This window comes from Photorhabdus caribbeanensis (assembly GCF_018448885.1).
GTDB lineage: Bacteria > Pseudomonadota > Gammaproteobacteria > Enterobacterales > Enterobacteriaceae > Photorhabdus > Photorhabdus caribbeanensis.
This window is the reverse complement of sequence record NZ_RCWB01000002.1, coordinates 230,686-288,356: the sequence shown is the minus strand read 5'-3', so window position 1 is coordinate 288,356 and position 57,671 is coordinate 230,686. Positions and strand designations below refer to the sequence as shown.

Annotated in this window: 47 protein-coding genes, 1 tRNA gene and 1 pseudogene (1 of these 49 running past the window's edge); 20 read left to right on the top strand and 29 right to left on the bottom strand. The window is 40.1% G+C overall.

Annotated features, from left to right (window positions below; all coding sequences use genetic code 11):
- Positions 1-33: 33 nt before the first annotated feature.
- Positions 34-144: a hypothetical protein gene (locus EAE90_RS24615; RefSeq protein ID WP_422615974.1), complete on the bottom strand. Its 111-nt coding sequence runs from the start codon at positions 142-144 to the stop codon at positions 34-36.
- A gap of 499 nt (positions 145-643) precedes the next feature.
- Here EAE90_RS24615 and EAE90_RS03205 point away from each other — a divergent pair, with 499 nt between their 5' ends.
- The 5 genes from EAE90_RS03205 (at position 644) to EAE90_RS24210 (ending at position 3,509) form a co-directional block, all read left to right on the top strand.
- Positions 644-832 (top strand): hypothetical protein, encoded by a 189-nt coding sequence (locus EAE90_RS03205; protein WP_214052238.1) that lies wholly within the window; start codon positions 644-646, stop codon positions 830-832.
- Between the two features lie 498 nt (positions 833-1,330).
- Positions 1,331-1,582, top strand: a complete 252-nt coding sequence (locus EAE90_RS23620) for a hypothetical protein (RefSeq protein WP_246550282.1) — start codon at positions 1,331-1,333, stop codon at positions 1,580-1,582.
- Between the two features lie 300 nt (positions 1,583-1,882).
- Positions 1,883-2,137: a hypothetical protein gene (locus EAE90_RS03195; protein WP_246550280.1), complete on the top strand. Its 255-nt coding sequence runs from the start codon at positions 1,883-1,885 to the stop codon at positions 2,135-2,137.
- An 813-nt stretch (positions 2,138-2,950) separates the two neighbouring features.
- A complete protein-coding gene (locus EAE90_RS03190) occupies positions 2,951-3,319 on the top strand; it encodes a hypothetical protein (protein WP_214052237.1) in 369 nt (122 codons plus the stop codon).
- A gap of 58 nt (positions 3,320-3,377) precedes the next feature.
- The gene (locus EAE90_RS24210) at positions 3,378-3,509 is read left to right on the top strand and encodes a hypothetical protein (protein WP_281422299.1); all 132 of its coding nucleotides are present in this window, start codon (positions 3,378-3,380) and stop codon (positions 3,507-3,509) included.
- Positions 3,510-3,730: 221 nt separating this feature from the next.
- On the opposite strand, the gene EAE90_RS03185 is transcribed toward EAE90_RS24210, so the two are convergent.
- The 4 genes from EAE90_RS03185 to EAE90_RS03170 form a co-directional block, all read right to left on the bottom strand.
- Complete coding sequence (locus tag EAE90_RS03185; protein ID WP_214052236.1) at positions 3,731-3,919, bottom strand: DUF7706 family protein; 189 nt, start codon at positions 3,917-3,919, stop codon at positions 3,731-3,733.
- 117 nt (positions 3,920-4,036) lie between these two features.
- On the bottom strand, positions 4,037-5,209 hold the full coding sequence (locus EAE90_RS03180; protein ID WP_214052235.1) for a MalY/PatB family protein: 1,173 nt from the start codon (positions 5,207-5,209) through the stop codon (positions 4,037-4,039).
- A gap of 11 nt (positions 5,210-5,220) precedes the next feature.
- On the bottom strand, positions 5,221-6,795 hold the full coding sequence (gene malX / locus EAE90_RS03175; protein ID WP_214052234.1) for a maltose/glucose-specific PTS transporter subunit IIBC: 1,575 nt from the start codon (positions 6,793-6,795) through the stop codon (positions 5,221-5,223).
- A gap of 364 nt (positions 6,796-7,159) precedes the next feature.
- Complete coding sequence (locus tag EAE90_RS03170; protein WP_214052233.1) at positions 7,160-7,888, bottom strand: LuxR family transcriptional regulator; 729 nt, start codon at positions 7,886-7,888, stop codon at positions 7,160-7,162.
- Between the two features lie 493 nt (positions 7,889-8,381).
- Between EAE90_RS03170 and EAE90_RS03165 the strand changes: the two genes are divergently transcribed.
- From EAE90_RS03165 to EAE90_RS03150, 4 genes are all read left to right on the top strand, one after another.
- Entirely contained in the window at positions 8,382-8,951 is a 570-nt protein-coding gene (locus tag EAE90_RS03165; RefSeq protein ID WP_214052232.1) for an AidA/PixA family protein, read from the top strand.
- 817 nt (positions 8,952-9,768) lie between these two features.
- The gene (locus EAE90_RS03160; RefSeq protein ID WP_214052231.1) at positions 9,769-10,359 is read left to right on the top strand and encodes an inclusion body family protein; all 591 of its coding nucleotides are present in this window, start codon (positions 9,769-9,771) and stop codon (positions 10,357-10,359) included.
- A gap of 669 nt (positions 10,360-11,028) precedes the next feature.
- Positions 11,029-12,696 (top strand): ShlB/FhaC/HecB family hemolysin secretion/activation protein, encoded by a 1,668-nt coding sequence (locus tag EAE90_RS03155; protein ID WP_214052230.1) that lies wholly within the window; start codon positions 11,029-11,031, stop codon positions 12,694-12,696.
- Positions 12,697-12,761: 65 nt separating this feature from the next.
- The gene (locus EAE90_RS03150; RefSeq protein WP_214052229.1) at positions 12,762-17,204 is read left to right on the top strand and encodes a hemagglutinin repeat-containing protein; all 4,443 of its coding nucleotides are present in this window, start codon (positions 12,762-12,764) and stop codon (positions 17,202-17,204) included.
- A gap of 809 nt (positions 17,205-18,013) precedes the next feature.
- On the opposite strand, the gene EAE90_RS03145 is transcribed toward EAE90_RS03150, so the two are convergent.
- Positions 18,014-18,487 (bottom strand): hypothetical protein, encoded by a 474-nt coding sequence (locus EAE90_RS03145; protein ID WP_214052228.1) that lies wholly within the window; start codon positions 18,485-18,487, stop codon positions 18,014-18,016.
- Positions 18,488-18,706: 219 nt separating this feature from the next.
- Here EAE90_RS03145 and EAE90_RS03140 point away from each other — a divergent pair, with 219 nt between their 5' ends.
- The 5 genes from EAE90_RS03140 (at position 18,707) to EAE90_RS03120 (ending at position 21,093) form a co-directional block, all read left to right on the top strand.
- Complete coding sequence (locus EAE90_RS03140) at positions 18,707-18,997, top strand: hypothetical protein (RefSeq protein WP_214052227.1); 291 nt, start codon at positions 18,707-18,709, stop codon at positions 18,995-18,997.
- Positions 18,997-19,386, top strand: a complete 390-nt coding sequence (locus EAE90_RS03135; protein ID WP_146110714.1) for a cupin domain-containing protein — start codon at positions 18,997-18,999, stop codon at positions 19,384-19,386. The genes EAE90_RS03140 and EAE90_RS03135 overlap by 1 nt, the downstream gene beginning before the upstream one ends.
- A 12-nt stretch (positions 19,387-19,398) precedes the next feature.
- Entirely contained in the window at positions 19,399-19,599 is a 201-nt protein-coding gene (locus tag EAE90_RS03130) for a hypothetical protein (RefSeq protein ID WP_214052226.1), read from the top strand.
- A gap of 240 nt (positions 19,600-19,839) precedes the next feature.
- Complete coding sequence (yhjD, locus tag EAE90_RS03125; protein WP_214052225.1) at positions 19,840-20,832, top strand: inner membrane protein YhjD; 993 nt, start codon at positions 19,840-19,842, stop codon at positions 20,830-20,832.
- A gap of 54 nt (positions 20,833-20,886) precedes the next feature.
- A complete protein-coding gene (locus tag EAE90_RS03120; protein ID WP_011144704.1) occupies positions 20,887-21,093 on the top strand; it encodes a 2-hydroxymuconate tautomerase family protein in 207 nt (68 codons plus the stop codon).
- A 43-nt stretch (positions 21,094-21,136) separates the two neighbouring features.
- On the opposite strand, the gene EAE90_RS03115 is transcribed toward EAE90_RS03120, so the two are convergent.
- Entirely contained in the window at positions 21,137-22,627 is a 1,491-nt protein-coding gene (locus EAE90_RS03115; protein WP_214052224.1) for an insulinase family protein, read from the bottom strand.
- Positions 22,628-22,806: 179 nt separating this feature from the next.
- Entirely contained in the window at positions 22,807-23,514 is a 708-nt protein-coding gene (locus tag EAE90_RS03110; RefSeq protein WP_214052254.1) for a HAMP domain-containing protein, read from the bottom strand.
- Positions 23,515-24,058: 544 nt separating this feature from the next.
- On the opposite strand from EAE90_RS03110, the gene EAE90_RS03105 reads away from it, so the two are divergent.
- Entirely contained in the window at positions 24,059-25,084 is a 1,026-nt protein-coding gene (locus EAE90_RS03105) for an AraC family transcriptional regulator (RefSeq protein ID WP_214052223.1), read from the top strand.
- Here the strand turns inward: EAE90_RS03105 and EAE90_RS03100 are convergent, their stop codons facing one another.
- From EAE90_RS03100 to EAE90_RS03025, 16 genes and pseudogenes are all read right to left on the bottom strand, one after another.
- Positions 25,085-26,728: an OPT/YSL family transporter gene (locus tag EAE90_RS03100; protein ID WP_339920658.1), complete on the bottom strand. Its 1,644-nt coding sequence runs from the start codon at positions 26,726-26,728 to the stop codon at positions 25,085-25,087.
- 134 nt (positions 26,729-26,862) lie between these two features.
- On the bottom strand, positions 26,863-28,383 hold the full coding sequence (locus tag EAE90_RS03095) for an MFS transporter (RefSeq protein ID WP_214052222.1): 1,521 nt from the start codon (positions 28,381-28,383) through the stop codon (positions 26,863-26,865).
- A 176-nt stretch (positions 28,384-28,559) separates the two neighbouring features.
- Complete coding sequence (locus tag EAE90_RS03090) at positions 28,560-29,300, bottom strand: hypothetical protein (RefSeq protein ID WP_214052221.1); 741 nt, start codon at positions 29,298-29,300, stop codon at positions 28,560-28,562.
- Positions 29,301-29,333: 33 nt separating this feature from the next.
- A complete protein-coding gene (locus tag EAE90_RS03085) occupies positions 29,334-30,305 on the bottom strand; it encodes an isopenicillin N synthase family dioxygenase (protein WP_214052220.1) in 972 nt (323 codons plus the stop codon).
- Between the two features lie 329 nt (positions 30,306-30,634).
- Positions 30,635-31,654 carry a dipeptide ABC transporter ATP-binding subunit DppF gene (gene dppF / locus EAE90_RS03080; RefSeq protein WP_214052219.1) on the bottom strand — a complete coding sequence of 340 codons (1,020 nt, stop codon included), beginning with the start codon at positions 31,652-31,654 and terminating at the stop codon, positions 30,635-30,637.
- The gene (gene dppD / locus EAE90_RS03075; RefSeq protein ID WP_036779825.1) at positions 31,651-32,631 is read right to left on the bottom strand and encodes a dipeptide ABC transporter ATP-binding protein; all 981 of its coding nucleotides are present in this window, start codon (positions 32,629-32,631) and stop codon (positions 31,651-31,653) included. Before dppD ends, dppF begins: the two co-directional genes overlap by 4 nt.
- 12 nt (positions 32,632-32,643) lie before the next feature.
- Positions 32,644-33,543 (bottom strand): dipeptide ABC transporter permease DppC, encoded by a 900-nt coding sequence (dppC, locus tag EAE90_RS03070; RefSeq protein WP_214052218.1) that lies wholly within the window; start codon positions 33,541-33,543, stop codon positions 32,644-32,646.
- A 10-nt stretch (positions 33,544-33,553) separates the two neighbouring features.
- The gene (gene dppB / locus EAE90_RS03065; protein ID WP_036779829.1) at positions 33,554-34,573 is read right to left on the bottom strand and encodes a dipeptide ABC transporter permease DppB; all 1,020 of its coding nucleotides are present in this window, start codon (positions 34,571-34,573) and stop codon (positions 33,554-33,556) included.
- A 229-nt stretch (positions 34,574-34,802) separates the two neighbouring features.
- Entirely contained in the window at positions 34,803-36,413 is a 1,611-nt protein-coding gene (gene dppA / locus EAE90_RS03060; RefSeq protein WP_214052217.1) for a dipeptide ABC transporter periplasmic-binding protein DppA, read from the bottom strand.
- A 737-nt stretch (positions 36,414-37,150) separates the two neighbouring features.
- Positions 37,151-38,398 (bottom strand): ATP-grasp domain-containing protein, encoded by a 1,248-nt coding sequence (locus tag EAE90_RS03055; RefSeq protein ID WP_214052216.1) that lies wholly within the window; start codon positions 38,396-38,398, stop codon positions 37,151-37,153.
- An 11-nt stretch (positions 38,399-38,409) separates the two neighbouring features.
- Positions 38,410-39,330, bottom strand: coding sequence for a DMT family transporter (locus EAE90_RS03050; RefSeq protein WP_214052215.1), 921 nt, complete (start codon positions 39,328-39,330; stop codon positions 38,410-38,412).
- A gap of 102 nt (positions 39,331-39,432) precedes the next feature.
- Positions 39,433-39,996, bottom strand: coding sequence for an adenine phosphoribosyltransferase (locus EAE90_RS03045; protein WP_214052214.1), 564 nt, complete (start codon positions 39,994-39,996; stop codon positions 39,433-39,435).
- Between the two features lie 2 nt (positions 39,997-39,998).
- A complete protein-coding gene (locus EAE90_RS03040; protein WP_214052252.1) occupies positions 39,999-40,940 on the bottom strand; it encodes a cysteine synthase family protein in 942 nt (313 codons plus the stop codon).
- Between the two features lie 544 nt (positions 40,941-41,484).
- A complete protein-coding gene (locus tag EAE90_RS03035) occupies positions 41,485-42,408 on the bottom strand; it encodes a DMT family transporter (RefSeq protein ID WP_214052213.1) in 924 nt (307 codons plus the stop codon).
- 1,917 nt (positions 42,409-44,325) lie between these two features.
- On the bottom strand, positions 44,326-45,048 hold the full coding sequence (locus tag EAE90_RS03030; protein ID WP_214052212.1) for a helix-turn-helix transcriptional regulator: 723 nt from the start codon (positions 45,046-45,048) through the stop codon (positions 44,326-44,328).
- A gap of 355 nt (positions 45,049-45,403) precedes the next feature.
- Positions 45,404-46,060, bottom strand: a pseudogene (locus EAE90_RS03025) (IS1595 family transposase).
- 92 nt (positions 46,061-46,152) lie between these two features.
- On the opposite strand from EAE90_RS03025, the gene EAE90_RS03020 reads away from it, so the two are divergent.
- Positions 46,153-47,004 (top strand): cytochrome P450, encoded by an 852-nt coding sequence (locus EAE90_RS03020; RefSeq protein WP_339920654.1) that lies wholly within the window; start codon positions 46,153-46,155, stop codon positions 47,002-47,004.
- 375 nt (positions 47,005-47,379) lie between these two features.
- On the opposite strand, the gene EAE90_RS03015 is transcribed toward EAE90_RS03020, so the two are convergent.
- From EAE90_RS03015 to glyQ, 3 genes are all read right to left on the bottom strand, one after another.
- A tRNA-Pro gene (locus EAE90_RS03015) sits at positions 47,380-47,456 on the bottom strand.
- Positions 47,457-47,660: 204 nt separating this feature from the next.
- Positions 47,661-49,730: a glycine--tRNA ligase subunit beta gene (glyS, locus tag EAE90_RS03010; protein WP_214052211.1), complete on the bottom strand. Its 2,070-nt coding sequence runs from the start codon at positions 49,728-49,730 to the stop codon at positions 47,661-47,663.
- A 9-nt stretch (positions 49,731-49,739) separates the two neighbouring features.
- On the bottom strand, positions 49,740-50,654 hold the full coding sequence (glyQ, locus tag EAE90_RS03005; RefSeq protein WP_036779844.1) for a glycine--tRNA ligase subunit alpha: 915 nt from the start codon (positions 50,652-50,654) through the stop codon (positions 49,740-49,742).
- A gap of 196 nt (positions 50,655-50,850) precedes the next feature.
- On the opposite strand from glyQ, the gene EAE90_RS03000 reads away from it, so the two are divergent.
- The 3 genes from EAE90_RS03000 to EAE90_RS02990 all read left to right on the top strand — a co-directional run bounded on the left by EAE90_RS03000 (position 50,851) and on the right by EAE90_RS02990 (position 53,964).
- Positions 50,851-51,408: a DNA-3-methyladenine glycosylase I gene (locus EAE90_RS03000; RefSeq protein ID WP_214052210.1), complete on the top strand. Its 558-nt coding sequence runs from the start codon at positions 50,851-50,853 to the stop codon at positions 51,406-51,408.
- A gap of 213 nt (positions 51,409-51,621) precedes the next feature.
- A complete protein-coding gene (locus EAE90_RS02995; RefSeq protein ID WP_214052251.1) occupies positions 51,622-52,875 on the top strand; it encodes a valine--pyruvate transaminase in 1,254 nt (417 codons plus the stop codon).
- Positions 52,876-53,643: 768 nt separating this feature from the next.
- A complete protein-coding gene (locus EAE90_RS02990) occupies positions 53,644-53,964 on the top strand; it encodes a YceK/YidQ family lipoprotein (RefSeq protein WP_214052209.1) in 321 nt (106 codons plus the stop codon).
- 68 nt (positions 53,965-54,032) lie between these two features.
- Here the strand turns inward: EAE90_RS02990 and EAE90_RS02985 are convergent, their stop codons facing one another.
- Entirely contained in the window at positions 54,033-55,322 is a 1,290-nt protein-coding gene (locus EAE90_RS02985; protein WP_214052208.1) for a YidR family protein, read from the bottom strand.
- A 134-nt stretch (positions 55,323-55,456) separates the two neighbouring features.
- Between EAE90_RS02985 and EAE90_RS02980 the strand changes: the two genes are divergently transcribed.
- The gene (locus EAE90_RS02980) at positions 55,457-56,074 is read left to right on the top strand and encodes a trimeric intracellular cation channel family protein (RefSeq protein ID WP_214052207.1); all 618 of its coding nucleotides are present in this window, start codon (positions 55,457-55,459) and stop codon (positions 56,072-56,074) included.
- Here the strand turns inward: EAE90_RS02980 and ligB are convergent.
- A protein-coding gene (gene ligB, locus EAE90_RS02975; protein WP_246550275.1) for an NAD-dependent DNA ligase LigB crosses the window boundary here: on the bottom strand, positions 56,068-57,671 show its 3' portion. The gene runs 277 nt beyond the window's last position; only the last 1,604 of its 1,881 coding nucleotides appear in the window; its start codon lies off the right edge, out of view; the stop codon is at positions 56,068-56,070. The genes EAE90_RS02980 and ligB overlap by 7 nt on opposite strands.

Genomic DNA, 57,671 nt, shown 5'->3' with positions numbered 1-57,671 from the left:
GGCAGTTCACAATCACCAGATCTTCCGATGTTCTTATTGATCTACCGTGGCGCATACCCACAATAATCCAGGGCCGACTGGAGCCTTACCGATCGCATCCTTAATCTGATACGCTTCCTCGTCATTCACTACACAGGCGCGTATCTCCGCCCAGTGCAGCCGCTTAACCAGTGGGCCAAGGCCAGCGCTTCAATGTGAGTTAACTGAATGTCCTGCAAATGTTCAATGGCTATTGTCACCACATGCCTTAAGCTGAATATATGAAGAAGAAGTTTGGAATTTCTAAAAGTAAATCCATTGCAATACAAATGGAACATATATCCATCTAATAAAGGAAGGCATCCATTAACCAGATTTTACTCAAGAAGACCTTTCCTTCATGAAATACCAAAAGAAACATTAGCCAAAGATATCATGGATGCTAGAAAAATATATAGAGATCAAGGATTTTATACTAAAAAAATTAAACAAGATTTAAGGTAAATTATCAGACTAAATAAATAAACATTTCTAGATGTATTTAAAAAACCATCTAAGCGTCCAAAAAATAGAGGATAAAATGAATTTAATCGAAAGTCTTGAAAAATCATCAAGCATGGATTCCCCTTAAAGTATTCGTATATTTCCCAATACCTTATAGAAAATGGCCGAGTCAAAAGATAAGAAGTATTTGCCAATAATTTTAAATTATTTGGATGACGAAAGTGAATATACTGACATGATGAAAGAAATTATGGAAATGGCGGAGTCTTTTGAAGCTATAGATTATATTTCTACTATTATAGAATTCAATGAAGTATTACAAAAAAAGCTTTATATTGGCTTGAAATAATTCACCAACAGAGTTGGTCTTATATATTAAATATATAACTTAAAATCACAAAAATATAAAATAAATAATAAGACAAACAAAATAATAATATAGAAAAATATAAAATTCATAGTAAATACATACATAAGCTATATTTTAGATATTTTATTCTATTTTCTTTCTGAAACAACAAAAAGCCGGAATCGCTTCCGGCTGGTTTCTTTCTCACCGTGGTGAATACCCATGCCACGCCGACGGGTTAGTGCAATGGCAAGGCATAAAGGTAATCACGGATATACTGATACAATGCTCTGGATAAAATAAATCTACATCAATCAATTAATACCATATCGAAACAAGTGACTCACATACAAAATTATAGCTAAAAAAGATATACAGAATGGACATATTATTAGATCCAAAGATATGTATAACACTAATATTCAGGGGAAAGACGTAATTTAAAAAGTAAGACAAAGCATCTTTGATCTCTGGAGTAAAATTTTAGGATAATTTAATATGAGTGAGATAATAAATTTTTATATGGAACCTGTTGAATTCTTTAAAAGTTCGGATTTTTTATTCGGTTCTATCGAAGAATTTAATGAATATGAAATTATTGATAATAAAGATATGGCATTAAAGCTTCTTTTCGCTCAAGACATACCAGGTAACTATATGGTTTGGAGTGATTTTTTCTCTGATCTGGCATCCGAGTTTTATCTTCATGAGGATTATAAAAAGCAGAAAAGGATATCCTTGACAGAATAAAAATATCTACCCAGGATCAAGTTAAAGAAAATATTAGAAAAAGAAAACTATATCTTATAAGAAAGAAACAAGGGTTAGTTGATAACATAGAATACGATAAATTTCTAAATGAAGTAAATGTCGAATGTAATGACATGTTAAATACAATAATCATTTATCGATATTTATTTTAATCAAAACGCTAAATTAGAAGAAATACTTTCTATATTTAAAAAAGAAGTTATACCGTGCGGTATAAAAAAGATAAAAAGACATGAGTTATTTTCAACCCTATTCTTTTGAAGAATAGAGAATAATGTTGTGACTGAGCATATAGAAGATAAAGATAAAGATAAAGATAAAGATAAAACTATAACTATTACACAGACTGAAATTAATGCATTGAAAAAACTTATTATGTACATTAAATTCTCTTACGAAGAAAATGAACCTCTACAATATGCTAGTAGTTATTCCATTAATAGTTTTCTTGATAAATTAATTGATATTGATTGCTTTGGAAGTGCAGCAATAAAAATATTGACAACGAAAAATTTGTCACAAAAAAATCAATGACGACCAATAAATAAGCATAAATAAAATGGATAAAGATATATCTCAGGCAATATTTAGAGAAGCACTTTATCCATTTAAGAGTAAATAAATCAATATTGATAAAATTCATGGAGTTGAAAATATATTTATATCTTTATCTAATGAAAAAGAGTTTCAATGGCATCAGGAAATATGTAGCAATATTTTGAAATAAAAATAAACACCAGAATGCAAGTTAAATATCCCAACAAAAGAGAAGGAGGTGTACTCGTATATAAGCTCTAAAACACATATTGGTGAAGACTATAATTACTCTCTATTTTTTTAAGGAATAGTGATGTTTTTGTTTAATATTGTTGATTTACAAATCTTTTTATCTAGCTATTACGCATTAAATAAAACGTTCGATGTGCGTATTTTATTGCTGAACCCAATGAGGATTATTGTTATAAGTGAAGAAGAGTACAAGTTAAGCGTGTACGATAAGACTATATAAACATAGCACATTGCCGGAAGTTCCTGCGATTTTCCAATAAACCTCATTCGTAAACGATATGATAATGATGAAAAAAAGAAAAAACCGAAAAACAGCATCAGTAAAGATAAAAAGCAAGTACGATTAGTGTACGTTAAAGGTAAAATACAATAGCCAATGATGGTTAAGCTCTATAAAAAACAGGTACTAAAAGAGGTAAAAACAACGATTAAAATTACAGTCTCCAGCATTGATGATGCCTGGAAAGTATGGAACAAATCACAGGGCAAGGTCAATCAAGGCTTAATAAATCGACGAGCATCTGAGTTAAAAATATTTAATAATGGAGTCTATGAAAAATGGTAAAAAAAATATTTTCTATCCTTATTGGGGTTATTTCTATTTCCCATTCTTATACATCGTTTGCGTCTTATACTTCGTCATTGGAAACAGAAAAATTCATTATCACTATTAATGTTCTTTGCCTCGAAGGTGAAGTCACCTGTGATGATGTTATGTATACTGGAGTAAGAAAAAAGGATAGCGCCACGCTGACACTTAAAGGGAAAACATTAAATAAAAACTGTCAGACAGGAACCTGTAACTTATATGGTTATGAATTCATTAATCGTGGTACGACATATACAGTATATCTCGACGGGATATTAGAAATCACTCAAGGGAATAAGTTGCTTTTATCAGAAGTCGGAAAATGGAACACCCAGTAATGATTTCATATTAAATAAGTTTCTTTTTTCTATCTTAATTTTTTAGCAGGAAAAGACTATGACTCAGGAAAATACTTTAATCCCTTTTCACTTTAACGTCAGCAACATCAGCATGCCCCACGACTGGCGGGATGTCAGTATGCTGGTGCTCACCAGCCACAACGGCAGCAGCAGGAATATATTCCTTTAGATAGTTTCGAGGGAGAATATGGTTTTTTTATAATAGGAAAACGGGTGAAATATTAGAATTGAGTTTAGGACAAGCAATGAAAGATTTTTCTGATGGGAAATTAAAGCCACAATGGAAAGACTTCAATTTCTTTATTGAATGGTTCTTTGAATTAACTGACTAATCACAACTATAAAAACAGGCCGTAAAGATCTTTCAAGATCTTCCGGCCTTCTTATGATCTATCTTGGTAAATACCCTAAGTAAGCCAGAGCGGATTGAAGCTTAGAGATCGCATCCTTAATCTGATACGCTTCCTCGTCATTCACGGCACTACGTATCTCCACGCGGTTCAGCCGCTTAACCAGTTTAGCCAACGCTTCAATGTGGGTTAATTGAATGTCCTGCACATGTTCAATCGCTATCGTCATCTCATGCTCTTCCCTTTAAGATATATCGTCAGTGTGGCTAACTGTCCCGGTTTTCATTAAATTATCGGCTGACTGAAAATATAATCACAATAGTTTATCTGCCAGTATTAACTATTTTCAGCAAAGTTTTCTCAATGCTGAGATCAATTTTTGAATTCCCAATTCAACTTTACTACGGGGACATCCTGCGTTAAAACGAAGAAATCCCTTACCTGCTTCACCATAAATTTTACCCGGCATAATGGCGATTTTCTCTTCATGAATAAGTATCTGCTGCAATTTATCATCATCAATATTAAGATTACGCAGGTCTATCCAAGCCAAATAAGTTGCCTGGGGTGGCTGCCAATTCAATTGTGGAAATGCCGTATTCAGTTCCTGTGACACATAATTCAAGTTATCACTCAAGTAATTGCGCAGTTCATTAAGCCAGATATGTCCTTCCCGGTAAGCTGCAATATAGGCTGATATCGCTAAAATAGCAGGAGAAGATAATCCATCACACTGCGTGAGTTGATGAGAATATGCTGCACGGCTATGATCATCATTAATAAAACCATATGCACCGGTAAGCGCAGGAATATTAAATGACTTGGATGCTGAGGTCATTAACGCCCAATGCGTCGTGGCAACTTCACTCCAGGGAATATGTTTTATATCTCCCAAGGTCATATCCATATGAATTTCATCGCTGATAACGTTAACATTATAACGCTCACACAGCTCAGACATCGTTTTCAGTTCAGAATGACTCCAGACTTTGCCTGTTGGGTTGTGTGGGTTGCACAGCAATAATATTTTGGTTTCTGGTTGCGATAGCAAAGTTTCAAGTTGATTCATATCACACATCCAGTTATTACCTTGTTTCTCAAGTGGGCAAGGAAGCAGCTGCCGCTTGTTCCCCTGAATAACTTTATAAAAACCATCATAAGCAGGGGTGTGAACAACGATATTTTCACTAGGTTTAGACCAAATACGGATTAATTGCGACACCATGTAAATCACAGAAGGACCATAAACCGCCCAATTTGTATTAATTTCACAATTAAAACGTTGCTGGTACCAATGACGAATAGCACCAAGAAATTCTTCATGCTGCCAACGACTGTAACCAAATACGCCATGATTCAAACGGTTCTGTAACGCCTGAATCACACAGGGAGCAGTAGCAAAATCCATATCAGAGATGGTGAAAGGGAGAAGATCATCGGCACCAAAACGATCTCCAACATAGTCCCATTGGGTACACCAAGTACCACGGCGGTTAACCAAAGTGTTAAAATCAAACATTGTTTTCTTCCTTAAATTAATGCATCAAGTTCATCTTTTACTGATTGTACTTGCGGCCCGATAACAATTTGTAAATTATGTTGATTGAGATAAATAATCCCCAGTATCCGTAAGTTCTTCAATTTTTCATTATCAACCAAGGATATGTTTTTAACAGATAAACGAAGACGAGTAATGCAATTATCCAGTGAAACGATATTATCTTTACCCCCTAAAGCAGCAAGCATTGCCGGAATATCATAATCCGATTTATTCGTGACCACTGGAGGTCTATTCACTTTGTGATTATTGTTAATTTCACGTCCCGGTGTTTTGATATTAAATCTGATGATAGCAAACCGGAAAATAATGTAATAGATAACAAACCAAATCACCGCAACAACAGGTACTAAATACCATTTAGTTTGTAAGCCATGCAAAATACCAAACACAACGAAGTCAATAATATTACCGTCAGTATTACCAATAGTTACACCAAACACTGCCATAACAGTAAATCCAAGACCTGTCAGTAAAGCGTGGACCAGATACAATACAGGAGCTGCAAACAGAAACAGGAATTCAATCGGTTCAGTCGTACCGCCAATCATACAAGCGATAATTCCTGAAATTAGTAATCCTTTAATTCTATGGCGATTTTCTGGTTCCGCGCAATGATACATAGCAAGGGCAGCACCGGGTAATCCTCCCAAGAATGTCGGCATTTTTCCTTGTGATAGAAACTGGGTTGCGCTTCCTGAAAAATTATTTGTTTCCAGACATGAAAGTTGCGCCTGGAAAATAGTCAGTGCGCCACTGACAGAATGACCACAAATATCCATTGTGCCACCGGCTTCGGTAAATCGGATCAGAGCGACCAGAATATGGTGTAAACCAAACGGTAATAACAAACGCTCACCCGCCCCAAAAACCATTGGCCCAAAAATACCTGCATCATTAATTAATTTACCTAACCTTATAATACTCATCGCAAACCAAGGCCAGATTAATGGCACCAGCAAACCAATCAACCCTAAAATTAATGTCGTTATGATCGAAACAAAACGTACTCCGCCAAAAAAGGCGAATGCATCAGGTAATCGGATGGTATTACAACGCTCATGAAGTAGATAAACAATAATGCCAACTATAACTGCCCCCAAAATACCAGTATCAATGGATTGAATGCCAAGAATATTTTGGATGTTATTGGCTTTCAATATCGTCGGATCTGTCGTCGGCAAGATACCTGTGGTTGTTAAATAAAAATTGATCCCCAGATTAAATACCGTAAAACCTACAAAACCAGCAAAAGCTGCCACACCTTTATTTTCACGTGCCATACCTAGCGGGATAGCAATCGCGAACATAACAGGCAGGAAACTGAAAGCCAAGGAGCCAATTTTACTCATCCAGGCAAATAACAACCGAAAAGCTGTGTGATCTAACATCGGCAGTAGTGTGATAACCTCTCGGCTACTGAGAGAACTGCCAATTCCAAGCATAATTCCACAAAATGATAGTAACGCCACGGGCAACATAAATGTTTTACCAAGGCTCTGGAAGAATTCCCATAGCGTAATTTTCTGTTTCTTCTGAGTGAGCATAATGACTCCAGTGGATATTATTAGATGCTATTTAATAAATAGCACCATGAATTACCTGGTGAAATAGTTCACTATTGATAAATATTTTAAAGGAGGATTATTGGTTTGGTAGGAATACCAAAAACTACTCAAACAATTATTACTATCCTTTAAATCACTCATATCTTAAACAAAGAGCAGGCAGAACCCTAATATTACAATTCTGCCAAAGAAAAAGTGCATTTGGTTGAGCTTGATTTTATATTTTGAATAAATATCATTGTCATCTTATCAGGAAAATCTCTCCGACTCCTATTTACAACGGCACCAATAAAGGTACGAAGGTAAAAAATATAATCATTTGATAATTGCAAATTGATATTAGTTATATATAGCCAAGTAATGCTGCTTTAGCTATTGCCTGGAATTTATTCTTACAATCCAGTTTTTTGACAATATTCATTAGGTGAAAATCAACTGTACTTTTAGTGACACAAATGGTTGATGCAATTTCACTTGATGTCATCCCATCTGCGGTATATCTTAATACTTCTAGTTCTCTATGTGAAAATGAAGTATTGTCGATATAGAACGATTGTAAATATTTTGTGTGTGATGTTAAGTATCTTATTATCCTAATATATACTCCTAAAATTTCTCCACTACATTTATACATTGTCTCGTTATCAATAGGCCCCTCTTTTCCTGCAACAGAAAATACTCCATAAGTTCCTGAAAATGCAGGAAGACCAAACGTGATCCCAGAGCGAAATCCATATTTCTGATTCACATACCAAAGCTCTTGACCATTAGATTTGGAAAAGAAATCTAAATCCCATATTTTTGAAAACGAAGGTGGCACAGGTCGGAAATTTAGAACGGGATCAATCATCCAATACTTTTTTTCTATATAAAGGTCCCGCCAAGATTCATGATAATTATTAAAGAAATACACTTCTCGGTTAGAGATAGGAAAGCGCGCCTTTAATAAAAGAGAGAATAAACTAAACCCCGAAATTTTGTTAATAAGCTCACAAATTTCAGCCACAAAATGTGTATCTACGTCTAATTTATGAAAATTATAGGGTAAGGTATATGGTCGATTAATATTCATTCAATGTCCTCTTGAAAATTAAGAATATTGATAGTGAATCCTGATATTTATTATAGTAGCAAAATTTACACTTAATAAAGAAAATAATTATTTACTGTTATACATAAGCAAGATTTGATAAGCCACAATGTATTTTTCGTAAACAAAAGAAATTATATCAATAGGATTTAAATTTTAATAATCAGGTAAAGTAATATATATAAAAAAAATATTATAACCACATTAAGAATTTTAAACCTCCCTCAAGACAACATAAATTATTATCTAATATTTTAATATAAAGCTTTTATATTTTATTCTTTTAAAAAGTAAGTTAACTAAAATATTGAACTACATGAAGCAATACCTAATAAATATATGAGTAATTTTTCCATATATACTATGATTTATACTAGTAGCTGTTTCAACCTTAATAGTTAATCATTAACCCGAAAGATCATTAGAGAATAACAAAGTCCAAATAATTAAATTTAACATATAAAGAGGAGATATAATGAATAATACTATTTTATCTGGCAACACTGTTACAGCTGATGTCACCTTTGTTATTGATGTTGAGAAAATTCGTCAATCCGTTATGCAAGGACATCCTGCAATATCTATGGACCCCCTCCATCCAACAACAATCAACTCTGGAGTATATATAGCCACCTATACTCCAAAGGATGGACTGAAAGTGACTTCCTCATCTGGCGCCAATATAGCTGTACCCATTAGTTCAAATATTAGATGGAGGGCGACAACTGTATCTAATAATTTCGACTACTCTATTGTATTATATAAATTCCAGAAACTAAGCTCAGGCCACGATATCATATCTGTCCCATCACAAATATGGTCACAGCGCCCTGGGGGCAAAGAAGTTCCAGTAATTCCTTCAGGAGTAAATGCTAATGAGGACGCACCTAAACTAGATTTTATTGAACTTAACGATAGTTATTTTCAAGCGATAGCTATGAATAGAGGCACCGAACAATATACATGGTGGTTTGCCGCTTATGACGGTAGAAATCTCTTAGGATATTTTCGATACGATCCATATGTTGAAGTAACTAATAGCTAAATACTTGTATACCCGGTTATCTTTCAAGTTGCCTCTTGGTTGGCTGCTCTCGGTCACATAGTTACCTATGCTCCCGGGGATTCGCTCCCTTGCTGTCGCGAAGCATCTTGAAATCCATAGGGTATATACTGTCATTTTCTACTGGAAAATTATTGAAATAGTTTTCCAGTGTTTTTAATTTTCACTAAATATCTATAACAGACATCAACTCATATAATAATAAAATTAAATGATATTATTAATTTATAAAAAAATATTCCAACATATAAGTAAGCTTTATTACCCTACATAAATTTAATAATCTTCCAATGTCCTCTTGAAAATTAAGAATATTGATAGTGAATCCTAATATTTATTATAGTAGCAAAATTTACACTTAATAAAGAAAATAATTATTTACTGTTATACATAAGCAAGATTTGATAAGCCACAATGTATCACTAATAAACAAAAGAAATTATATCAATAGGATTGAAATTTTAATAATCAGAGAAAATTACACATATAAAAACATATTATAGTCATACGAAGAATATTAAACTATTTTCAAATCAACATAAGTGATTACTTAATATTTTAACCTAAAATTTTATGTTTTATTTTTCACAACAATAAATTAGCTAAAATATTGCACTATAAAAAGTAACACCTGATAAATATATGAGTAATTTTCCCATATAAACTATTATTTATACCAGTAGCTGTTTCAACTTTAATAGTTAATCATATAAAAAGAAAGTTATTAGAATAATAATGAGTAAACAAAATAATCTTTCGATTACTAATAAATTATTTAAATATGTAAAGAGGTGTTATAATGAGTGAAATCATTCAGGGTAAAGATGATACTGTTACAGCCAGGAACTCTGTTACAGCTGATGTTACCTTTGTTATTGATATTGAGTCGATAATTGAATATCTTCGCACTAATAATCTTAAAAGTTCTCTGGACCCTACAGAGCCAACAATTATCCGTCAGCATGTATATATAGCTAATTATACTCCAGAGTTTGGATTAAAAGTGGCGAGTTCATCTGGCGCCCGTGTAACTGTTCCCATTAATGCAAATATTAGATGGAGAGCGACAACGGTATCTAATAATTTCGACTATACAATTATACTGTATAAATTCAAAAAGCTTAGTAAAGGAGAAGATGTCATCTCTGTCCCATCACAAATATGGTCACAGAACCCTATAGGCAAAAAAGTTCCAATGGTCCCTTCAGGGATTAATGCAAATGAGGATGAACCTAAGGTAATTTTTGTTGAATCTCAAGACAGTTATTTCCAAGCAATAGCTCATAGACCAGGTGTAGAACAATATACATGGTTCTTTGCTGCTTATGATGGTAAAAAACTCTTGGGCTATTATCGATATGATCCATATGTTGAAGTAACTAATAACTAATCATCTGTGTGTTGTCATTTTCTACTGGAAAATTATTTAAATAGTTTTCCAGTATTTTTATTTTTCACTTTACTTAAATACCCATCATAAATAATAGCTTATATAATAATATTATTTCCTTATAAAGAAAATCTTCTAACTTCCAGGTAAATTCTATTCCCCTCCATAAATTCAACAATCTTCCGACAATTATTCTGTTATCGGTTCAAATGACTTTCTCTCTATTATTTATTTCTTTAGCTAAAATAACTTACAGGAATTATTACATCTGGCATTATCGTCTATCAAGCTAAAAAAACGGTGAATTAAAATTTAGTTTATTATTACTCGATTAGATTAAGCTTTCCTTTCTTTAAAAATCTTCCTAGTACAATCCACGCTATTATTTAAAAAAACACTACCTGTTACTTATTCCACTTAAGTTAATTCATTAATAAGCCATAAAATCATAGCTCTTATTAACTCATTATTATCTGAATAACCAACTAATTAAAATTTCTAATAGAAAATCGAGATATAAAAGAAACGCCACTCGTTAATCAGAGCAAGATATAACCAGGAGTGTGCTTTAATAACGAATAAATTAGCCAATACGCATGCCATTACTATCGGGCTATCACCCTATATTTAGGTTTTATGGCATAAAATATCCTCCTTATCGGTGAATGAATGATAAAAAGAATATCTATTTTAGTATTGGGTTGTATTTCCTTTCAGATAATCGCTTCACCGGCAGAGATAAATGATAATCTGCCAATGACTGAGGCTAGAAGGACTCTGCAAGATAGTTCCAGGGAAATTAACCAACTGATAGAACAACGCCGATATCAGCAATTAAAGCAGCAGGCTAATACCGTTCCTGAGCCAACTGCTGCGCCAGTATTGCCGGAATCTAAGCAATGTTTGCCGTTAACCGGTGTTTACCTTAAAGGGATATCCCTGCTTTCGATTCGGGATTTAAGTACGCTCAGCGCTTTGTCCCCAGCGTGTATCAGCAGTCATGATATCAATCGGCTCAGCCACGAACTGACTCATCTTTATCTCAGTAAAGGCTATATCACCGCCCGTATTCAGTTTATTGCGCCTAATATCGATGGAGAGTTAGGGATAAATGTTATCGAAGGGTTTATTGAAAAAATCGAAGGCGGTGATCGCTGGGTAAATAGTAGTATGTTATTTCCCGGTCTGGAAAAACAACCGCTCAATATCACGCAACTGGATCAAGGTTTAGATCAGGCTAACCGACTACAGTCCAATAAAACCACCCTGGATATTTTACCGGGAACGGTGAGTGGCGGTTCGGTGATTAAATTGCATAATCAGCGCAGTAAGCCTTGGTTATTGAATATCAAAATCGATAATTATGGGCAAAAGAGCACTGGAAAATGGCTGGTCCGCACCAATGCCAGTTTTGATAGTCCATTTGGTTTATCCGATTTCATCAGTCTGAATGCCAGCAGTACGTTAGATAGCCCATCAAACCGGTACAGCCGTGCTTATACTCTGCTTTATTCAGTGCCCTATGGAGCCGCAACATTCAGTGGGTTTGGTAGTTATTCCCAATATGCCAGCCGCCCCCATTTACAAATAAGAACGATAAAGATTTATGGTGATACACAACAAATCGGCATGCGTTCCGATTTTGCCTTCTATCGTAATCAATCTCAGATTAATAGTGTCAGCGGGCAATTAACTTATAAGAATTATAATAATTACATCGATGATGCCAAGATTAGCGTCAGTAGCCAAACATTGAGTGTCTTTGAGCTCGGCGTTAATCATTTACATATCATTCCAACCGGATTAATTACGCTCAATCTGAGTGTTGAGCAAGGTTTGCCTTGGTTTGGAGCACAAACCGGAACTTCTTATCTCGATAAACAGTTCACCAAAGGCAAGTTGATGGTCAATCTGCATCAACGTTTTATGCTGTTCAACTCGCCTTATCAGCTCAATAACCTGTTTTATGGACAATACAACCGGCGAGGTCTGCCCGGCGTCGAATGGCTAAATATCACTGATCGGAATGCTGTCCGGGGATTTAGCAAAAATACGCTATCCGGGGATAACGGCTGGTATCTGCAAAATACGCTGTCTCGGACATTTCCCCTCGCCAACAGCACATTATCACTGCGTATCGGCATTGATGCCGGCCGGGTTCAGGGATATCGCAGCCCACAAGGCTGGCAAAGCAGTGCCGGAATCAGTTCTGGCGTCACGCTGAAATATCAGCGCATGGTATTCGATATAGAAACTAGTCGAGGAAAGTTATTTTCTAATCGCCAAGCATCTGATGAACCCATTCAGGTGCTAGTCCGTTTTTCTTACGCCTTTTGATGGTTTTAAGCAGTACCCAACGCTGTACACACAGTAATATAACTAAATATATAGAGACTTAATGTATGAAAAATAAAAAATTCAGGTTATCTCCTACCGGCAAGCTTGCCGCTTCTATGGCAATCATTCTTGTCTCTTGTTCTACCAGTTTTGCCAGTGAAATCGTTGGCGGCGGCGATCCAGCACACCATCCCGATATTTTCGCGACCGAAGGTAAAGCAACGGTTGTGAATATCGTGACGCCCTCTTCTTCCGGGCTGTCGCATAACCAATATCTGGATTACAACGTCGGTCAGATGGGCGTCGTGCTAAATAACGCGCTGGAAGAGGGGCAATCACAATTAGCCGGTCAGCTCGCCGCTAACCCTAATTTAAATGGTCAAGCCGCTAGTCTGATTCTGAATGAAGTTATCAGCAGGAACCCTTCCCTGTTATTAGGTCAACAGGAGGTGTTTGGCATAGCAGCAGATTATGTACTGGCAAACCCAAACGGCATCACCTGTAATGGATGTGGTTTTATCAATACTAACCGCGCTTCTCTGGTTGTGGGTAATCCATTGGTAGAACAAGGTGATTTGCAAGGTTTTAGTATGTTTAATAATCAGAATAGCCTGAAAATTAAATCGGACGGTTTAATCGCCAATGCGATCCTTGATCTTATCGCACCCAAAATTGACAGCCGAGGCCCAGTCACCGCTCAAAAAGAGATTAATGCGATCAGTGGTGAAAATAAAACTTCATCCACAGGAGAAATCATTGATTCTCAGCAAGAATTAACCGGTGTGCTGGATAGCTATTATCTCGGTAGTATGCAAGCCGGTCGTATCCGTCTACTTAATACCGCAAAAGGTAGTGGAGTTAATTTGCAAGGTTCTCTCACTGCTAGTGATGAGATTATGGTTAATTCCCACGGCAATCTCAATTTAGAAGCGGTACGCCTGCAAGGCGGAAATATTGCGCTCACAGGTAATGATATTGAGGTAAAAGGTAAAGTCAGCGAATCAGCGTATAGTCGTGATGGCAGCAATAATTACCAAAGCTATTTCAGCGGTTCTTATACCAATGAGAGTAAAAGTAGCCAGTCACTTGCCCGCACTCAACTAGCAGGCAAAAATATCTCATTGGTCGCCAACAATAATACCCGAATTGCAGCCACGGATATTGTGGGTGATGATGTTAATCTGAGTGGCGCTAATCTGACTTTAGATGGGCAGCAGTTCAAGCAATCCACTAAAAGTATTGATAACCAATGGAGTTATTCCCGGCGTAATGAGGTGACTCGGGAAAGTGAAAAACTGCATCAGGCAGGGAATACGATAACCGCCCGGCAGAATGTGAATTTAAATGCCATTGAAGGTGATGTTAAGATCCGCGGCAGCCAAATAAATGCCAACGATAAGCTGGCTATTACCGCGAAAAAGGATGTGCAGATTGCCGGTTTAACTGAAATAGAAGCATCATCAGAAAAAGGTTATAAAAAAAATCAAACGGCTAAATTGCAGACCGGAAATTGGGAAGAGAGTAAACAGACCGAGCGCTTGATTGCCAGTGAATTACAAGCAGGTAGTAATCTTGATATTAAAGCAGGAGATCACGCCGAGATTTTGGGGGCGAAAGTCCATGCAGGTCAAAATCTGACACTGGAAGCCGGTAAACAACTGAAAATCGATGTTCAGAAAACGGCTAACAGCGCTGCTGTACGTGATGATAAAAGGTACTGGGGCGGTATCGGCGGCGGCAAGAATAAAGACAATAGTGAGTTGAAAGAAACCAGCCATGCGTCTGAACTGACGGCCAATGGGCGTTTATTGCTATCAGGTCATGAAGGTATAGCGATTACCGGCAGTAAAGTAAAAGCGACTCAAGGTGCCTTTGTACATGCTAATAGTGGTGAAGTAACCATCGATAATGCGGTCAGTCATATCAATCAAAAAATCGATGAGCGAACAGGCACAGTACTCAATATCACTAACAGCTCAAAAAGAACCAATAGCCAGCAACAGAAATCTCATGGCAGCGAGTTGGTTTCAGAAGCGGATCTCAAATTACTCGGTGATGAAGATATCCATATTATTGGCAGTCAGGTGCAAAGTACTGGCGCGCTTAGCCTGAAGACATCCGGTAATATCAACGTGCTCTCTCATGGCGAACAGAAACAAGTTGATAAACAAAGCACTTCTCTGTATCCGCAAAGCCACTTCCAATCAAAAGGGGATAAACAGTATCGTGCCGGCATAGGCATTGAACATACCAGTAACAGTCAAAAAAATCAGACGATAACACAGCAAGCTTCTACGTTGAGTGGAGGTAGCATTACTATCGATGCTGATAAAGATGTTACCCTGCGTGGCTCCAATCTGGTGACGACTACAGGTGATGCTAAGATCACTGGCGCGAATGTTCATCTATTAGCCGCAGATAATAAAAAATCCGAAGAGAAATCTCAGAGTAAAAAATACGTTGGCGCCTATCTTACTGGAGGAATCGATAAAGTCGGTTCCGGTATTCATGGTAGTTATGAAGGTAACAACAACAATCATACCAGTACGACCGCCGTTGTTTCCGGCTCTCAAATCGCAGGTAATTTGAACATTAAAACCAACGGTGAATTGGTTCAGGAAGGGACGAAGCATGAAGTCAATGGCACTTATACCGCTGAGGCAGGCAAAATCAGCAATCTGGCCGTATCGAATACGACATCAAATGCCAACCACAAGCTACAGGTCGGCGCGGATATTGGCGTCAATGTCGATTATAGCGCAGTCACCCGCCCAATTGAGAAAGTAGTCAAAGAACCCGGTAAATCTGCGCTGGATGGTACTTTAACCAAAAAAGGCACACCCAATTTCGGAGCAGATATTGCCGCCAACGGCGGTAGCAGCCAGACCACAGATAAAAAGTCAGAAGCAGTTGTAACCTCTGTTCAAGCCAGCAATGTTGTTATCCGAACCAATGGCGAACTGTATGATCAGGGCACTCAATATCGTGCTGATAAAGGTAACGTTACACTGACTGCCGGTAGCCATAACAGTGAAGCAGCACAGAATCACCACGAAAGCAGCCACAGTGAAACCCGCGGCAATGCTGACTTACGTGTTTATACCACCACCGGTGAAGATATTTCCGGCAATGGTAAAGGTAAAGGCGGCACACAAAGCAGCCATACCACGACAACCGAAGCAGTAACCAGCCGGATTACCGCCGCGGATGACATTAATATTCGCGCCGAAAGGGATGCTGAATATCAAGGCACATCTCTGAATGCTGGCTCTGGCAAAGCTAATATAGATGCTAAAGGTGATATCCGTTTTGATAATGCCACCAATAGCATGACGAAAACAGCAACCGGTTATCACGGAGAAGCATCTGCTAAAGGGGGGAACTCGCCAGAGGGTAAGAATGTTCATATCGGTCTTGGCGGCGGCTACAACATAGATAGCAAAAGCAGTACCACAGCTCAGGTCAGTGAAATTGGCGGTAAGCAAGGCATCAATCTAAGCGCGGGCAATAACTTGACGTTGAAAGGTGCAGAAGTGACCGGCAAGCAAATCGACCTGAATGCTAAACAAGGTAATGTTGAACTGGTATCCGCTCAGGATCGCATTAACAACGATGGTTGGGAATTTAACCTGAAAGGCAGTGGAGGTAATGCAAGTTCGATTAAGAAAGCGGAAGATGACAGTACAACCACTACCACAAAACAGAACTTTGGCGGGGAAGTCAAAGTAGGGATTGATCGCCTGCAAGCAACAACCCAACGTAATAGCCATATCAAAGGTGAAAATGTCGTCATCAACAGCGGCGGGGATACGACAGTTGCCGGAGCACGAATAGAAGCGGATCAGGTAACAGGCAGTATTGGTGGTGATCTACGAGTTGAAAGCCGTAAGGATACTGAACATGGGTTAAATGTCGGTGTTGATGCTGGCGTGAATTACACTAAAGAATCCAAAGTAAAAAGTGACGATATCCCTAAAGACGAAACAACTAAGGATGATCCGTCTAAAGACGATGTGTCGAAAGATGAGGTATTGAAAGATGATCTATCTAAAAATCCAACCGAAGAGCCACAACCGAAAGGATGGCAGGAAAGATTAACCTCTGCGTTTGATAGTCTTAATAATATTAAAGGTATTAATGGGGTTACAGGTAAACTTAAAAGCAATGTCGATATTAAAGATCGAGAAAATGTCGGCGAACAATCGGCTATTTCCGGTAATCAAGGGGTTAATTTAGATGTAAAAGGAAATACTCATCTTATTGGCGGGCAAATTGGCAGCGAGAAAGGTAATGTCATTCTTAATACCCAAAATGTGGAACAACAATCTGTTACTAGCTATGACAATAGTAAAGGCGGTAACGTTGCATTACCTGATTCTGTTAGCGGAATTGTTAAAGCAGTTCAGGAAGGTGTATTGTCCGGCAAAATACCTTTGGTGAAAACGTATAGTAATGAAACCGAAGCTAGTACAACTAATGGCGAAATAATTAATCGTAAATCTGATTAATTTGTTCTTTTATAAAAGATCCTTCAAATGAAGGATCTTTTTATTGCTACGTATATCTAAATACTCATTGACAATATTAATGCTTTTTCATAATATCGAAAAATTAATATATAACTTGGAAATATAATTGTGTTTAGAATTTACAAGCGAAATTTAGAACTTAAAAAATACTATAAGTCACAGACTGGAATAGAGAGAATATTTAGAAAGGAAACTATTTGTTCAAATATATTCACTGCATATATTATTTTTATGATCGTATTTAAGTTCAATAATCCATTGCTTAGATATGTGGATTACGCGATGGCAATAATGCTAGTCATTACATTAATAAGTATGTCTGTTAAGATAAGTAGAGAGTTTAATATATTGATAAGCAGATATCAATCAGAGAGTTTTAATTACGCTAACGAAAAAATAAAAACTTCACGTAAGGTATTAACTTCAATTATCTTAATAGCTGCTTCAATATTAATGTGGATATCAATTTCATATTTATCCAGCATTATTATATATAATTTTTCATTAAACGTGTTTTCACTGATGATTATCAGTATATCAATATACCTAATCATGAAAATATTTAATCAGAGAGTAAATAACGTTTCATAATTCTACTACACACGGCCTTCTTCAAGCTATTGTTATACATAGAATTATTGGTAGAATAAGATGTAGCGCTATTTTGGAATCTTATTTACTCACTATGCATGAATAGGGGATATTAACTCAATACAAGTACGCTTTATACTTTAAATTGTTAGATAATAAGCCGCCACAATGAAAGCGGCTTTTAAATAAAGTTAGCATCAATATGATTTTATTTCCTTTGAAATTTGATAAATATTTTCTATACCGATAGAACATTCATCATCTGAAGCTAAAGTCGTTGTTATGAAACTGAGTTTATCCCTAGATTTGTTGGTAAATGTTACATGATACATTTGCCTATAAATCGGCTGAGATAAATAAATATCATCAAACTCATGTTTATCATTCAGTATTTTTTCCCTTTCAGCCTTAGCTATTTCACGTTGTAGAATAATAGCCACTTCACTTTTATTTAATCTCTCAGAAAGAATTAATGATGTTTGCGTTTTATCGAAATCAATATTATTTCTATCAATACCAAAGTCATTCAAACTATTCGCAGTAAGCTGCGTTGCCCATCCATTTATATCTGAACAATCAGGCCCTGCGGCAATAGCAGATATTGAAAATGATAATACAACTACCGATAGTAATATTATTTTACCGTTAAATCGTGATCGCCACTGACCCATATTTGTCTCCTGATAAATAAACGCTAATTTGTTATTCCAATGGTTGATATCGCCCCTATGCATCAATCAAACGGGACGAAATGGACTTTATCCACATAAGTCACAGAATAGAAAGTTTTACCATTTTAATACAATACAAGCTATTTACTTTGTGTTTTCTTTATGATTGGATGAAATTAGGTCAGCGTTGATGGAACATCATATGAAGACTGCGGCGATATGCTGGATCATACTCAATATCAGCTAGTTAACAGGGATTTCTCGCTATCGAAAAGACAACGGGGAGCTTATTTCTTTACTAGTTATCTGGCTATTCTGGCTCTATGCGATAGTTGGCAGCACAATCCACATCTGCAAGGAAAAGCATTAATAATGCATTTACATCAGCAACGCTGGCAGACCCCTTATAGTGAACCGCCCCTTTCATCACAAGGGGAGTTACAGAGACTAAAATGGGGGCTAATTTCAAAGAACAATCTGCCTATTTTGAATACCAGGAGCAATGCATAATGAGTGTAGTATCCAATACAAATATTCCTGACGATATTTTGCATATTAATGAGTCTGAAACAGCAACCTACCTTCCTAGCCTACCACAACCTTTTGCTGTGCTGTTTGAAAGGGGGCAACTCTCTGTTGAATTATTTTCTCCCGTCGAAGTCGATACTCAAACACCACATGATAGGGACGAAATTTATATCGTCAGTTCTGGTCATGGTGTTTTCCGTCGGGGAGAAACTTATGTCAATTTCTCTGCTGGAGATTTTCTGTTTGTTCCCGCTTATGTTGATCATCGCTTTGAGTCGTTCAGTAAAGATTTTAGAACATGGGTGATTTTCTTTGGTCCTATTGGGGGCAACAGCATCCACAACAGAGGGGAAGACATGGCTTCACAATGAGACTTCATTATCGTGGAGGAAGGGCTGGCTGGTAGTGCATTGGCATTTTGGTGCAGTAAATTACCACTGAAAATCTTGCTACTAGAAGCTACAACACCCGGTGTCAGAGAAGCAACGGTGCAACGTCACTGCTTTTCCGACAAGCGCATTGCGTTGTGGGAACCGCTTGGCGGGTATGTGAATCCTCGTCTATATTCCTTGGGCAGCCCGTGAATTCAGCCAGCAGTTAGCTAAGCGCCTATCAGTTCAGCCCCTTTGTATTAAGAACAATTCAGACCAGCTATAAATTAGCGTCTATCTGCATCTACAAATTTGGCTCGCAAAACCTCAACTTCGAAAAAAGTCTTTATTCAACGTCTTAATACTTAAGTACCGGTATATGAAGAATTGTTAATAATTTTCTTACAGTGGCATTATAAGATAGTAGGTTATTTAACGTCATTGAGGCTATACATGCCAAAGCGTACAGAAAAACAGGAAACAACCCAACATCAGCCGAAACGCTTGTCCAGAACACCTTTGGAGAAGGGAATTCGCCACGGTAAAAAAGCGATTTCTCTGACGGTCAGAGTAGGAAATTATATCCGCAATATTCCCATTATTGCCCATTTTATCCGTGCAACGCTGCGTTTTAATGATCGGATGGGTAATCAGTTTGGCGCCGCAATAACGTATTTTTCCTTCTTATCACTTATTCCCATTCTGATGCTCTCTTTCGCCATTGCCGGTTTTATTCTGGCCTCTAATCCCGATTTGCTGGCAAAACTGATTAACGGCATCGCCAACAGTATTAGTGATCCAACTCTTGCCAATACGCTGAAAAATAGTGTCGATACAGCAATTAAACAACGAACTACCGTGGGATTAACCGGTTTGGCAATTGCGCTCTATTCCGGTGTGAATTGGGTCAGTAATTTACGTCAGGCCATTCTTGCCCAATTCCACCCTGTTTGGGTAAGAAATCAGGAAGATAATGAGAAAATCTATTTTAAATATCTTCGTGATTCTATTTCTCTGATTGGACTATTATTAGCGCTGGTCATCACGCTATCATTGACCTCTATCGCAGGCTCCGCCCAAGCAACCATCGTCAATATGTTAGGGTTAGATGGCATTGAATGGCTGCGTCCATCCTGGTTCTTGATTGGATTAGCCATTTCTATTTCAGCTAATTATCTGCTTTTCCTATGGCTATTTTGGGTGCTGCCTCGCCACCAGCCAGAACGCAAAGCGCTATTGAAAGGAACATTGATGGCAGCGATAGGTTTTGAAGTGATCAAGTATATTATGACCATGACATTGCCGCGCCTCGCCAATTCCCCTTCTGGCGCCGCATTTGGTTCTGTTATCGGCCTGATGACATTTTTCTATCTTTTTGCCCGTTTAACGCTATTCTGCGCTGCCTGGATAGCTACCGCGGATAATAATTATAAAAATACCGAATAAATATGCCCTGGCAGAGCGATCTGCTAATAATAACCCAATGAAAAGGAGCTGTTTATGCCGTTTGTTAATATCAGAATTACTCGTGAAGGTGCTACAGCAGAACAAAAGAAGCAATTAATTGAAGGTGCCACTCAGTTACTGGCCGATGTATTAGGAAAAAATCCAGCGACAACTTTTGTCATTATTGATGAAGTCGATACGGATAATTGGGGAATCGGCGGTAAGAATGTGACTGAACTTAGAGCTGAGGCTAAAAAGTAGTCTCCAATGATGAAGGGCGGTCTTGTCCGCCCTTTTTGTCGCTTTAAGACGCTTTTGCCTCAGGCTTAGGTATCGGCGGTTGTGCCGGAATATCAACCTTATCCTCATGTGGTGTCAGCGACATAATCTGATTAAAGCTGTTTCTTAACTGGTCGACATCCATTTCCGCTTCCCCTTTCGGTTGAATCAGAATAAATGCCACCTCTTGTGACAGGATTTGCTTCAACTCACGATTAAGCATTTCTGGGGTCAAGGAAGCTAAAAATGCTTGTCTCAAACGCTGATACTGCTCAGGGGCGATATCCACCACATTGCTCTGTTGGGACAAAAGGCGCTGATTAATCAAAATATCCGTGCTGGTATGACCATACATGGCAAATAACTGGCTAAGTTGAGCTTGCTTTTGCGTATATAGCTCATCAAATTGCCCCTTCGGCAATCCTTTATCGCGCAGCGTGGCCAACTCAGCCGCCAGATATTCCATTGCCGGTTTTAGATTACCGGCTGTCGTGTTGAGATTCAGGGCGCAACTCGCACGATGATACTGGACTTTACAATCCAAGCCCAATTTCAACGCTTTATCATTTTTTCTTTCTAGCCCAAGTTGCAGATAGCGATAAAGCGCCTCGCGGGTAATATCACTGATCCAATAGTGATTAAGCACATACGAATCATTAATCGGCTGCCAATTGAGATCCCAAATCAAGGATAAAGTATCTTCTTTCTTTTTATCGCTGATAATCCCTATGGTCTCCGGTTTCATTGGCGACAACGCTGCAATAGTGGCCGGAGTATGACGTTTACCTTTCAATGATGAAAATGCTTGGTTGATATTTTCCGGCAGAGTACGGCTATCCACATGGCCCGCAACATATAATGTCATCATGTCAGGGGTATACCACTGCCGGTAAAACTGTTTAAGCTTTTCCAAATCAATAGGTTGATGCGCGTTTTGCGCCGGATCATGCCCTAACAGCGTTGAACCTTTCAAGCGTCTACGCCACACAGGATCTTGTATATCTGGCGGATAGGTTGCAACGGATGTATCAGCCATTTTCATGGCATGTTGTAGTGTCTCAGGTGTAAATACCGCTTTGCCCGCGGCATCAGCCAACCAGTTCAATGCGTCTTTTAGTAGTTCCGGCCGATTATGTGGCAAGCTCAAGCTATAAAGTGTGAAATCATATGAAACAATAGCTGGAGGCAGTGGGTATTTTGGATCAATAGCACTGTTCCATAACTGGTCTAATTTGGTGGAAGATAAACTTTTGCTACTAAAGAGCACGACTTTCGGAATCAACCAAGTATAACCTGCTTGCTGGGTTTTCTCCGCCAGTGACCCTGTTTTCACGACAAGGCGCAACTGTATTCTGTCGTTAGGACGTTGTGGCGTCTGCAAAATTTGCCAGTTAAAACCGTTTTCCAGTTTACCCTGTTTCCAGGCAGGGTCAGGCTGCAAGGCTTCTGCCTGCGTCTGGCCCGCAATTGCCAGCATTATCCCACCAATAAAATAACGAATTTTCGTACCCTGCATGTGAACCCCTATAGATGTCTATCCTTGGTTTTAGCCTTCGAAGGTTTAACCAATTGATGACAGAATATGTTCCCTTCGACCAATAATAACGGTAGAAAAAGCAAAAACCTGAATTTTAGCCGACGAAATCCTGTCAGGATTATAACTGAGGATTAGACCTCAAACCGCCACGGATGGTTTCATGATGACGGAGGTTTATGCTTATCAAATTGACGATTATATCCTCTGATCAGCATACCTAATTCATCGTCCTGATGGTATTTAGGGCAAGCCATTGGCTCTGATGGTTGATCGTTATTAAGATCCCGTGCAATGTCACGTAATGGGTGCACAATAATCCGGTTAATACACCAGCTTATCGACACCGTAAGGATAAGGGCCAGTAATAAATAAGTTGTCAGCATCAGTGCCAACGTATTAATAGCAAAACGGTATACTCGGTTGGAATCCACTTGCAAAATCAGATGCCCTAGCGGTTTAGTATCTGTCGATACTGAACCATAAACATGAAGAGGAATACTCACTTCCACAGGGATACCAAAAACACGCTTAGCCAGTTCGGGGATTGGACGATGGGTAGCAAAGCTCAATCGTATCACCCGGATATCCTCCGGTAATACCACATCTGCCCGCCCTAAAATCCCTACAGTACGCAACCCTATCAGCAACTCTTTTGCTTTACCAAGATCAGAATTAAGTAGTGCTTCCGTTAAAGGCGCCTGTACCTGAACTGCCGCATTATTAAGCTGGCTGATATAATCATCTTTACGTTGCTGTATAAAATGACACAATTGAATCGTAATAAAAATAGCAATGGTCACTAGCGTGACGCCGGTCACTGCGGCCATCTGTTTAATGGTTAACGAACGTTTGACGCGCAATTTCATTTTCACTTAAACCAATGCCTGTGGATATCGCAGTTATAACACGTGATCAATGGAATTGAGTATACTTGATTTTATCGCCAACGATCCTGTTTCACTTATCCAAGTCGTTATTTTCCTAAAATAATTACCTTTGGTGGTTATCTGTAACTATTAGAAAAACATATAAATATTCAATTTTCCTATTTAAAATCGCCTGATTTGACCACAATGTGTAACGCTGATGAAATCAAGCCACCAATCAGAAGCTTAAATTAGTCACCCTTTTAGCATTACACGAAGAAAAGTATCAAGCCAAGCTACTTGTTTTTCCTAGCGATCCACCTTTACTTATTCTGCCCAAGACACGTTCCTAATAGTTATGTTGCCGTGATTTAACTCACTGTATACACGACATCATTAAGCAAAACGTAATGAAAGTTTAAATTTATACTATATTCTATTGTATGCACCAGTTTCGGAGAAGCATATATTAACCACAGTAATTCACTGTATGTCCTGCCCCCTCAACATGACACTATTAACCTTGTGTGAAAGGATGGTGTGTATGAGTGATCTTGAAGATTTATACCCCTATCGTTTTTCAGCACTCTCCTATTCTAAAGCTGAGCGGTTTGATGCTTGGCGAGAAAAGCATCAGCATCATAATATTTCGCTAAAAATGCGTGAAATTATTATCTTAGATGCTAATTTCTGTGGAATGCATATAGGGGAGTTGATGCTCGGACGTTGGCGTTTCCTTAGCAAGCGCGAGAATACAATCAATGACTTTGCTTATCGTTCATTAGACAAGATCCGCAAGGACAATCTTGACCACTATTATTTTCGCCTTAGTCTTTCTGATTCGTGGATTTATAATGATGCTAGCCACCAAGCTAAGATAAAGCCTTCACAATTGGCTGTTATCGATTTAGGCCAACCATATGATTTGAGCATCGCCGAAGGTGAGGTCATCATGTTGATGGTTCCTCGTGATCTTCTCCCAGCAACAACGGCTAATTTCCACGGGGCAGTTTTAAATCACAGCCTGGGACAGCTTTTTGCAGAACATATTAAAGCACTATTTCTACATACTCCCCACTTGCCGAAGAACGATATGCCACAGGTTATGCAAGCTACTTTGGGCTTCCTGAATGCAACGCTTTCTGCCACCCCAGATAATATTATTCAGGCACAAACTGCAATTGATACGACTTTATTCAACAGGATCAGACACTATATTGATCAAAATCTTAATTCAAATAAACTAAACGTTAACCAGATTTGTGAACAAATCGGCATTTCCAGGAGTCATTTATACCGGCTCTTCGAAACGGTAGGCGGTGTAGCAAATTACATTTGTTCACGACGTTTATCTAAAGTGCATTCAATTCTGAGTTCCCAAATCACTCCACGTCAACGTATTGCTGACTTGGCTTATCAGTATGGGTTCAGTAGCCCGGTTCAATTTGCGCGTGCCTATAAGAGGAAATTTAGCTATTCTCCAAGCGAAACGAAAAGAATCGTTCTTCCTACCGATGAAGATTCATCTGTCTTGCAGCCTAGTGGCGATTTTTGGCTACGATCTCGTTGATTAATGTTTGTCTGTGCTCTGCCCGACCGCGGGTGAATGGGTGCTCAACATTATGCTACAAAGAGCATCTCCTGCAATCATCCCGCCCGCGAAAGACTCCAGTCCGTGGGAAGGGTGGTTGCGATACTTTCGTTTTACCCATAAACGACAAATCAACCCAAGGAGAACCATCCAACCAACCGTAGGTTTAGCTATCAATAGCCCTGTTGCAAGCATGATACCTAATTGGCCCCGAGCGCCGCCAATAACTTGTAGTAGCGCGCCCAGTATTACCCAGCCGGTGAAAGTCATTAAGTTGCTTTGATCTATACTTGTTTTAATCGCCGCAGCATAAGCCAAATTGACGGGGGCAAACAGGTTACGAGCGAATAAATCCTGCCAGGTCAGTAGAACAGCTAAAATCGCTATGCCAAAACCTAACATGCCTGCGATCATTTGTTCTCGCCGCCCTCTTTGCTCAAATATGGGATCACGATTATCACCTCTCAATATGTATCCTGCTTTAAGGTCGTAGCCCATATCAGCAAATGCAGGCCCAGTTGCCGATGTAAATGCGGTTAATACGACTAAAGCCTTTACTGGAAAGCCGATCCAGATACCAATGACTAATGAGAGTAGCGCTACACCAAACGCCGGCATCCACCCGGTATTCATGGCTGCGATTCCCACGATGAGCTCGTGAAGTAGCGCTGAGATCGTGCCAAATACAACGAATCCAATCAACATAGGTAAACTAAGTTGTTCAAATAGCCCTGTCCCTAAAGCAAGTATCATAGCCAAAAGTAGATAGCCCAAACTACCGAGACCGAGTAAAGCCCGAAAAGATGAGGTACCAAGCTGATCAATCTGATGTTGATGACCACCGGCGGGGATAGTGATGTGTCTCTTCTTCCGCTTGTACATGGAAAGACCAATTTGCAAAGCTGCCACCATACCAGCACCAACCAAAATCCCTTCAGGCATTCTCAGGGTACTGATATCCAATGCAAACACAATATAGAGACAGGGAGCCAATAGCAGTCCAGCCGCGAATGACAGCATAGCCGCAAAGCCCCCGATAAAAGCAATACCGGCAGCCGACATTGGCAAACCTAAAAGACTGCCGATAAACCCACTTATCACCCCACAGATTAATGTGATCGTTCGATAACCTCCTCGATCAGTGGTTTTGATCACCTCAGCGGTAGCCATCCCAAGAGGCCAAGCGCCTGATGCTGGAAATACCGGGGAATCAAACATACGATATAGCAGGAAAGCATCCCACAACATAGCCAAACTTACCCCTACCAGTATCGGCATAATGAGTTCAGGCATCTCCATGACGTACGCGATACCAAGCGGGGCGAGAAGGCTGATAGCTGCCCCAAAAGTGGCAGAGGACATACTGGTTTGCACTAAATTTTGTGCATGAACAGAACGGAAAAGCGTGAATTGATAGATTGGGAGCCGTGCAATAGCCATAGCAACCAGAGCACCAATTATAGATGTGCTTGGTGTGACACCCAGAGTGACAAGTGTTTGGATACCAATTATTGATCCGAGAGAACTTACCAGAATCAATACAACTAACATTAATGGAGAAAACGCCCGTGGATGAGGTGATGAGATATTCGTCATACGCTGGTGGCTTGATTCTGTCCCCACGGTGTTCTCCCCTAATTTTCAAAGTTAGTAGTAGTCACTGTCTCTCTGTTGTTTCATCATCTATTTTCGATTTAGACCGATTTTTAAATCTATTGCAGATAGCTGCCGAACAACGTGGCATCTTCCTGTAATGCCTATTGTTTCGACTGTTGTCGTTTCAATGTCATCGAAAGGACACACAAAACTGAAAGGGAGATGGCTAGCAACAGCCACATTGCCGCACGGTATCCCTCAATAAAGAACGTATGAAAAACATTTAGCGCATCTGCAAGGTCAAGACCAGCATGCTGATGCAAAGCTGAAAGAGCACCTCCAGGTTCAGCGATAACTTTCTCCACCCATTGACCAGGCGCCACGCCAAACGCACCTAATTTGAGTAACAAGCTGCTGGTAGCAACTTGCTGATAAAGTAGCAGACCAAAGGCAAGACCTACCGCCCCGCCAATATTATGCACCGTCCACGATGACCCCATAGCAACCGCTCCCATACGTTCCGGTACAGATGACAGCGCAGCCACTGTAGATGGCCCCAACACACAAGCCCAACCAATACCCATAAGCGTAAACGCAATAGCAATACTGAATAGACTGCTGTATTCGGAAAAGAGTGTTTGAAGGAATGCTGAAATAGCAAAAAATAAGAAGCCGCTGACAAGTATTATTTTGACTCCCATTCGGTCAGTAAGCCGACCAACAATCGGTGAAAGAAGAGCAACCATCGCCGTAGTAGGAAGCAACATCATACCTATCTGATATCCTTCAAGATCTTTTATCGTGTGTAGGTACAGAGGCATCAGGAAAAAAGCCAGACAGTAAAAAAAGGCCAGTGCCGCATTGGCTATAGCCGCACCAATGAAAGTCCGGTTTTTAAACAGATGGAGTTGAAGGATCGGCGCAGAGACCCGTTGTTCAATATGATAAAATATGACCAACGCGACGACTGACATTATTAAAAGACCTAGCGTAGAGAATGACAACCATCCCCACTCACTACCTAAGCTGAGTACAACAATGCAGGCCGACAGACCGGTGATCAGAAAAATCAATCCCCCCCAGTCTAACGTCGTCCCTTGTTCCTTATTCTTAGATTCTGTGACGCTAACCGTACAGATTAATAGGCTTAAGACAATTAATGGAACGTTTATCAGGAAAATCCAACGCCAACCCAGAGTGCTAACAATGATTCCTCCTATTACTGGACCGATTGCCAGCCCAAGTCCATTAACCCCAAAGAGCAAACCGATACCTTTTCCACGCTCCTCCTCAGGGAAAGCATTAGAAACTATGGCGCCAGAGGCGGTGTATAAGATTGCGCAAGATACTCCCTGAGCAAATCGAAAAGCGATAAGCCAGTTTATATTGGTAACGAGCCCAGCACCGAGTGATGCGAGCCCAAAGCATATGGCGCCAAGGTAGAGTACCCGTCGACGACCATAGAGATCCGCCATACGCCCCATCACAACCATGAAAGCCGATAGCGCCAAGAGAAAAATATTGATAATCCACTGGAGTTCAGCCACTGTAGCATGAAGATCAGCTCTTATTGCGGGCAAGGCCGTATTGACGATAGTAAAGTCAATACAACCAAGAAAGCTCGCAATACTCACCCCCGTCAAAACCCACCACTTTCTGTGATTCTCTGAGAAAAAAATCATCAAATAGCCTCCACTGTGTTCAGTAGCTCATCTAAAAAATTCCCGGAACCTTATTGAAACAAGCTCGAATATTGGCTTAACATGTGCCGGGAATTTCTTGGAACGACAGACTATGACCTTATCTTCCTTAGTTATTTCATATCTATCAGGTTACTGATATTTCATGTCTTTTTGATTTATTCCACCATACAATGAATCGCGTCTTCCTGAAGGAATGTATTATTAAGAAAATTTGGCATAGACCGCTTCTTAAAGCGTAGAGATAACCAGCGTTCTTTTCCAGGATATTTTTCAACAACGAAACGCTCGCGTGTAGCATTCATAGCCGCAGTCATTGGTTGTGGGTAGATGACAAAATCGTAACCTTTAGCTGCCCAAATCGGCATGATTATGGGACATTCTTCCATAAGATAATTTAAACAGCTTATAAATGCCTGAGCGGTATCAATACTTGGCTCCCGCTTTACCATTCGATCAGTGAATATGCCTATGGTTTCGTTAATCGCCTCTTTATAGGCAAGATCATTGGCATATAATTCTTCTATATCTTCTCGAAATGCCAAATATGATATATCGTTTAGGGCCTCATCCCAGCGGAGAATATTGTTGGGAATCGAGAGTGCAGCGAGAACTTCAGAATTTCGAGCGATCCAGGAAGTACCCAATTCATATGTAAAACGATAGGCGGCTTCACAACTCATTCCCAAATAATTATGCCGCTGTAAGGTATCAGCTACTGCAATTGTACATGAAGAAAACCCACTCCTATTAATTAAATCAATGGTTGCTGCGAGTTTATCGCCTTCGTGATATTTTTGGCCGACACTGATAAGTAAGATAACCTTGCTACCCAACAAGGCCGTTTTTTCTTTATCAAAATTGAATGCAGCTTTTGAAAAGAATGTGTAACTAGCCATATTCTTGCCTCCAAATTGAAGCTTTATTATTCCCTAAGCACCAATACTGTAATTTGATTTTATTCTCGTCATAAGATGATCTGCATACTCAATATGAGGATACCTTGCCGGATTATCCGCATCCTGAAATATATCTAATGGAGCTATTTGAGCGTGCATACTTGGCTCAAAAAAGAAAGGAATAGCATATCGTTTCTTTCCAGAGCGATTTATTACCCGGTGGGGAGTAGAAATAAAGTTATCGTTAGTCATCCATTTGATCATATCTCCGCTATTTAGGATAAAAGAACCCGGTTCAGGTGGAACATCAATCCATTCTCCCTCTTGATTTTTGACTTGCAGTCCCCCAATCGTATCTTGTGCTAATAAGGTCAAAAATCCATAATCCGTATGCGGGGCAATGCCATACTGGTCTTCAGGAATGATATCTGGCTGTTCCGGGTAATATTGAAGCCTCAAGAAAATAGTCGGTTCCCTGAAATAATTATCTAATGCATCGGGGCTTAGGCCGAACGCCATTGCAAAAACTTGTACCATCCGTTTAGCCAAAGCCTGCATAGATTTATAGTATGTTGTGATCGTCTCCTTAAACTCCGGCATATCTTCAGGCCATTGATTTGGGCCAGCTAAGTTTTGTTCTAGTTTAAAATCTTCACTTTCCTCCAATACTTCATTAGCAATAATAAATGCCTCACTTTGATTAGGCTTGTTTGCTTTTTCCAAAGTAGATAATTCAAATCGAGATGTACTCCTCGGCATATAACCCCGAAAGAACTTATTTTGACGAATTTTTAATTTTTTATTCAGTGGTAAATTGTGGAAATCTCTTGCTGCCTGAAAAGTGGCTTGTACTAAATCTTCTGATATGCCGTGATTAATCAGGTAAGCAAATCCCACATTTGTATATATTTGGCGAACTTGCTCAGCGACTGACAATAATCCCGTATCTGTATGGGCAAATATTGGTGCAAGGTCAATGTGAGGTATTTTCTCAAAACTTTTCATACATGACTCTCCCTGATGACTCAATGTCAAATAATGATGAATTCTCTCCTTTAGAATATAAATCATAAGAATATTTACAGGGTAAGCATTCCGTCCCAGAAAATGGATATTTCATCCCATAAGGGATTTTTATACGTGTAATGAATAAGTTGCTGAATGACATTTGTAACAGCAGGTTTATCATTGCCAAATAGACGATTTTTTTTATCTCTTTTAACTCACTCTTTTTAAGTAAGTTGCCGCAACTCGGGTTTGAAAGGGGGAAATCAGAAAGAAAATAAGGATGGCTCAACCTACCCACCATCCTTAAAAGTTATTAGCTTAACCAATTATTCCACTGCAACATTTTCATCCTGATCAACCGCAAAACAAGCGATCAGTTGATTACCATATTGATTCAGTTTTGGCTGAAGCTGAGTACAAACGCTAAGCGCCCGGCGGCAACGCGCTGCAAATGCACAACCGGGAGGTGGATTCATCGGGCTTGGCAATTCACCTGTCAATTTTATCCGTTCACGACGTAATTCAGGATTCAGCCTTGGCGTTGCTGATAATAACGCCTGTGTATAGGGGTGACGTGGGTTACTGAAAATCATCTCTTTACTGCCTTTTTCCACACAACGACCGAGGTACATCACCATCACTTCATCAGCGATATGTTCAACCACCGATAAGTCGTGGGAAATAAAGACATAAGAGAGCCCCAACTCTTGTTGTAAGTCCATCATCAAATTCAACACCTGTGCCCGCACCGAGACATCCAATGCGGAAACCGGTTCATCCGCAATCACCACATCCGGGTCCAACATCAGACCACGAGCAATCGCAATCCGTTGGCGTTGACCACCAGAGAACATGTGCGGATAGCGGCTGTAGTGTTCAGTTTTTAGCCCCACTTTTTCCATCATCTGCAACACTTTTTCTTTACGCTCCTGTGCGCTCAACTCGGTGTTGATCCGCAGAGGCTCCTCCAGAATCTGACCAACTTTCTTACGCGGATTAAGTGAACCATAAGGATTTTGAAACACAATCTGGATTTTCTGACGACGCAGTTTTTCAGCGTCTTTATTTGGCACCAGCAGATCTTGTCCCTGATAATAAAGCTCACCATCGGTTGGTTTTTCAATCATCGTCAACAATCGCCCCAGCGTGGACTTACCACACCCCGATTCACCCACAACTGCCAGCGTTTTTCCCTTTTCCAGTTCGAAAGAGATGCCATCCAGCGCTTTTACCGTTCTAGCTGGCGAAAAGAGTCCCCCTTTGATTGGGTAATATTTTTTCAGATCTGTCGCTTTTAATAACGGCGCCGTTGATATCTCCTGCGCCTGATAAATAGATTCACTCATACTGTCGGCCTCCCCGCATCATCCAACGGTATATGGCATTTCACCTGACGTTCCCCTACCGTTCTTAATTCCGGTTCCACCTGACGACAATGGTCATTTGCATAGGGACAACGTGGATTCAGTAAACACCCGATAGGCCGGTCATATTTCCCCGGCACAACTCCCGGTAAAGAGGCAAGACGGGATTTATCCGTGGCAAATTCAGGTAATGCCCGGAGCAACGCCTGAGTATACGGATGACGTGGCGCCCGGAAGATCTCCGATGCCTTGGCGGATTCCACCACCTGTCCGGCATACATCACAATAATATGATGAGCAGCCTCTGCAACCAACGCCAGGTCATGGGTGATTAATATCAGCGCCATATTCTCCCGCTGTTGCAACTCCAACAACAGTTCAATAACCTGCGCCTGAATGGTGACATCCAAAGCGGTTGTTGGTTCATCAGCAATCAATAACTTGGGCCGACAGGCAATCGCCATTGCGATCATCACCCGTTGGCTCATACCACCGGATAATTGATGCGGATACACATCCAGACGTGATGCAGGATCAGGGATACCAACCAAGGTCAACAGATCAATCGCTCGCTGGCGTCGGGTACGGCGATTGCCGCCTTGATGCACTTTCAGCGCTTCCATAATCTGAAACCCAACGGTATAACAGGGATTCAAGCTGGTCATCGGATCTTGGAAGATCATTGCCACTTCCGCACCAACCAGTTGGCGGCGTTCTTGCTCGGAAATTTTGGTCAAATCACGCTGGTTAAATTCCAGCTTGTCAGCCATTACCTTGCCAGGATAATCAATCAATCCCATCACAGCCAATGAACTGACCGATTTACCTGAGCCAGACTCTCCGACAATCCCGACAACCTGCCCTTGCTCAACTCGGTAACTGATACGGTCAACGGCGCGGAACGGCGCCTCTTCGTCACCGAAGTGAACCGATAATTTTTCTACATTTAATAGTGCCATTTCGCCACCTCATTACTGCTTGAGTTTAGGATCAAGCGCATCACGCAAACCGTCACCCATCAGGTTAAACGCCAACACTGTCAGCAGAATCGCCACCCCTGGGAACGTCACTACCCACCAGGCACTTTGTGCAAACTGCAATACATCAGACAGCATTGTTCCCCATTCCGGTGTGGGTGGCTGCGCACCCATCCCCAGAAAACCCAAAGCAGCCATATCAAGAATGGCATTAGAAAAACCCAGAGAAGCCTGCACAATCAGCGGCGCCAGACAGTTAGGCAAGATATTGATAAACATCTGACGCATGGAACCCGCCCCCGCCACCTGCGAGGCCGTCACATAGTCGCGGTTAACTTCGACTAATACCGCCGCACGAGTTAAACGGATGTAATGCGGCAGAGAGACAAAGGTCAACGCTAACGAAGCATTGACAATGGATGGCCCAAAGATCGCCACGAGCACCAAAGCCAGCAACAGGCTTGGCAATGCCAGCATAATATCAACGATACGCATGATGATAATATCCACCACACCACCGAAATAACCCGCCAGCACCCCCAGAACAACCCCCATCAACAGGGATAGCACCACCACCAGACAACCTACCAACAATGAAAGCCGAGCGCCGTACATCAAACGCGAAAGTAAATCACGCCCAACATCATCAGTACCCAGAATAAACTGCCAACTTCCCCCTTCCTGCCATACCGGCGGCGTCAGCAAAGAATCGCGGAACTGTTCAGCCGCACCGTGTGGGGCAAGCACTCCCGCTAACAGAGCGACTAATAACATCAGCACAATATAAACCAGGCCGACCACGGCCCCTTTATTGCGCTTAAAGTAATACCAGAACTCCTGCATCGGCGTCATAATCTTAGGCGCACTGTTTGCAGGCTCAGTCACTTGAGACATAATGTGCTCCCTATTTCTTATGCCGGATACGCGGGTTAACAACGCCGTATAACAAGTCAACTATCAGGTTAACCAAAATGATCATAATCGCCACCAGTAATACGCCTCCCTGCACCACCGGATAATCCCGACGTTGAAGGGCATCGATCAGCCAGCGTCCAAGCCCCGGCCATGAGAAGATAGTTTCAGTCAGGATCGCCCCCGCCAGCATAATGCCGACCTGCAAGCCGATAACAGTGACAACCGGCAGCAATGCATTACGAAGCGCGTGGACCACAATCACACGCATACGACTCAAGCCTTTAGCGCGGGCAGTACGGATATAATCTTCACCTAGTACTTCCAACATCGAAGAGCGGGTCATACGGACAATAACCGCCAGTGGAATCGTCCCCAAGACAACGGCGGGCAAAATGATATGCATCACCGCATCTTTAAAATCACCGGCTTCACCCCAGAATAACGTGTCGATTAGCATAAAACCGGTCAGCGGATAACTGTCATCAAGGAAAACACTGTCGCTTATCCGCCCGGATACTGGCGTTAGATCCAACTGGACAGAAACCAGCATGATCAACATGATCCCCCACCAGAAGATCGGCATGGAGTATCCGGTTAGGGAAAGTCCTATCGCAGTATGATCAAAAACAGAACCACGCTTCACCGCCGCGAGGACGCCAACGGGAATACCAACAGAGATAGCGAACAGCATGGCGCATATCCCCAGTTCCAGCGTTGCCTGGAAACGGGGAACAAACTCTTCCCACACCGAGATACGACTTTTCATGGAGATGCCAAGATCACCATGTAACACATTACTTACATAATGAAAGTATTGCTGCCAAAGTGGTTTATCCAACCCCATTTCGGCCATTAGCTGGGCATAGCGCTCAGCAGATATTCCACGTTCCCCGGCCATAATGGTCACCGGATCGCCGGGGATCATATGGACAAAAGCAAAAGTCAGTAAAGTAATGCCAATAAACGTTGGGATTACCAACCCCAGACGTCGGAGTATGAACTGCAACATATCCCAAACTCTCTTTTTTTAAATGCCAGTTACAGCTCTCAGGCCGTTTGGCTTGAATAAGGGGGAGGACTTTCCCCCTTTTGGCTCACAATCTTTTGACTCACAATGTAATCAACACCTTGCCTCTGCTTTTTTGTTAGTTTTCCACCGGTCATAACCATCTGGAAAAAGCCGCCATCTTCGGTTAAAAATCAGTAAGATGGCGTATCACAACAAAGCAAAAACAGGATTATTCGAGAGACACGGTATCGAAGCGGTGTTTATTACCCAATGGCTCAACGACATAACCTTTAACTTCTTTACGGATGGGTTCATAAACAACGGAATGAGCGATAATCAGCGCCGGGACCTGCTCGTGCATCACAACCTGTGCCTGTTTGTAAAGCTCGACACGTTTGGCGTGATCAGAAGCGACACGCGCTGGCTGAATGATGTCTTCAAATGGCTTGTAGCACCATTTAGAGTAGTTGGAGCCTCGCTCTTTGGCCGCACAGCTAAATAGGGTTGCGAAGAAGTTATCTGGATCGCCATTGTCCCCGGTCCAACCCATCATCACAACTTGATGCTCGCCGTCTTTAGCTCGTTTCAGATATTCGCCCCATTCATAACTGACAATTTTGGCTTTCACACCAATTTTCTCCCAGTCAGCCTGGATCATTTCAGCCATACGACGAGCATTTGGGTTATACGGACGCTGTACTGGCATTGCCCACAGATCGATAGTAAAACCACCTGCCAAACCCGCTTCTTTTAGTAACTGTTTCGCCTTTTCCGGATCATATGGATAATCTTTAATGTTATCGTTGTAACCCCATATTGTCGGTGGGATCAGGTTCTTCGCTTTTTGACCTGCTCCCTGATAAACCGCCTCAACGATAGCGTCTTTATTAACTGCCATCGTCAACGCCTGACGAACTTTAAGATTATCCAATGGCTTTTTGGTGACATTGAATGAAACATAACCAACGTTCAAGCCCGGTTGTTCTAACAAGACAATATCTTTATCCTTCTTCATGCGGGCAATGTCCGCTGGATTTGGATATGGCATGATCTGACATTCATTTTTCTGTAGTTTTGCATAACGAACAGATGCATCAGGAGTAATAGAGAAGACCAATCGATCCACTTTTGCTTTATCACCCCAGTAGGATTTGAACGCTTTATACAGGATACGAGAATCTTTCTGATATTGAAGCAACTGGAATGGACCCGTGCCGATTGGATTCAGATCGACATTTTCCGGCGTACCGGCTTTCATCATCTTATCTGCATATTCTGCGGACATAATAGAGGCGAAATCCATCCCTATATCAGCCAGGAACGGGGCTTCTGGACGGGTCAGTTCAAACCGGACAGTATAATCGTCAACTTTTACAATCTTATCGATCATCTCACTCATGCCCATGCCAATGAAATACTCATAGCTACCGCCAGAGACTTTATGGTATGGGTGATTTTTATCTTTTTGACGCATGAAAGAGTAGAGCACATCGTCAGCATTAAAATCACGAGTGGGTTTAAACTCTTTATTTTCGTGCCATTTAACGCCTTTGCGCAGATGGAAAGTATATGTCTTGCCATCATCACTGATATCCCATCTCTCCGCCAATCCGGGTATGATTTCGGTGGTACCGGCTTTGAACTCAACCAAACGGTTATACAGTGGTACAGAGCTGGCGTCATAAGTTGTGCCAGCGGTGAACAGTTGTGGATTAAAGCCTTCCGGTGAGCCTTCGGAACAGTAAACCAATGTCTTTGCCTGAACGCTGGCGGTTACTGCCAATGCAACTAAGCTGACCCCTAGCTTCAATAACTTCGCCCCTTTAGAGAAAGTTGTCATTTCTTGCACTCCATTTGTGATGTTGTTGTATACAGCCAGAATCTGCACTTCCTGTCCGAAACCGTGCTGTTTAGGTTCTGTTTATTATTTTCAGCTTATCAATTAAACAACTGTTGTCTCTTGCGTCAATAAGATCTCAACAAATGTCATAAACAACAGGAAAACACAAAGGAAACTAATAATTAACATAGTTAGCACAAAAACATGACAATGCGCACATTTTATAGACAAAAAGACCATAAAAAGCACATAGCGACAGAACTAATCACTATTAATCTGTGCGCAAAATTTGTGGTTGTTTGACTAATTAGTAAACGATTATTTCACGAGAAAAGATGATAACTGGTATAAAATGCTGCGTGCCAAATGAAATCGGCACCTGAAGAGTTAATCCAATAAGTATAACATTAATAATATAAATAAATACAAAAACCTGTTACTAGTTTTATTTACTTTTCATCACTTTTGGTTTCATTAATGGTTTCTCGGTAAATTTAGGTGATATCTAAACGACTAAATCTGGTTTTATCCATCATAGCCGCCAGAGCCAGAATTTTACTGGAAAATATAACGCATCTCTGGTTAGCAACTATTATTATCTATACCCGTCATCTTTCAAGCTGCCTCTTTGTTGGCTGCACTCACTCACCCCGGTCACATAGTTATCTATGCTCCCGGGGATTCGCTCCCTTGCCGTCGCGATGCAACTTGAAACCCATAGGGTATAACATATAATTCTAAACAGGTTTCAAATACCCACCCAGTTCTTCCATTATTCTAATTTTTTCGTAATCCTTATGGATAATATTCTTATCATGATGAACTAAGTAAACTGTTCCAGGCTGGCTAAAAACATCTTTAGTTATTTCGATTTCATCACCTTCATCAGCATAAAAAATAGCTTCGCAAAAAGAAGGCAATTTCTTTAATTCTGCCATAAAATCATTAGCAGTAAATATACCAGGACGATGATTAATCAAACATACATTATAGGAATGATTAATAAGAGTATAAGCTTCTCTTTGTATAGCCTCATGGAAATTTTCCGGTTCAACAATAGACATAGCAGCAGCACTAATTTGCCCTAAACCTGTTGTTAATTTTGCTATCGTCGGTCGTAATATTCCGTCTATTCTCGCGGCAATTTCAACAAGTTTTGGACCATCAGGCGTTAACATCACTTCCGCATGACTGGGACCATTAAATATGCCTAAAGCAATGACAACTTTTCTCGTATATTCTACTAAAACATTATATTCTGGATAAGAGGAATCGATAATGTCATCAATATCATAGATTATACTACCAGTATCAAGTTTACGTTTCTTATATTTTACTACTTCGGTAACTAATTGGTGACGATTAAGCGATACCATATTAACGACATATTCAGTCCCGTTAAGAAATTCTTGTATTAAAACCTGATGATTACAGAGATTAAGTTTATTGGATTTTCCCAGTATTTTATGAAAAGCTTCCTTAGCAGAATGCATATCTTTACAAATATAAACACCATCGGAGCCCGCACTCTCTAATGGTTTAAGTACTACAGGAAAGTGATTAAAGGCTTTAATCCATTGTTCCGCCGCAGGCCAATCTGAAAATTTGCCCTGCTCAGCCGCCGGAATTTCATATTTTTTTAGTGTATCAATCATCTCATATTTATTGCGCCTTGCAGATGTCTTGGCAAAATCATTTTTATAATTCAATTCAAAATGATTATTAAGCTCATCAGCAAGCGAAACACCACTTTCACTCCCGGCAATGATAAATTCAACTTCCTGTTTTTCAAGGAAGTTGACTGTATCCTCTATCGTGTCGTGAATATGGTGCTCTTGGTAGATTGAATAATCAAATCCTTTATAATAATAACTATGTAAATCTGATTTCGAAGCGATATGCAAGAGATAACACCCCTTCTCATAAAGCTCTTTAGCCATAAATTTACCAGAAGAAAAACCATCTACAATAGCAACCTTTTTCATCTTATACCCCATTATACCCTATTTGTCTTTTTTATCTTACTTACACCAAGAATGGTTAATAAAGAAACTATAACCGAAACTGCGATCAGACTTTCAACAGAAAAAGCTATCCGTGAATCAAGATATTGAAAGAGAATCGTAAATACAGGTATTAACAAAAATAACAAAGAGACATGAAGTGGGGTAATAGCATTAATTGTCTTCTGTACCAGATAAATTGGAAGTAAATGTCCGACCATAACCAGAATCAACATCGGAAGAACCATCTCAATATCCAAGCTAAGAGAAACATCGGATATTGAAATATAACAAAATGAAATTACTACCATTAAAATATTTCTAACAGACAAGATCTCATATGTTTGCCATTTTTCCTTGAATAATTTCTTAGAAAAAATAGTGTATAATACCGTTCCTACCGCACTGAGTATCACACTAACAATACCAATAATCCTATCCTGAATTGAGGTTGATGATAATCCACTATTTCCTAAAAATGAATTTATCAGCATCACACCTACCCCAGTGAGAACTAACCAGGATATGACAACTTCCAATCTTTCTGTTTTTGCCTCGCTTTTATCGATAAAAGATGAGAGGAGGATAGTTATCGCAGGGCCACAAGCCACTGAAGCGACACCCACTATTGCAGGCTCAAGAAAACGCAGCGCAATGATTAATCCTCCCCAATTTAGTAAAATTGAGACATTAACAATTAATACCAATAAGGTGTTCTTGCGGACCTTCACGATTAATTGATTAATCCCTTTGCAAATACTTATCATCACAAACAACAGAGTAGATGATACGAAGCAATAAAAGATAACAATAGCTGAATTTATCGATTGCGTTAAATACGCAACAAACACATCAAATGCTGCACTGATGAGGCAAAAAACAACCCCATATACTACGCCATTATATGAAGACATACATCACCTATTGCTCTTTTATTCCAAAAAGTAAATTTCCGACATGAGATTCCTCTTATTATTGCAAATTCATCTTTAATCGTTATTGTCTCATATTTGTTATTAATCAATAACCTTAACACTTTTATGATCAAGATAAATTTTCATAATCGTTTTCACCTCTATGCCAGTCTTATCTTTCACCTTATTTTTACCATTATTCTGGACTTTCTCTACCGCACAGATAACATCTTTAATCTCCCCCCCTCTCTTTTGTACGGCTTCTATCAGGGATATCACCGCCCCTCCGGTACTTAACGTATCATCAATAATAGAAACGCGATCACCTGGTTCTATTCCATTGAGATACATTTTTCCTTCAAAATATTCAGAGCTGATCTGGACAACAGTGTTATTCATCTCGTCCAAACCATAGGGATACCATCTGGCCATTGCTAATGGTATTCCTGTAAAGAGAGAGATAGCTGTTGCCAGTGGAGCGCCTTTATCCTCTTCTGTAACAATTTTATCTACTTTAAGATCCATTAATTGAATTATTCTATGCGCAACTTCGATCAAAACTTGGGGCCTCAACGCGGGCAGTTGATCTGTAAATTCATTAACTGTTGTAAGTGCTTTCCCCGAATTAACAACCCTTGCGTTTTCATAAACATCTTCTAATAACATTTTCAATTTGCCTTATATTCAGGATAAATACCATCCCAACGACTTTTATATTTCCATGCACTATCAAAGAATAACGTAATGAATACTTTATTATGTACTTTTTGCAACATCCTCTCACATACTAGTAAATTAGCACCACAGGTAGGACCTATACCAAGATCATCACTTAATATAAATTCTTTCATTCTTTTCCATGCTTCATCCCCCTCTACTGTATATACCTCATCAACTAATTCTTGGACAGTATTGACCGAAAGAACACCAGCACCAAGCCCCATCAAATTATGATTATGATGTTCAAAATGAAGGCCGTTTCTCAGTGCATATAATGGCGCAGAACTGTTTACTTCAATGCCAATTGTTTTTATATTGCTATATTCTCTTTTTAATACTTCTGCAATTCCTGAGAAAGTTCCACCTGTACCTATCGAACAAATAAAATAATCAGGAATAAGATTATTTTCTTTTAATTCTTTAACGATCTCCTCTCCACATATATTCCAAGCTTCCTTATTTAAGGTTGTACCTGACTGGTCAAGAAAAAAGACATTATCTCCTCTTTCAGCACAATCTTTTGCCGCCGAAACTGCTCCATTCAGAAACAATTCCTTTGGTGTCTCATAAATTTCCGCACCATAAGATCTTATTTGCTCTTTACGCTCATCTGTCATACCTTCAGGCATAAATATTTTGACCTTATACCCTTTCTCTCTTCCAATCCATGCTAATGCCGCCCCGCCATTACCTGTCGAACAGTCAATCAATGTCATGCCTGGTCGTATCTTACCTTCTTTTTCTAACGTATTGACTATATGCAAAAATGTCCTATCTTTATGGCTACCAGTAGGATTTTGATATTCACACTTCGAAAACACTCGATTACCGTTTATTCTAAACTGATCAAGTTCGAGTAAAATCGTGTTACCTATATCATTTAATTTCACATTTACATTCCATTTGATGTTCATAGAAGATAATATTCATACACCATTCCTGTATTTTTTCAAACAAGTCATTTAATGAATGAGATATATTTCTCATATGGATAAATTAAGCTTTATTTATCATGGAATTAATAAAATCAGAAAATAAACACATTAAATATCATTAACAGTAATTAATTGTTATTTTCTTACTATGATATTATTAGTATATGCGCAATTTTCCTATAGGGATTACTGGCACAAACGATTAAATGACTCCGCAATCAAACGTTGTGAAAAACTGGCCTTTTTTAAGCTGAAAATCGGGTATCTTTCTGTTTCGGCCAGCTATTTATAGATCATCGTACATTTTCCTTTAGCGAGCAAGATGCTTACTATAGCAACTGACCGTTTTTCTAAAAAATTACATTATTAGTCTAGTCTATCATATAAATCTGATTTCGAAGCTATATGTAAGAGATACCCTCCCTTTCTCATAAAGCTCTAACCATAAACTTACCGGAAGAAAAACCATCTACAATAGCAACCTTTTTCATTTTATACCTCATGATACCCTATTTGTCTTTTTTATCTTACTTACACCAAGAATGATTAATAAAGAAACTATAACCGACGCTGCAATCAAACTTTCAACAGAAAACGCTATGCGTGAATCAAGATATTGAAAAAGAATAGTAAATACAGGTATTAACAAAAATAACAACGAGACATGAAGAGGAGTAATGGCATTAATTGTCTTTAATACAAGATAGATTGGAAGTAAATGTCCGACTATAACAAGAATCGACATCGGAAGAATCATCTCGATATCTAAACGAAGAGAAACATCGGATATTGCGACATAACAAAATGAAAGTACTACCATTAAAATACTTCTAACAGACAATATCTCATATGTTTGCCATTTTTCTTTAAATAATTTCTTAGAAAAAATAGTGTATAATACTGTTCCTACAGCACCGAATATCACACTAATAATACCAATAATCCTGTCCTGAATTGAAGTTGATGAAAACCCACTATTTCCCAAAAATGAATTTACCAACATCACACCTACCCCAATGAGAACTAACCAAGATATGACAACCTCCAATTTTTCTGTTTTTGCCTCGTCTTTATCGATAAAAGATGAGAGGAGAATAGTTATCGCAGGGCCGCAAGCTACTGAAGCGACACCCACTATTGCAGGCTCAAGAAAGCGCAGCGCAATGATTAGACCACCCCAATTTAGTAAAATTGAGACATTAATAATTAACACCAACAAGGTGTTCTTACGGACCTTCACGATTAATTGATCAAACCCTTTGTAAATACTTATCATCACAAATAACAAAGTGGATGATATAAAGCAATAAAAGATAACAATAGCTGAATTTATCGATTGCGTTAAATACGCGACAAACACATCGAATGCTGCACTGATGAGGCAAAAAATAACCCCATATATTACGCCATTATATGAAGACATATATCACCTATAATTCTCTTATTCCAAAAATTAAATTTCCGACATTTGACCGATTTTATTATTGAAAATTCATCTTTAATCTCAGTATTTCCTATACTTAACGTATCACCAATAATAAAGAAGCAATCACCCGATTTAATACTATTAAGATACATTTTTACTGAAAAATGTTCAGAACTGATCTGTACAACAGTATTATTCATCTCATTAAAACAATAGAGATACCATACAGCCATTACTAATAGTACTCCTGTAAAGAGAGAGATAACAGTTGCCAGTGATATTCACGCTTTGAAAATACTCGATTTCCGTTTATTCTAAATTTATTAATTTCGAGTAAAACAGTGTTACTTATGTCATTTAATTTCATATTTCCATTCCATTTGATGTTCATAGAATATAATATTCATACACCATTCTTATGTTTTTTCAAACAAGTCATTTAATGAATGAGAGATATTTCTCAGATGGATAAATTAAATATCGCGGATAGTAATTAAATGTTATTTTTTACTATGATATTATTAGTATATATGTAATTTTTCTATCGGGATTACTAGTAAAAGCGCTTAAATAAAGTTTAAGTTAAATAGCATAATTTATATATGTATTTTTAAATTAATTTATCAATAAAAGACGATAAATTTACCAGCGAACAATAGTTATAATTTCTTACCATTGATCTAATAATATGCACAGAGTTATCTGAATAACCTTCTTATTAGAAAATGCTATCTTGTCTCCAAATATGATGATGCATTTTTATACCCGCTTTTCTCCTCATTTTTTCAACAGTAGCTAGAATTGGTAAAGACTGGTTTAACATCAGTTCGTTTATTGGCTCGAAATTTGATTTATCTGACTCTGACTTTCAATAATCTTTGACATTTTTACGAGATTAAATTATGTATAAATTTTTTAACGAAACCAACGATCAAATATAGTCACTAAATTCAGCATTGTTACACGAGAATTTATCATCATTTACTGTCCACGGTGAAACTTCTCGTTGTGACCAGATTATTCAAGAGATGATTATGCACTAATATACGGCGGGATCTAATTCATTTTGTGTGGTTAATTCAGTTGTAAAAAGCCAAATAAATCTCAAAAAAACATACTTTAAATAAGATTCCAAAATAGTATTACATCTTATACTACCCATAATTTTATGTATAACAATGAGTTGAAGAAGGCCATGTGTAGCAGAATTATGAAACGTTATTTAATTCTATTGACAATGGAATAAAACTTCAAAGAACATTGTTTGATTATTTTTAATAAAAAGCGTAATCTCGACCTGTGGTTAGCTAAGGATTAAAAAATCGCTACCATTAATGCCAGATTTTAAAAACGCGAATATAGTGAGATTAAAATTTTTATATAAAAATTAAATTTTACTTAATAAGCGCCTTTTTCAGAAGGATAGTTAGTTGTATTCAATCAGGTCAATTAATCATTAACAGAGAATTGAAAAGAAATCAGATCGCAAAAAATATTATCTGAACAGGATCATATTTAATTGCTTTCTAGTTATTATTTTATGAATCAAGTCATGAAAATAATGCAATAAAAAATAGTGTAAAACAGAATTAATAAAAATAAAAAACGGGTATGATTAACGTTAGTTGAATGTAAAACACAATATCCCATGATGATTAAATTTAACAAAAAGCGAACGTTAAAAGTGGCAAAAAGATCGTTAAAAATTTATACCAATTAAACCAGAAACCCAAATAATGGTTTTTAATAAAAGTTTAAATGAGCTTGTCGTCGGTAGCGAGAATCCAAATGTCTTACTTGTGTTAAGTGCAAAAATCATCTACAGAGATGTACAGGAACTTCTACGCTTTGAGACGTAGGGTTCTGCTAAGTAGAACCCTAATCGAATAGTGACGACAACTATATTGCTCATTGTTACGCCAGAGGTATATAGGGGTTAGGGTTAATAAATCTAGTAGGAGCATAGTTATCATATCCTTTACCCCTGCAATATTCTTTTAACTGACTTAATGAATTTATCCCCATTTTTTGATAAATTATTTGTAGCCTACTTTGTACCGTTCTATATGAAATACCTAATCTTTTAGCTATATCTTTGGCGCTTAGTGATTGCAAAGCAAAAAATACTATATCGAACTCTCTATCAGTAAATAAATCAGTTGGTGTGCCAAAAGTTAATGAGTCGGGATGCCTGTTGTTTTCAAAATGATACATGGAATAAATTTCAAGTTTTCTACCATGTCCAACAACCCCAATACACTTTCCATCCTTCATTAGTGGTGTAATATGGGCTAGAAATGGTTGGATAATTTTTTCTCTCCCGCCATAAATGAAAGTGTTTAGTACCGGAATGGTTTTTTGACTAGTCATTACTTTTTTATCATTAGCTTGTATAATATCTGCAAACTCAGCCGATGGTGCTGGACATTCACTATCAAGCCTACCTTCTATGTTAAAACCCTTAGGAAGGCCAGTGTAATAAAGCGTAGCATCATTAGCATAGACGAATCGAGATTCTTTGTCTTTTATAACCCAAAGATCGTTGCTGTTTTCCATATACGATATGAAGGCATCAAAACTTTTTGAATGAACATCCAGTTCCTTGTTTACAGAGAAACTCATAGTTTTATCTTTCATAATTTCACCCATCATGATTAAACTGTAATAACTTCCATGTGAGGTTATCACTTTTACAATTCAACAAGTAGTTATATTTATGATTTTCAAACAATAATCTCTAGAAAAACCGTTTTTTATGATTATACTCAAGATACTTCAAAGTGCATGTTTGAAAAACGATTATGTTGTTGAATTTAAATGTTTTTATGTCTGACGGTTCAAGCATCTTGAAGTTCATTCGGTATAAATGCATTAGTTTACCTTGTGGTAAACTACAGGGCGGGATATAACTCATTTTGTGTGGTTACTTCAGTTGTAAAAAGCCAAACCAAAAATTAAAAAACATTCTTTAAGGGGCTGTCCTAGATAACGATTATATTTTTCCTTTAACTATTTGTTTTAGAATATGTAATTGGTCTTTTACACCTGGTGTATTAAATCTCCACTCACATTCCTTGAAAAAGAGCTCAAAATGCTCCTTTGGGATGCCATTAAATCTGCGCAGATGACGTTTGGCCTGGTTCCAAAAATTCTCTATTCCATTGATATGATTTTGACCATTTTTAGCACCTACAAACTCTGTACTATGGTTGATACGATAGTGTTTAAAATCGGATACATCTAACACATCATCGCTGGCAAAATTGTCTGTGTAGACCAAGCTGTCAGGCTTAATTTTCGCCGTGATTATCGGCATTAACGTATCGGATTTCGCGTTAGGTATTAGCCGGGTGTAAACCTTGCCACCTCGCTTGAGAAGCCCAAAAACAAGGACTTTCCCCGCGGAGCCTCGTCTGCATTTTCCTTTACGTTTACCGCCGAAATAGCTTTCGTCTATCTCGACTTCACCGTCAAACATAGAGTGTTCATCGACATAACTCGCGATAAGGACTCTGAGACGGTAAAAATAGTAAGCCGAAGTCGTCTTGTTGACACCGACTAACTCTGCCGCAGTGCGAGCTGTAGCCCCCGCAACGAAGAGCCCCTAAAGACGTTTTTGCTTGTATTGGCTAACCCGACTTTTTCTCATCTGGATATCCTAGATCAAATGACTTATCTAGGACAGCCCCAAAAAGAAATATAGATATTGTTAATGACTTTGGCCGCGATTATGCCGTATTAGTGACATTAGGTATTCTCGGACTGCCAAGTGATAACTATCGTGATATAGCTGAATGGCAAAAGGGTATCGCCAGTTTTATTACCCAGTTTGACCAAACAGAACCAGAAAAGATGCACAGTCTTGAATGTAGTCAGAAATTAATTCGCTTATTAAAGCCTATAATAGATCAGAGACGGCGTAATCCCAGCGGGGACATTATATCTATATTCTGTCAAGATACAGCGATGTCCATGAGCGAAATTACAGCACTGTGTTTAAACATTCTATTAGCGGCTATAGAACCTGCTGACAAGATATTAGCAATGATGCTTAATCACTTAATATCTAATCCGAGTATGCTTGAGGCAGTGCTCAAAGATCGCAGTCTGGTTCGAGATGCATTTGAAGAAACTTTACGTCTGACATCACCTGTACAACTAATTCCAAGAGAAGCGAGTGAAGACGTCACTATTTCTGGTATCGATATACCTAAAGGCGCTTTAATATTTTGTATGATTGGCGCAGCTAATCGCGATCCATCGGTTTTTCACAAACCAAATGAATTTGATCTATATCGAAGAAAAAATACAACTTCACAACAGAAAGCAAATCGAAAAAGACATTTAGCTTTTGGGACAGGTACTCATGCCTGTGCTGCGGCTGCATTTTCACTCAGTCAGTTGGAAGTTTCATCCAATATTATTTTGGATCGCCTGCACAATTTACGTTTTGCTGATAACCATCATTATCAAGAAACAGGAGTGTATACACGAGGACCTTCTAAACTCCTTCTGAGTTTTGATCCAAAAATATCTTCTACTTCTGGGAATGATAACCCTGATCTGAAAATGACTATGGGAGCGATGGAATAGGAACATAAAGCTCATACTGTGGTGTAACGAGGAACACTGCCGCCTATACGATATAGCGACATAATGGTGAGTATGTGGCAATTCTAGAAAAACATCAGACTTGTGTGAAATAGTTCAGAATGTCCATCTGCAATACTATTTCAAGGGATGCCGGAGATAGGCATCCCTTTTAAAATAGGGTGTATGAACTCAGACCTTTATCTGGCAGGTTATCCACTCTAGTTTCGGTGCTTGTCAGATTATGCAAGCCAATGCACTAAACGGTTGTCACTTTTAGAGTAAACATAAAAACGACAAAAAGCCTTACAGCAATCACTGTAAGGCTTTTCTATTTTCTTTAAGTCTGCGGCTTATTGACAGCCCCAAACCCTAAATTGGTCGGCGAGAGAGGATTCGAACCTCCGACCCACTGGTCCCAAACCAGTTGCGCTACCAAGCTGCGCTACTCGCCGAAAACGAGCCGAATCTTACTGCGCTCGCTACAGGCCGTCAATACCTTTTTGATAATCATAGGTTAGTTGCTGATAAAAACAGCGTGAACGCCACTGTGTCGCACGCTTACACGGTTTTTACAGAAAATATGTCATACGTAAAAGAAGGGTATTAAGTTCCGGCTATCGCATTTCACAACAGCCGGAATTGACTATTTCAGATGACTATTGCAGTAACGAAATATCAGCAACTCTCAGGAACAGGTCACGCAATTCACTTAACAGGGTTAAGCGATTTACTCGCACCTGTAAGTCTTCATCCATCACCATCACATTGTCAAAGAAAGCATCAACAACTTCACGCAAAGATGCCAACTCAACCAACGCTTCCTGATAGCATCCTTGAGCAAATAAAGGCGCCAGCTTATCCTGCAAAGCCACCAGATGTGTTGCCAGTTTCACCTCTTCCGGCGCTTTCAACGCAGAAACATCTACTTTCTCGTTTAATGTCTCTTCTGATTTCGCCAGAATGTTAGAAACACGCTTATTCGCTGCGGCTAACGCTGCGGCTTCATCCAGTGTACGGAAGTGAGTCACCGCTTTAACACGAGCATCGAAATCAGCAGGCTGCGTCGGACGACGTGCTAATACTGCCTGAATGGTATCAACGCCGTAACCTTGCTCCTGATACCAAGCACGGAAACGGCCAAGCATAAACTCCACCACATCATCCGTAACCTTGGTATTCGTCAGCTTGTCGCCATACAGACGCACCGCTTCTTCTGTCAATGTCTGCAAATCCAGCGGCAGTTTTTTCTCAACGATAATACGCAGAGCACCCAACGCAGCACGACGCAACGCAAACGGATCTTTATCACCTTTCGGATGCTGACCAATACCAAAAATACCCGCCAGAGTATCCATTTTGTCAGCAATCGCTAACGCACAAGAAACGCCAGTAGAAGGCAGTTCATCCCCCGCAAAACGCGGTTGATACTGCTCATTCAATGCCAGAGCGACATCCTCTGCTTCACCGTCATGACGGGCGTAATGCATTCCCATCACACCTTGGGTATCGGTGAACTCAAATACCATGTTGGTCATCAGGTCACATTTGGACAGCAAACCAGCACGGGTAGCATGATTCACATCAGCGCCGATCTTCTCTGCAATCCAACCAGCCAACGCCTGAATACGATCCGTTTTATCACGCAAAGTACCAAGTTGTTTCTGGAACAAAACCGTCTCCAGACGAGGTAGATTATCTTCCAGACGCTGTTTACGATCCGTCTTAAAGAAGAATTCCGCGTCAGCTAAGCGTGGACGCACCACCTTTTCGTTACCGTCAATGATTTGTTGTGGATCAGAAGATTCAATGTTGGCAACAAAAATAAAATTCGCCATCAACTTGCCGGCATTGTCGTAAACCGGGAAGTATTTTTGGTCCCCCTTCATGGTGTAAACCAACGCTTCTGACGGCACAGCAAGGAATTTCTCTTCAAATTTCGCCGTCAGCACAACCGGCCATTCAACCAGTGAGGTGACTTCTTCCAGCAGGCTGTCACTGATATCAGCAACACCGCCCAGCTTAATCGCCGCCTGTTCTACATCTTGCTTAATGAGCGCCTTACGGATTGTATAATCTGCAATTACTTTACCGCGTTGCTGCAAAATCGCGGGATACTGTTCTGCATTATCAATCGTAAACTCAGATTCACCCATAAAGCGATGACCACGAATAACACGTGCGGATTTAACACCCAGAATTTCGCCTTCAATCAGTTCATCGCCAAACAACATGGTAACGGTATGAACTGGACGAACAAACTGAGTCTCCTTATCGCTCCAACGCATCAGTTTAGGGATGGGCAACTTACTCAGCGCTTGATTGACCATACCCGACAATAGCTCTGTTGCACGGCAGCCTTTTACAAGTGCGCGATACAATAGCCATTCGCCTTTATCTGTCACTAAACGTTCAGCCTGAGCAGCCGTGATACCACAACCGCGCGCCCAACCTTCAGCCGCTTTTGTCGGTTTACCCTCAGCATCAAATGCTTGAGCAATCGCCGGACCGCGTTTTTCTACTTCACGATCAGCTTGCGCCTCATCCAGATTAGCAACTTTCAACGCCAGACGACGCGGCGTTGCAAACCAACTCACTTCACCATACGCCAAATTCGCGTTATCCAACTCCGCCGCGAAATTAGCAGCAAATGCTTCAGCTAATGAACGAAGAGCCTTCGGCGGCAACTCTTCTGTGCCGATTTCCACCAGGAAAGTCTGTTGAGTCATGACAGCCTCTTAGTTCTGATTCTTGTTACACATAGGGAAGCCTAGCGCCTCGCGTGAAGCATAGTAAGCTTCGGCAACAGCTTTAGTCAGGGTACGGATACGCAGGATATAACGCTGACGTTCAGTCACCGAGATAGCTTTACGGGCATCCAGCAAGTTGAATGTATGGCCCGCTTTGAGAATACGTTCATAAGCTGGCAACGGTAGCGGCGTTTCTAACGCCATCAGATCCTGCGCCTCTTTTTCATATTGTTCGAAGCAGGTAAACAGGAAATCGACATCCGCATGTTCAAAGTTATAGGTGGATTGCTCTACTTCATTTTGGTGATAAATATCGCCATAGGTGGTTCTACCCAAAGGGCCATCACACCAAACCAGATCATAAACACTGTCTACGCCTTGGATATACATTGCCAGACGCTCAAGACCGTAAGTGATCTCACCAGTGATAGGTTTACACTCAAGACCACCTACCTGTTGGAAGTAAGTAAACTGAGTCACTTCCATCCCGTTAAGCCACACTTCCCAGCCTAATCCCCAAGCGCCTAATGTTGGGTTTTCCCAGTTATCTTCAACAAAACGGATGTCATGAACTGTTGGATCTAATCCTAACTCCTTCAGAGAACCCAGATATAACTCCTGAATATTGTCTGGGGACGGTTTAATAATGACTTGAAACTGGTAGAAATGTTGTAAGCGGTTAGGGTTTTCACCATAACGGCCATCTGTCGGACGACGGGAAGGTTGCACATAAGCCGCAGCAATTGGCTCTGGGCCAAGTGCACGCAGGCAAGTTATTGGATGAGAAGTACCCGCACCGACTTCCATGTCCAGTGGTTGGACAATGGTACAGCCTTGGCGCGCCCAATAATCCTGTAATGTCAGGATCAGCCCCTGAAAGGTCTTGGTATCAAACTTTTGCATGTTAGATCCGCACGCGATACATATGAATTTGAAAGGAAGTTGGTCAGTATACCCTTTGACCTTAAGATATACAGCCCTGAATTCGCTCTTATATTTCGCCTTGAAATAAAAAAATCTCAATTTGGTTATTTTACTTGTATATCTATACAGTTAAGGTACCGTCAATGACCAACCTCTCATACCGAAAATAACGATTATGGAATTAACACGCTGCCATTGGGTTACTTCTGACCCGGAATATCTGGCTTATCATGACAATGAATGGGGAAAACCGCTAAAAGATAGCCAAAAGTTGTTTGAAATGATTTGTCTGGAAGGACAACAATCTGGGCTATCATGGTTGACTATTCTGAAAAAACGCGAAGGTTATCGTAAATGTTTTCATCAGTTTGATCCGGCAAAAATTGCCGTCATGGATGAAAATGATGTAGAACGGCTGATGCTTGATCCCGCTATTATCCGTAATCGCGCCAAAATTAATGCGATTATCAACAATGCACGAGCCTATCTTAAGATGCAGCAACAAGGAGAAGAATTCAGTACTTTTATCTGGCGTTTCGTCGATAAAAAACCCATTATTAATCAGTGGGAAACGATCACCGAGGTACCGGTAAAAACAGAGATTTCAGCGGCGTTATCGCAAGCGCTGAAAAAGAGGGGGTTCAAATTCATCGGCAGCACCACTTGCTATGCATTTATGCAAGCTGCTGGTTTGGTCAATGACCATACAATAAACTGTTTATGTAGAAAATAAATTCAGTGAATTACTATAGTACTTTAAGATTAAAATGAATAATAAAGCTGGATGTTAACCAAACATTCAGTTCTTTATTTTAAATGCTAAATTAAACGCAATATTAAATAACTAATAGTCATAATTTTCCAGATTGCACCCCAATAGTGCGCGGAGTATGGTGTTATGTCTCTTATTCTTATTCCCAACAACACACCGACAACGAACGTGGCTATGATTTTTTCTCAATTTGGTAACAAATTCACACAAGATGCAGGCATCACCCGCCTGATGAATGACCTTAATCAAGGGTTAAGGACACCTGGCGCAATTATGCTTGGCGGCGGCAACCCGGCGCATATCCCGGAAATGGATGACTATTTTCAGCAACTACTGACAGAGATGGTCGCCAACGGCCGACTCACTGACACGCTATGCAACTATGATGGACCTCAAGGAAAGGATACATTGATTCAAGCATTAGCCGAGATGTTGCGTGAAAAATTGGGTTGGGAGATTGGCACACAAAATATTGCCCTGACCAATGGCAGCCAAAGTGCATTCTTCTATCTATTTAACCTGCTGGCTGGACGCGGAGAAGATGGCTCTGTCCGCAAGGTGCTGTTTCCACTGGCGCCGGAATATATTGGTTATTCTGACTCAGGGCTGGATGAAGGCTTATTTGTTGCCAATAAACCCAATATTGAATTATTGCCAGAAGGCCAATTCAAATATCATGTTGATTTTGACCATCTAAATATTACCGAAGATATTGGCCTGATCTGTGTTTCTCGCCCAACCAACCCAACGGGTAACGTTATCACTGATGAAGAGTTACAACGGCTAGATTATCTGGCTCAACAACACCAGATTCCATTACTCATTGATAATGCTTACGGCGTGCCATTCCCAGGTATTATTTTTAGCGAAGCTACGCCATTGTGGAATCCCAATATTATTCTGTGCATGAGTTTATCCAAATTAGGGTTGCCGGGTTCACGCTGCGGAATCATTATCGCTAACGATAAAATCATCAATGCCGTCAGTAATATGAATGGCATCATCAGCCTTGCGCCGGGCGGTGTTGGCCCCGCAATGGCATTGGAAATGATCCGTCGCAATGACTTGCTTCGTTTGTCACAGGAAATTATCCGCCCGTTCTATCAACAACGGGTTCAGGACGTGATTCAGATCATCCGTCGTTATCTACCGGCAGAACTTTGCCTTATCCATAAACCAGAAGGCGCCATTTTTCTGTGGCTGTGGTTTAAAAATTTACCGATAACCACAGAAATGCTTTATCACAGATTGAAAAAACGCGGTGTGTTAATGGTTCCAGGTCACTATTTCTTCCCCGGACTGGAACAAGACTGGCCGCATACACATGAATGCATGCGTATGAATTATGTCCCTGATCCGGAAAGTATTGCCAAAGGGATTGCAATTCTGGCAGAAGAAATTAAATTAGCACATCAGCAAGCAGCCTGAAATCATCTGAAATCAATAGTAAAAAAAGTAAAAAAGCTCCTGCTCGGAAATGCAGGAGCTAAATGACAACGAGGACTTTACATGATTATTTTCAGAATTTGTAGAATGCTTTGTGCATAAGAAGGGAAAGAAACACTCCTTGTTTGCCTACTCTCCTTAAGCAGCCCCTATTCAATCAAAAATTTCTAAATCCAATGCCTTGAATAGGCGGGTTTTTGTTCGTTTACTGGCAATCAAAGTAAAAGCGCGCCTCTATTTATATCACTATGTGATCTGGAACAGTGATCATCTCAGACAATCTCATTATGTGAAATTACGAATAACCCGCTGCTCTTACCAAAACCGGGAAATTAGTCCTGCTTGCTCATTGATTCTGTCAGAAATTAAATAGCTGTTATGTGGTTAATCCCACAAACTATCAGGACTTATTACCCCGAAAGCAGCATAACACTCTTTAGAATGTTCTTAAGACAAAAGTCACATCGTTTTAGCCTTAAAAATTATTTAAGTTATAGACCATTCAAATTATTATGATGACCTGCATTATTTTTATTGATTAAAAAACAGAAAAAAATCCTGTTACATAAAAAATTCACGACTTTTTGATCTCAACGCTATGGTCAACGTTGCGTGACGTGATTATAGTGATTGATGTCAAAACCCTTCGTTAAGGGATTTGGATAAATTTGGGGAAATAAAGATCACCCAACAAACTCACTCAAGGGCGAATTATTTCAGCGGCTTAGCCATACGAGATCGATAGAACCGATGAAGAGTAATAAATTAATTCTATTTTGCGTCACATTAGGATGGCTGTTAATCAGCGGGTGTACCAGCATCATGACACATTCAGGGCCTAGCCGCGGTTATTATCCCGGCACTAAAACTGACATTGAAATGTTAAAAGACCAAGATACAGGTTGGGTAATGAAACCACTACTCGCAATTGACCTGCCCTTTTCCGCGCTATTAGATACTCTCTTATTACCTTATGACTATATAAAATCTGACGAAGATCAATCAGCAAATTCACCAAAAGAGCGAATTGAAAAAATAGAAAAAGCACAAAGTCAAACCAAAAACAATTAATCGATAATCCGTTTCGATTTATTTATTGCCACCAGCAGGAAGAGGCCGTGAACTGGCGGCAAATATATCTATTTCAGTCCTGTTTCCACCAGGAAAATTTGCATATAGCCATCAACTTCACGCATAAAAGCAACATGATGGTTATCCGGTGAAATCACAACGGCATCCGCGGCAGGCGCTTTTTCTGTACGCTTTGTTAAACGCTGCATTTGACCATTGTTTACATCACACAACATCACGCTGTTATCGCAAATGAAAGCAACAAACCGCCCTCTATTTTCCCAACTAAAAGCGGATTGAATATCACAATGGCTCTGAGTGACTTGACGAGGTTCACCACCATTTGGCGATATTATCCACAGTTGCACAATGCCATTGTCATCTTTCATCAGAAAACCAATCTGCTCACCATCCGGTGAAGCCCGCAACCAGTGGCGTGGATTATTCACTACCCCCGGCCAACGCTTATGATTGGTCAATGTCAGACGACGCTGCATGATATTAACCGACGGTGCAGGTAATGTCGTTTCCGTACCTTGCAATGGTTTTTCCCCTGCTATTGCATAATCAGCATCCTGTTCAGGTAGATCAACGATATAGACTTCTGGTACTTTTTCCCCGGTTGCAGAAATAGTATCGCCAATAAATGCCAACGCCCAACGCTGCCAATTTCCATCCGCTTTACGATATCCTGCTTGACCTACCCAACACTCTTCATAGGCACGGTTAATCTCATCACTACCTGGCTGCGGCTGAAAAGTGGTACTACTGACGACAACGGAGAAATGGCTGCCATCATATTCACGGGGATGGTGTTTAGGTGGTTTAACTGATTTGAGGGGCACAGCAACAGCGATATTGCGTAAATCCCGCGCTGGATCAAGTTCATGCATAACATGGTCGTTATAAGTAAAACTCAAACGACTGCCATCCGGGCTGAATACATGAACGTGGCTGCCTCCGCGCAATGCGCCCGGTGTATAAGGGGCAGTAATATCCATTGCATCCAGCGTAACCGCTTTTCCCGGTAAATCTTCACTGACAATTACCCCTCGCCGGTGATGAAAATCGTAATGCCATTGCTCATCTGGGCATTCAGGCCCGTGAATAAACGCATAGCGGACAGGTTCTGTTGGGCTGACTGTCACCACGCCAACATGAGCCCCCTCTTTAGCCTGATAGATAATTTCTGTTTTGCCACTGTGTACATGAATTTTTTCTATCGTTAAACCGGTAAAAGAAGCGCCATGAGGGCGAACATCATAAACTAACCACTGGCTGTCTGGCGTCCAGACATTAATATTGGTAAGCTGGTGGCTGCGATTATCAAACGTGATTTGCCGTTCCTGAAAGGCCATTTTATTATCCTTACATCGGGTCTTTTCGGATAAATAATATTAATCCGAAATGGATAGAACTAAAAAATTTCAGTCGAGACTTTACCACTTCGACATTACTCTTACCTTTTTACGTTATACGCATCGAATAATCTATGTTACTGAGTGTTCTTTATATCATTGGTATCACTGCCGAAGCGATGACCGGCGCTTTAGCTGCGGGCCGCCGTAAAATGGATATGTTCGGCGTGATTATTATTGCTTCTGTCACCGCCATTGGCGGCGGTTCTGTTCGGGATATTCTTCTGGGGCACTACCCTCTCGGTTGGGTTAAACACCCTGAATATATTGTCACCGTTGCCTGTGCCGCCGTGATAACCACTTGGGTTGCCCCCATGATGAAGCATTTACGCCGTCTGTTTCTTATCCTTGATGCCATTGGCTTGATTGTTTTTTCCATTCTCGGCGCACAAATTGCCTTGGATATGAACTATGGCCCAATAATCGCCTCCATCTCAGCGGTTATCACCGGTGTTTTCGGTGGCGTGTTACGCGATATGCTGTGTAACACCATTCCGTTGGTTTTCCAGAAAGAGATTTATGCCGGTGTCTCTTTTACCGCCGCCTGGCTATACATCGGATTACAACATACGCCATTACCGCAGGATGGCATTGTTCTGATTACCCTAATCGCAGGTCTGACAGCAAGATTGGTTGCTATTCGCTACCGCCTTGGATTACCTGTCTTTAATTATGAACATTCTGATCACTGAGCCATACCAACGGGGTTCGGCCCAACCCCGTTTTCCCGATCAAACCCCTTAATTCCTGCCACTGACAGCTTCTCTGCAATTGCTTTAATCTGCGTGTCATTGACAAAATCAGACAACTTTTTCACTTGCCCGCGAGTGAATTGCTGTTTTAACTGTGCTCCGGCTAATTTCTGCTCCAGTTGCTGCCAGTGATCAACATCGTCAGATAGCTTATCCATATAAGGCACTCCAATCCCTTTGATCCAATAGGAAAAAGGCTGATTTTTTGCCTTGCTGAATTGTGAATAAATAGCCTGCGCCCGTTTATCTCCAATTCCCGGTAAGGCCGCAATTTGTTGAACTGACAGCGCCAACCAACCGGTCAAATCAGTGACCAACTTCTGTTCGGTCAACATTGCCCAACTACCGCTACTGACACCTGTCATTTGCAAACTTTCGCCAAGCCATTTCAGTCGCGCATTAAACTGTTGTTCACAGCCCGCCGTTAACGTCAGGCAACTCAGCGCATGATAACGCTGCTTATCTGGCGGCTGAATATTCTGACGCTCTTTAATCCGCCACACCACTTGAGCTAATTTCGGAATACCATGACCTGCCAGCGTGAGAGTCACCCGATCCCCCGGCAACACATTCAACTGTTGCCAACGACGGACTGAACCAATATTGACTCGGCTGACTTGTCGGTCATCCAATTTCACCTTATCCAGCCCAAGCACAACGGAGATTTTGCCCGTTCTGCCAATAGTAAAGCTCACTTCCCTGACTTGTGTTACCTGATGGCGTAAAGGGTGTTTCCATGCCACAGCCCAACTGTTGGAACCAGACCGCCATTGATTCCCTTTAGGTTCAATTTCCTGTTTCAGCACGATACCGTCTGTGGCAAAAGGCATAGGTTGTTCAAAATAATGCATCCGCAGTTTCTGTACCTGTTCTGGCTTCTCTATTTTATGGCTGTAGCGAAGCGCTAATGGAAAGCCCATATCTGCTAATTTCCGCAATTTACTTTCCATATCCATAGGGCCATCCGGCCAGCTCCAGATAAACAAACCAACTTGCTTTAATTCTGGCGAATGTTCCTTACGCATCATTAAACCCGCAACACGATTACGAGCGCCATCACTGCCAGAAGATTGCTGTATATGCCCGTCCTTATGCAGAAAAAGCTCCCCTTGCAGTACCATATAAGGCGGTGCATTTTCTATCTCTTGGGGAATCTCGGCGATATATGGGCTTTTCGCTGTCCAATCTACACCTTCAGAACCATTACCCCGGCTGATTAATGAAACTAATTTCCCTTGCTGGTAAACCAATGTTACCGCCACGCCATCAATCTTTGGCTGTAACCAGACAGGTAATCTGCCGTGTAACCATCGGTTAATTTCCTGTTCGTCTTTCAGTTTATTTAATCCAGTATGAGCAACCGGATGAACCCGCTTATTCTCGGGGAAAACTACTACAGGAAAATCTGAATGAGGTGCTTGTTTCAGACAGAGTTGCCAATGAATTAGATCTGCCATTAATTGATCATAAACTTCATCATCGATCTCGCTAATCCCTTTCTGACGATAAAGTTGATCCCATCGAGCCAGCTGTTGCA

What these genes read in the sequence shown, in the direction of transcription:
- glyS (WP_214052211.1), bottom strand. Translation starts at nt 49,730, where the DNA reads ATGACTCAACAGACTTTCCTGGTGGAAATCGGCACAGAAGAGTTGCCG.
- EAE90_RS03180 (WP_214052235.1), bottom strand. Translation starts at nt 5,209, where the DNA reads ATGTTTGATTTTAACACTTTGGTTAACCGCCGTGGTACTTGGTGTACC.
- dppC (WP_214052218.1), bottom strand. Translation starts at nt 33,543, where the DNA reads ATGTCTCAAGTGACTGAGCCTGCAAACAGTGCGCCTAAGATTATGACG.
- EAE90_RS02990 (WP_214052209.1), top strand. Translation starts at nt 53,644, where the DNA reads ATGAAGAGTAATAAATTAATTCTATTTTGCGTCACATTAGGATGGCTG.
- EAE90_RS03170 (WP_214052233.1), bottom strand. Translation starts at nt 7,888, where the DNA reads ATGAATATTAATCGACCATATACCTTACCCTATAATTTTCATAAATTA.
- dppD (WP_036779825.1), bottom strand. Translation starts at nt 32,631, where the DNA reads ATGGCACTATTAAATGTAGAAAAATTATCGGTTCACTTCGGTGACGAA.
- EAE90_RS03205 (WP_214052238.1), top strand. Translation starts at nt 644, where the DNA reads ATGGCCGAGTCAAAAGATAAGAAGTATTTGCCAATAATTTTAAATTAT.
- EAE90_RS02995 (WP_214052251.1), top strand. Translation starts at nt 51,622, where the DNA reads ATGATTTTTTCTCAATTTGGTAACAAATTCACACAAGATGCAGGCATC.
- dppB (WP_036779829.1), bottom strand. Translation starts at nt 34,573, where the DNA reads ATGTTGCAGTTCATACTCCGACGTCTGGGGTTGGTAATCCCAACGTTT.
- EAE90_RS03055 (WP_214052216.1), bottom strand. Translation starts at nt 38,398, where the DNA reads ATGAAAAAGGTTGCTATTGTAGATGGTTTTTCTTCTGGTAAATTTATG.
- EAE90_RS02985 (WP_214052208.1), bottom strand. Translation starts at nt 55,322, where the DNA reads ATGGCCTTTCAGGAACGGCAAATCACGTTTGATAATCGCAGCCACCAG.
- EAE90_RS03045 (WP_214052214.1), bottom strand. Translation starts at nt 39,996, where the DNA reads ATGTTATTAGAAGATGTTTATGAAAACGCAAGGGTTGTTAATTCGGGG.
- EAE90_RS23620 (WP_246550282.1), top strand. Translation starts at nt 1,331, where the DNA reads ATGAGTGAGATAATAAATTTTTATATGGAACCTGTTGAATTCTTTAAA.
- EAE90_RS03150 (WP_214052229.1), top strand. Translation starts at nt 12,762, where the DNA reads ATGAAAAATAAAAAATTCAGGTTATCTCCTACCGGCAAGCTTGCCGCT.
- EAE90_RS03140 (WP_214052227.1), top strand. Translation starts at nt 18,707, where the DNA reads ATGCTGGATCATACTCAATATCAGCTAGTTAACAGGGATTTCTCGCTA.
- dppA (WP_214052217.1), bottom strand. Translation starts at nt 36,413, where the DNA reads ATGACAACTTTCTCTAAAGGGGCGAAGTTATTGAAGCTAGGGGTCAGC.
- EAE90_RS03090 (WP_214052221.1), bottom strand. Translation starts at nt 29,300, where the DNA reads ATGGCTAGTTACACATTCTTTTCAAAAGCTGCATTCAATTTTGATAAA.
- EAE90_RS03105 (WP_214052223.1), top strand. Translation starts at nt 24,059, where the DNA reads ATGAGTGATCTTGAAGATTTATACCCCTATCGTTTTTCAGCACTCTCC.
- yhjD (WP_214052225.1), top strand. Translation starts at nt 19,840, where the DNA reads ATGCCAAAGCGTACAGAAAAACAGGAAACAACCCAACATCAGCCGAAA.
- dppF (WP_214052219.1), bottom strand. Translation starts at nt 31,654, where the DNA reads ATGAGTGAATCTATTTATCAGGCGCAGGAGATATCAACGGCGCCGTTA.
- glyQ (WP_036779844.1), bottom strand. Translation starts at nt 50,654, where the DNA reads ATGCAAAAGTTTGATACCAAGACCTTTCAGGGGCTGATCCTGACATTA.
- EAE90_RS03135 (WP_146110714.1), top strand. Translation starts at nt 18,997, where the DNA reads ATGAGTGTAGTATCCAATACAAATATTCCTGACGATATTTTGCATATT.
- EAE90_RS03000 (WP_214052210.1), top strand. Translation starts at nt 50,851, where the DNA reads ATGGAATTAACACGCTGCCATTGGGTTACTTCTGACCCGGAATATCTG.
- EAE90_RS03155 (WP_214052230.1), top strand. Translation starts at nt 11,029, where the DNA reads ATGATAAAAAGAATATCTATTTTAGTATTGGGTTGTATTTCCTTTCAG.
- EAE90_RS03095 (WP_214052222.1), bottom strand. Translation starts at nt 28,383, where the DNA reads ATGATTTTTTTCTCAGAGAATCACAGAAAGTGGTGGGTTTTGACGGGG.
- EAE90_RS03085 (WP_214052220.1), bottom strand. Translation starts at nt 30,305, where the DNA reads ATGAAAAGTTTTGAGAAAATACCTCACATTGACCTTGCACCAATATTT.
- EAE90_RS03165 (WP_214052232.1), top strand. Translation starts at nt 8,382, where the DNA reads ATGAATAATACTATTTTATCTGGCAACACTGTTACAGCTGATGTCACC.
- EAE90_RS03035 (WP_214052213.1), bottom strand. Translation starts at nt 42,408, where the DNA reads ATGTCTTCATATAATGGCGTAATATATGGGGTTATTTTTTGCCTCATC.
- EAE90_RS24210 (WP_281422299.1), top strand. Translation starts at nt 3,378, where the DNA reads ATGACTCAGGAAAATACTTTAATCCCTTTTCACTTTAACGTCAGCAAC.
- EAE90_RS02980 (WP_214052207.1), top strand. Translation starts at nt 55,457, where the DNA reads ATGTTACTGAGTGTTCTTTATATCATTGGTATCACTGCCGAAGCGATG.
- EAE90_RS03115 (WP_214052224.1), bottom strand. Translation starts at nt 22,627, where the DNA reads ATGCAGGGTACGAAAATTCGTTATTTTATTGGTGGGATAATGCTGGCA.
- EAE90_RS03185 (WP_214052236.1), bottom strand. Translation starts at nt 3,919, where the DNA reads ATGACGATAGCGATTGAACATGTGCAGGACATTCAATTAACCCACATT.
- EAE90_RS03160 (WP_214052231.1), top strand. Translation starts at nt 9,769, where the DNA reads ATGAGTGAAATCATTCAGGGTAAAGATGATACTGTTACAGCCAGGAAC.
- EAE90_RS03050 (WP_214052215.1), bottom strand. Translation starts at nt 39,330, where the DNA reads ATGTCTTCATATAATGGCGTAGTATATGGGGTTGTTTTTTGCCTCATC.
- EAE90_RS03145 (WP_214052228.1), bottom strand. Translation starts at nt 18,487, where the DNA reads ATGGGTCAGTGGCGATCACGATTTAACGGTAAAATAATATTACTATCG.
- EAE90_RS03030 (WP_214052212.1), bottom strand. Translation starts at nt 45,048, where the DNA reads ATGAAAGATAAAACTATGAGTTTCTCTGTAAACAAGGAACTGGATGTT.
- malX (WP_214052234.1), bottom strand. Translation starts at nt 6,795, where the DNA reads ATGCTCACTCAGAAGAAACAGAAAATTACGCTATGGGAATTCTTCCAG.
- EAE90_RS03120 (WP_011144704.1), top strand. Translation starts at nt 20,887, where the DNA reads ATGCCGTTTGTTAATATCAGAATTACTCGTGAAGGTGCTACAGCAGAA.
- EAE90_RS03190 (WP_214052237.1), top strand. Translation starts at nt 2,951, where the DNA reads ATGGTAAAAAAAATATTTTCTATCCTTATTGGGGTTATTTCTATTTCC.
- EAE90_RS03110 (WP_214052254.1), bottom strand. Translation starts at nt 23,514, where the DNA reads ATGAAATTGCGCGTCAAACGTTCGTTAACCATTAAACAGATGGCCGCA.